Below are 57183 nucleotides of genomic sequence, written 5' to 3'. Positions count from 1 at the left end.
CGTAGCTGGCCATGTAGCGGACCTGGCTGAGCGCGTACTCGAAGCCGTTGTTCTCGGCGAGGACGGCGAGTTCGCGGTTGTAGTCGTAACCCCAGTCGGTGCGCTGCTCGATCCTGCTGGTGACCAGTCCCCCACTCACATTGGGGACCCAGTAGGCGAATTTCACGGGCGCGGGCATGCGGAACTCCTGTTGCGGGTGGAGTGGAATGTTTTTGGGCGCACAGAATTCAACGGCCGCGCAGGTGCGGCGTATTCAGACGGGCGCGGGAGAGCGGGAGAGAGAGTCCGCCGACGCGGTCAGGGGCGTCGGGGCGGGCGGCGGATCGGGACGGGGATCAGGCCGCGGTGCAACAGGAGGCACTGGAAACGCGCGCGAGGTCGACATGGCGTCGCCGCGTGAGGTCCAGTCGCATCTTCATGGCATCGATCGTGGCAGCCGTCGGCGAGAGCAGTCAAGGAAAACCCGACCGGTCTCGCATCGCGGACCATTGAATTTCACGAAGGCGTGACAGGGAAACCCTTGAACCCGGCCTGAAAGGGGCCGCATTCTGCGGGGGTGCGCACCGAACAACTGGAATACATGGCGGCCGTGACCCGGCTGGGTTCGCTGCGGCGGGCGGCCGAGGAACTGCGGCTGTCCCAGCCCGCGTTGAGCGAGACGGTACGGAACCTGGAGCGGGAGCTGGGGGTGGACCTGCTGGAACGCAAGCGGTCCGGGGCGACGATGAGCGCGGAGGGCCGCGAACTGCTGCCGCACATCGTGGACGTGCTGGACGCGGTGGACCGGCTGCGGGCGGCGGCGGGCGAGCAGCACCGCATCAGCCGCATGGTGCGCGTCGGCACGGTGAACGCGGCGACGGTCCCGCTGCTGATCCCGGTGGTCCGGGAGTTCCGTGCCGCGCATCCGGTCACGCAGGTCGAGGTGGTGGCCGCGCAGCAGACGGAGATCCACCGGGCGCTCGCGGAGGGCGGCTTCGACCTGGGCCTGGTCAACCATCTCGACGGCGACGACCTGCCCGCCGACCTCGACTCCACGGAACTGCTGCGCGGGCGCCCGGTGGTGTGCCTGCGCCCGGACAGTCCGCTGGCCGCGCGGGACGCGGTGACGGTGGACGATCTGCTGGCCCAGCCGTTGATCGCGATGCGCTCCGGATATGTGATGCACCGGTTCGTGCACCGGCTGCTCGGCGGGCGCACGCCGTCGTTCTCCTACTCGACCGACGGCGCGGAGCTGGGCAAGCTGATGGTCGCCGAGGGGCTCGGGGTGAGTGTGCTGCCGGACTTCAGCGTGGTCGGCGATCCGCTGGAGCGGCAGGGCACGCTCACCTGTCGGCCGATCGCCGGGGACACGACCGGGGTGCTGTTGATGCTGCGGCGCCGCCGTGCCGAGTCGGTGCCGCTGGCGCCCCGCGAGCTGCACGAGGCGTTCGTGCGCCGGGGGCGTGAGCTGGGCGGCGGGGTGAGCGGAGCGCCGCTGTCGGGCGGGCGTCCGGCCGGGTGGTGACCGGTGTGTGCCTGCGGCGGCGGGGCGGGCTCAGTCCTCGTCGAGCACCGGCACGATCACCAGGAAGGTGTCCGACTTCAGGTCCATGACCACGGTCGCCGGTTCGCCGGCCGCGCGGCGCTGGGCCGCGTACTCCTCGGCCGGCCATGATCCGCGGGGACCCCCCGCCGAGAACCGCTCCAACACCTTCGCGCCCATGGCGGCACCCTCTTTCCGCGTCGGTCCGCTGCTGCCCGTGACAGCTGTCGTGACCGTCCGTCTGCCCCCGTCGCACCGGAACATGTCCCTGTCATGGATGCGGAATCTCAGGTCGTGCCGGCCACCTGGGCGCGCAGGGTGGTCAGGGTGCGGGTCAGCAGCCGGGAGACATGCATCTGGGAGATGCCGAGTTCGGCGCCGATCTGGCTCTGTGTCATGTCCTGGAGGTAGCGCATGGCCAGGATGGCGCGTTCCCGGTCGGACAGGGCGGCGACCAGCGGGGCGACGGTGAGCAGGTCGTCGGTGCGGCCGAGGGCGGGGTCGTCGCCGCCGAGCCGGTCGGCGAGGGTGAGGCCGTCGGCGGCGGACTCGGCCGGTGCGTCGAGGGAGACGGTGCCGTAGCCCTCGGCGGCTCGCAGCCCCTGTACGACCTCCTCCTCGGACAGGCCGGTGCGCTCGACGAGTTCGGCGACCGTGGGGGCACGGCCCGTCCCCTGTTCGAAGGCGACGGCCTGGGCGCGCAGCAGGGCACGGCAGTCCTTGAGCCGCCGGGGCACCCGGACCGCCCAGGTGGCGTCGCGGAAGAACCGCTTGATCTCCCCCGCCACCGTCGGCACCGCGAACGCCTCGAACTCATGTCCCCGGGTCGGGTCGAACCGGTTGATGGCCTTGATCAGCCCGATCGTGCCGACCTGGAGGACGTCGTCGTGGATCTCCGCGCTGGGCCGGCAGCGGCGGGCCGCCTGCCGGACGAGCCACATGTTCAGTTCGACGAGGGTGTTGCGGACGTAGGAGTACTCCGGGGTGCCCTCCTCCAGCGCGTGCAGCCGGGCGAAGAGGGGCGCGGAGAGGGTGTGGGCGTCGGCGGGGCTCACAACGGTGGGCTGTACGGGGATGGTTCGCTCCTTGTTCGGACCCCGGCCGCCCGGGGTGTCACCTTCGATCGCGGTGTGCCGGGGCGCTCGGGCCACCTGGTCACCCGCCCAATCTCCCCCACCGGGCCCACAACCGACGGTGACCGCGATCCCAGCGTGTCGAGCGGGTGCCGCGCCCCCGTCACCCGTTGGGTGCCTGTGCCCGCGATGTGCCGCCGCCCGGGGAAGTGATCACACCGGGGGCTCGGACATCGCAGGAGGCGAACGACCATGGACGCTGACGACGACCGGCCCGGGCCGCGCGCTCTGGTGACCGGCGCGACCGGGTACATCGGGGGCCGCCTGGTGCCCGAACTGCTGGACGCGGGCTACCGGGTGCGCTGTCTGGCCCGTTCCCCGGGCAAGCTGCGCGACCTCCCCTGGGCGGACCGGGTCGAGAGCGTGCGGGGCGACGTGACGGACGCCGCCTCGGTCGCCGCCGCGCTGTCCGGCGTGGACGTCGCCTACTACCTGGTGCACGCGCTGGGCTCCGGCGCCGACTTCGAGGAGACCGACCGGGAGGCGGCCCGGATCTTCGGCGAGGCCGCCCGGACGGCGGGCGTGCGGCGCCTGGTCTACCTCGGCGGACTGACACCGGCACAGGTGCCGGAGCGTGCGCTCTCCCCGCATCTGCGCTCCCGGGCCGAGGTCGGCCGGATTCTCCTCGGCTCCGGCGTCCCCACCACGGTCCTGCGGGCGGCGGTGGTCATCGGGTCGGGCTCGGTCTCCTTCGAGATGCTGCGCCACCTCACCGAACGGCTGCCGGTGATGGTCACCCCGAGTTGGGTGCGCACCCGTATCCAGCCGGTGGCGGTGCGGGACGTGCTGCGCGCCCTGGTCGGCAGCGCCCGGATGCCGGCGGACGTGAACCGCGCCTTCGACATCGGCGGGCCGGACGTGCTGACCTACCGGGACATGATGCGGCGGTACGCGGCGGTCGCCGGACTGCCCCGGCGGATCATCGTGCCGGTGCCGGTGCTCACCCCGGGTCTGTCCAGCCACTGGGTCGGTCTGGTCACGCCGGTGCCCGCGGCCCTGGCCCGGCCGCTCACCGAGTCGCTGCGCCACGAGGTCGTCTGCCACGAGCACGACATCGCCCGGTACGTGCCCGACCCGCCCGGGCATCCGATCGGCTTCGACGAGGCGCTGCGGCTCGCCCTGCGCCGGGTCCGCGACGCCGACGTCGTCACCCGCTGGTCGTCGGCGTCGGTGCCGGGCGCGCCCAGTGATCCGCTGCCCACCGATCCCGACTGGGCGGGCGGCAGCCTGTACACGGACCGGCGCGAGCTGACCGTGGACGCCTCGCGCGCGCAGCTGTGGCGGGTGATCGAGGGCATCGGCGGGGCCAACGGCTGGTACTCGTTCCCGCTCGCGTGGGCGGTGCGCGGCCGGCTCGACCGGCTGGCCGGCGGGGTGGGACTGCGCCGGGGGCGGCGGGACGCGGCACGGCTGCGGGTCGGGGACGCGCTGGACTTCTGGCGGGTCGAGGAGATCGAGCCGGGGCGGTTGCTGCGGCTGCGCGCGGAGATGCGGCTGCCGGGTCTGGCCTGGCTGGAGCTGCGCGCGGACACCGACGACGCCGGCCGCACCCGCTACCGGCAACGCGCCGTGTTCCATCCGCACGGCCTGCTCGGGCACACCTACTGGTGGAGCGTGTCGCCCTTCCACGCCCTGGTGTTCGGGGGGATGGCCCGCAACATCGCCGCGGCCGCGACCCGGGCGCCTGTCCGCGCGCCGGGCGAACACCCGGCAGGATGACGTGCACCCCGTCTCTCCCCCGGAGTCCGCGCCATGAACGTCTCGGTCGTCCTGTTCACCTCCGATCTGCGCCTGCACGACCATCCACCGCTGCGCGCCGCGCACGACGCCGACGCGGTCGTCCCGCTGTTCGTGCGGGACGCGGGGGTGGACGCGGCCGGGTTCGCGGTGCCCAACCGGCTCGCGTTCCTCGCCGACTGCCTGCGTGACCTCGACGCGGGCCTGCGCGCGCGGGGCGGCAGACTGGTGCTGCGCTCGGGGGATCTCGTCGACACGGTGTGCGCGGTGGCCGCCGAGGCCGACGCCGCTGACGTCCATATGGCGGCGGACGTCAGCGGCTACGCGCACCGGCGTGAACAGCGGCTGCGCCGCGCCCTGGAGGCCGCCGGGCGCCGTCTGCACGTCCACGACACGGTGACGACGGTGCTGGCGCCGGGCGCGGTGACCCCGGCGGCCAAGGACCACTTCGCGGTCTTCACCCCGTACTTCCGCCGCTGGTCCCACCAGCCCCCGCGCACCCTGCTGGCCGCACCCCGCTCGCTGCGGGTCCCCGACGGCATCGGCTCCGAGCGCCTCCCGTCCCGGGACGCCGTCCCCGGCCGCTCCCCCGGCCTGCCCGACGGCGGTGAGACGGCGGGCAGGGCGGCGCTCGCCTCCTGGCTGCGCACCGGGGTCGCCGGGTACGAGGACGGCCACGACGACCTGCCCGGCGACGCCACCTCCCGGCTCTCCCCGCATCTGCACTTCGGGACCCTCTCCCCCGTCGAACTCGTCCATCGGGCCCGGAAGTCGGGCGGCCGGGGTGCGGAGGCGTTCGTGCGGCAGCTCGCCTGGCGCGACTTCCACCGGCAGGTCCTCGCGGCCCGGCAGGACGCGGCGCGCGTCGACTACCGGACGCGGCACGACCGTTGGCGCTCCGCGTCGGAGGCCCGCGCCGACATCGAGGCGTGGCGGCAGGGCCGCACGGGCTACCCGGTGATCGACGCGGCCATGCGTCAACTCCGGTACGAGGGCTGGATGCACAACCGGGGCCGCCTGCTGACCGCGAGCTTCCTCACCAAGACGCTGTACGTCGACTGGCGGGTCGGCGCCCGGCACTTCCTGGACCTCCTGGTCGACGGGGACGTGGCCGACAACCAGCTCAACTGGCAGTGGATGGCGGGCACCGGCACCGACAGCCGCCCGAACCGCGTCCTCAACCCCCTGACGCAGGCCCGCCGTTACGACCCGGACGGCGCCTATGTCCGGCGTTGGGTGCCCGAACTGGCGGCGGTCGAGGGGCCGTTGGTCCACGAGCCGTGGAAGCTGAACGGCGCCGGGCGGGCGGCGATCGACGGCTACCCGGACCCGATCGTCGACCTCGCGGAGGGGCTGGCCCGCTTCAGGAGGGCCAGGGGGCTGGACTGAGGGGCCCGGCTGCCGCCCGTTTGCCGGGGTCGCACGCGTGGGGCCGGAAATCGGCTCCACCGCTCTGACCAGGGACGTTGTCAATTTCTGGCGTTCTTTTCGCCCTATATGTACACATAATCTGAAAACGGACGCAGAATGGAGTGAAGCAGTGCTGCCCGCATACCGCACCCAGAGGCGGACAGATCTGTGAGTCACGAAGGAGACGAATCATGGCCAACGTGTCGCACACCAGAGGTGACATAGGGAGCCACCCCGATGTCCCCGAAATGCGGGAGAGGTACGCCCGCGTGCAGGGTGGTGGCAACGTGGCGCTCATGGCCGGGCCAGTTTTCCTGCTCGGCCTGTACTGCGCCGTGTCCCCGTGGATACTCCACTACACCTTCAGTCAGCCAGCTCTGGTGCCCCACAACGTCATCATGGGCATCGCGATCGGCCTGCTGGCCCTCGGATTCGCCACCGTCACCGCCCGCATGTCCGGCCTGAGCTGGGCACTGTGTGCGATGGGCGTGTGGATGATCGTCTCGCCCTGGATCGTCGGCACCAGTCCGGACACCGGTGTCGTCCTCAACAACATCATCATCGGCGCCCTCGCGCTGATCCTGGGCGCTGCCTGCGCCTTCGCCTCGGCACGCGGCAGGCACACCGTCTAGGCACCTCCCCGGAAAGGACGGCGGACGTCGGCCGGCCCGCGCCTCGTGCGCGGACCGGTCGGCGTCCGCCGTACGACACTCCGTCACGCAGGTGATTACCTGCCTGTCAAACGCGGCAAAAGGGCCCGGCATACGCCGGGCCCCTTCAGCGGTCGGCTGCCGTCACCCGGCGAGCCAGGCGGTGGCGTTGAGGGCGAGGGGCGCGTTGGTGGCGCCGGTGTCGTTCCAGCCGTCGTAGAGGGTGTTGCCGGACTGGCCGGTGCCGTCGTCGATCGGCGAGCTGTCCCCGAGGAAGGCCACGCGGCCGCTGCCGAACGTGCTGGTCAGGAAGAAGGCGCCGGTGTTGCCCGAGTAGCCGCTGCGGTAGAGCAGGCCCTTGACGGCGGAGTTGTCGGCGGGCTTGAGGGTGGCGGTGGTGCCGTCCGCGATGAGGCTCTTGGTGACGGTGCCGAAGCCGCCGTGCAGGACGGGGTCGCTGCTGTCGCTGATCGCGGCCGGGTAGCCCGACTGGACGTCGAGGGAGTCGATCGAGAAGCCGAACGGGTCGGTGGAGTCGACGCTGTTGTTCGACATCAGGTCGTTGAGGATCTCGACGGCGTCCTCACCGTCGTTGTTGCGGTCGGCGCCGGTGTGGTCGGAGATCATGAACAGTCCGCCGCCGTTCTTGACGAACGTCATGATCGCCGTCTTCTCGGCGGTGGTGAAGAGGGTGTTGGGCTCGGGCAGGACCAGGGTGTCGAACTTCGACAGGTCGGTCGCCGCGGAGCCGCCGTAGCTGAGGCTGGAGCCGCTGGGCAGCGTCTTCAGGCTGTAGTCGCCGGTCTTCTGGAGGGCCACGCCCCAGGAGGAGAGCGCGCCGGTCCAGTCCGTCTCGGCGGACGGCGAGGAGTCCTGGCCCAGCGGATCGGGCTGGCTGGTCGAGATGATCCAGTCGGCGTTGCCGGCCGTCTCGGCGTGGGCGTTGTCGAACAGGACGCGGTGGGTGGTGGCCGCGTGCGCGGGGGTGGCGGTGGCGGCGCCCTGCACGGCGACGCCCGCGGCGAGCAGGCCGAGGGTCGCGAGGGCCGTGGTGAGTCGGTGACGGGACCCGGTCGTTCCAAGCATCCGGCTTACCTCCGAGAGGAGTGGGGGGGAGTTGTGGGGGTGTGGGGTGGTACGGGGCCGGACTACCCGCGTAGACAGGGGGCGTCTGCGCGCGTAGACGTTCGGCCGGACGGACTCCGCACGGCCGAGCGGTTGAAACGTACATGGCAAACATGGCCCGTACACGCCTCACCCGGCCCACCCGGTCGTAGATTGACCGGTCGTTTGCCGACCGTTGAGGAGAACCGGGAACGGTGACGTCCCCGCGCCGGACTGTCCGTTCGCCGAGCGGGAATCCGCATCCTGCGGGGATCTCGACGAGGAGGGGCGGAGATGGAGATTACGGGCATCGTCAGCGCCATCGTGATCGGCGTCGTGATCGGCGTACTCGGACGGCTGGTCGTGCCGGGGCGTCAGCACATCGGCGTGCTGCTGACGATCGTCGTCGGCATCGTCGCCGCGCTGATCGGCGGGGCGATCGCGGCGGCGTTCGGGGTGGCCGACACCCGGGGCGTCGACTGGATCGAGTGGCTCATCCAGATCGGCGTCGCCGCGCTGGGCATCGCCGCGCTGGACCGCGCGGTGGGCCGCCGCTGACCCGGCGACCGGCGCTCGCGGCAGCCGGGGCGAGGCTCAACAGGGCCTCGCCCCCACGGAGTTCGGTGCCGTTACGGTACGTACACGTACGGCATGGTCGTCGTCAGCGCGACGAAGCCGAGGCGTTCCAGGATGGGGCGGCTCTGCGCGGAGGCGTCGACCTGGAGGTAGCGGTAGCCGCGCTCGACGGCGGCCCGCGCCCGGTGCGCGACCAGCGCCCGGTAGATCCCCCGGCCGCGCCAGGCCTCGACGGTGCCGCCGCCCCACAGTCCCGCGAACCGGGTGCCCGGCACCAGCTCCATGCGGGCCGCGCTCACCGGGTCGTCGCCCGCGAGCGCCACGACCGCGACGACACCGTCCGGATCGTCCGTCAGCCGGGCCAGGAGCTGGCGTCGCAGCCGGGAACTGTCCGTGCCGAACGCCTTCTCGTGCACGTCCGCCACCAGGCCGACGCCCGCCGCGTCCGTGACCGGCACCAGCCGGATGCCCTCGGGCTCCCCGGCGTCCAGGTCGAGGGCGTTGACCTCGGCGATCATCAGCGTCTCCTCGGGCTCCGCCGTGAACCCGGCCGCGCTCAGCCGCTGCCCGAGGTCCACCGGCAGATCGTGCCCGTACAGCTTCCACTCGAACTCACGGCCCAACCCGCCGAAGTACGCGACCTGTTCGGCGATCGCCGCGTCCGCGCCCGCCGCGTCCAGGTCGGACCAGACGACGCCGTTCCAGCCGCTGCCCGAGGACACCTGCCGCACCACCCGGCCGACCCGCTCGATCCGCGCGTCGGGGCTGTCGGGCTGGGCGCCTTCGCGCATGGCCCGGTCGTAGAGCGCGAGCACACCGTCATGATCCATGGGCCTACTCCAGCACCGGAAGGCGGCCACGGCAACAACTTTGGCGCGCTCACGGCGATCAGGCCGAAACGGACTCCCCGTCGACGCCGGAGGCGGGCCGCACCGCCGCCAGACAGGCGCTCAGCCGGTCCCGGTCGCGGGCCAGACAGTCGATGCGGGCCTGGATACGGTCGATGTGCGCCTGGAGCAGGGCGGCGGTCTCGTCGGTGAGGCACACGGAGGGGAGCAGGATCTCGCCAGGGCCGGACAGGAACGGCAGGATCGCGCGGATCATCTCCGTGCTCAGCCCGGAGTCGAGCAGTCCGCGGATCTGCTGGACATCCCGCACGGCGGACTCGCCGTAGTCCCGGTAGCCGTTCTCGGCGCGGTCCGGGGTGAGGAGGCCTTGCTCCTCGTCATGGCGCAGCAGCCGGGCGGGGACGCCGGTGCGCCGGGAGAGTTCACCGAGCCGCATCACGGCCTCGGGGGGCGCCCTTGCCTTCACACTGAGGTGCGGGTTCGAGCATGGCCGCATGACCACCACTCCCCTGTCCCAGGGCACTACCGTGCCCGCGCGCCTGCCGTGGCCGGGGCTGCTCGCCCTGTCGTCGGCCCGGGCCGCACGTGGGTGCTGCTGCTCAGCGCCTTGTCGCGTACCGGGTCAGGACCACGCCGCCGGGAAACGTCCGCGTCTCCAGCAGGGTCAGGTTCACCCAGCTGTCCAGCGCGGGGAAGAACGGCGTGCCGCGGCCCACCAGGACCGGATGGGCGGCGATCACGTACTCGTCGATCAGCCCGGCCCGCAGGGCCGCGCCGGCCAGCGTTGCGCCGCCGATGTTCATCGGGCCGCCGTCCTCGGCCTTGAGCCGGGTGATCTCGGCGACCGCGTCGCCGGTGACCAGGCGGGCGTTCCCGTCGACCTGGTCGATCGTCGAGGAGAACACCACCTTCGGCGTGTCCCGCCAGTTCCGCGCGAACGCGCTCTCCGCCGCAGTGGCGCCCGGCTGCTGGTCGGCGGTCGGCCAGTAGGAACTCATCGTCTCCCACAGCTTGCGCCCGTACAGCGTCAGGGCACTCGCCTGTTCAAGGTCGAGCCACCACTGGAACAGCTCGTCGCTCGGCGGCCCGCTCCAGCCGATGTCGTCACCGGGCGCGGCGACATAGCCGTCCAGGGTCAGGTTCATGCCGTAGATCAGTGTCCGCATGGCCCATCCTTCCGTCCGCGGGTCCCGGCCTGTAGACCGACGCGGCACGGGAAACTCATCGGTCCGCACTCCAGCCTCACCGGCGCACACCGCCCGGACCAGGGCTCCGCGCCTACCGCTCCCTCAGCCCACTTCCACGGTCGTGTAGGCGAAGACCCGCTCCTCGGCGAACGGCCGCACCGGGCCCGTGTACATCCGGGCCATCTCGAACGACGGTGTCAGACCGGCCTGTCGGGCCAGGGCGACGGCCGCCGCGTTGGTCGCCGGAACGTCCACGGCGATCTCCTCGCCGGGTACCTCCGCGACCAGCCCGGCGAACAGGGCCCGCGCGTCATCGGCCGTGTCGGCGAAGAGCGGCCCGATGCGCAGCGCGTCGGGTCCGGGGCGGACGACCCCGTAGCCGGTGACGCGGCCGCCGGTGCGACGGACCAGGGCACGGTGACCGGGGCTGGTCAGCCAGGCCGTCAGGAAGCGCGGGCGGTCGGCCGGGGAGCAGGCGCCGTCGTAGGCGAGGAGTTCCGCGAAGTCGCCCTCCCGCACGGCACGGACATCGGCCGGGACCTCGGTGGCGGGCGCGAGGCCGGTGAACCGGTCGGTGCGGTGGGCGAAACGGAAGCCGGAGCGGCGGTAGTTGTCCTGCTGGGCGACGACTCCCTCCAGGCCGACGGTGCGGGAACCGGCGTGGGACAGCGCGGTCTTCCAGGTGGTCAGGCCGCACCCGTGTCCGCGCAGATCCGCGCGGACCAGGTAGAGGCCGAGGAAGGCGAAGTCGGCCGAGTGGTTGAGGACGCAGATCGACGACACGATCTCGCCGTCGAGCCGCCCGACGAAGAACCCGTCGGGGTCCAGCGTGAAGAACGCGGACGCGTCGGCGAGCCCTGGGTTCCACCCTTCGGCACCGGCCCAGTCGACGACCGTCCGCCAGTCGTCGGGCGTGGCTCGGGTGACGACGAGATCTTCGGGGACGGCAGACGAGATCTTCGGGGACGGCAGCAGTCATACGGCGACTCCATTCCAACAGTCTCTGTTTCAGAAGGGTTCGCGCCACAGACCTCCCTTCGCGCCAACACCCGCCGCTCCAAAGGGCTTTACGCAAGCGGGCGTCGCACCTCGGGGAGGCAGGGACCAGACGCCGGGCCCCTCGCGAAGCACGCGGCGCGAAGCTCACGGCTCACTGCCCCCGCAGGACCGCACGCGGCACGGTGCGAACGCGCTGCGGCCGGGGCGTCCGGCACGCGCGTTCGACCGTGCCTCGGTCGGTGCGGATGGAGGGCGGAGGCCTCACCGGCAGGTTGCGGTGAGGCCTTGCATCAGGGTTGCCGTGGGATCGGAACGGCCGTCAGCGCGTGGCGTTCCGGCGCGCGCGCCGGTAGACGGCGACGCCGCCCGCGATCAGTGCCAGGCTCGCCGCGGCGGCGGGCAGGGTCTGGTCGGCGCCGGTGTGCGCGAGGGCCACGGCCTGCCGTCCCTCGGTGTGCACCTCGGTCTTCGGGGGCGTGCTCGGCTGCTCCTCGGGGGCCGGCGGGATGTTGCGCTCCGTGGGCGGCTTCGGGGTGGCCGGGGTCGGCCGGGTGGGCGGGGTGACGCGGTGCGGCGGCCGGCTCACCCCGGTGTTCTCGGAGTGGTTGCCGAAGACCGGGTTGAGGACGCCGACGACGCTCACGGAGTTGCCGCTCACGTTCACCGGGAGGTCGACCGGCAGCTGGATGCCGTTGCCGGAGATCACCCCCGGGGAGCCCTTGGCCACGCCGTGGGCCGTGCTGCCGCCCCCGTTGGCGGAGCCGGCCTTGTCGTCGCCCTTGCCGCCACCCGCGCCGCCGCCCTTGTTGGCGCAGGTGTTGCCCATGGCCGGGTTGAGCAGTCCCACCACATTGACGGTGTTGCCGCACACGTTCAACGGAACGTGGACCGGCAGCTGCACGGTGTTCCCCGAGATCACACCGGGTGAGTCGACCGCGGCACCGTTCGCCGCGGAGTCGGCGAACGCCGACCCGGTCACGGCCATCGCGCCCGAGACGGCGGCGACGGCGATCACTCCGTTGCGGGTGACCCTTCGCATAGGCTCTCTGCCTTCCAGACGAGGGCGCGGGTCATGGCCCGCGCCAAAGAAGCGGGCAGACGCCCGCACCGGATAGAACGCGGCCGGGCCCTCGGGGTTATGCCTCAACCGGCTTTCACCCCTTTGAGCGTCTCCGTTATCGAACTGGTCGCAAAGATGCCGCAGTCGCACAGAAAGTGGGCACGATAGGGCATTTCGCGCTGCTCCGCTCGCCCGGAGGCGGGCCCTTCGGTGGCCGCTTATCGTGAGCGAGGGCGCCGCTCTCCCGGACCGCGACGGGTGCCCCTGGAGGCATTCATGCTGGCCACGTTGTCGACGCGGCTCACGCTCCGGCGCTCCGCGATCATCTCGGCCGTCGGTCTGACGCTGCTGGCCGCGGGGCTCCCCGCGACCGCGGCGGACGGTGCCGGGCCCGACCTCGCCCGGTTCTACCGGCAGCAGGTCGCCTGGTCGAGGTGCGAGGGCCTGGACCTGCCCGAGGATGTGCAGTGCGGGAAGGTCACGGTCCCGCTGGACTACGCGCGTCCCGGCGCCGCGACCCTCGATCTGGCGCTCGCCCGGTACCGGGCGACCGGGAAGAAGCGGGGCTCGGTGCTGCTGAACTTCGGCGGCCCTGGTGGCGCCGGTGTGGCCGAACTCGGCGTCGGCGGCAAGGACTTCATGGGGCTGACCAACGGCTACGACGTGGTGTCCTTCGATCCGCGGGGCGTCGGCAGGTCGTCGCCGGTCAGCTGCGGGGACAGTCGCACCGGCGTCACGGGCACCGCAGGTGACGGCGTCGGCATGGACGATCCGCCCGCCGTGCTGCGGCAGTTGCGGACCCTCGCCGAGCACTGCGCCCGGCATTCGGGGCCTGTCCTGCCCCACATCGGGACGGTGAACGCCTCCCGCGACCTCGACGTGATCCGTCAGGCACTGGGCGACCGCAAGCTCAACTACCTCGGTTTCTCGTACGGGACCCGGCTCGGCGCGGTGTACGCGGCCCAGTTCCCGAAGAAGGTCGGGCGGTTCGTCCTCGACGGGGTCGACACGCTGACCGAGTCGATGGCCGAGCAGGGCGTGGCCGGTGCCGAGGGGCAGCAGCGGGCGCTGGACGACTTCGTCGGCTGGTGTGCGCGGGACGTCGCGTGTCCGTTCGGGCAGGACCCTCGCGAGGGGCGGGCCCAGGTGGTGCGGCTCGTGCGGTCGCTCGACGAGGACCCGGTGCCGACGGGCTTCGGCGACGACTTCACCGGCCAGGATCTGGTGGGCGCCCTCGGTCAGGCCCTCTACAGCCGGCGGCTGTGGCCGTCCCTGGAGCGGGCGCTCGCCTCACTCGTCGAGGACGGCGACACCAGCGGGGTGCTGCGTTTCGCCTCCGGCGGTATGGCCCCGGCCTTCCGGGCCCGGGACGGCGGTGGGCTCGTCGACGCGGACGACGTGCCCCTCGACAATCTCCCGGCGGCCCTGATGGCGATCAACTGCGCCGACGACCCCGACCGGCCCGACGCGGCTCGCCTCACCGGCGAACTCCCCGGGCTGCGGGCCGAGTTCGACCGGGCGTCCCCGGTGTTCGGCCGCTCCCGGCTCATCGAGGTGCTGATGTGTTACGGCCGTCCGAAGGGCACCGACTGCATCCGGGACCGGGTGCGTGCTGTCGACACTCCGCAGATGCTGCTGGTCGGCACGCGGGGTGATCCGGCGACGCCGTACCGGTGGACGGTGGAGACGGCGCGGCGGCTGGGGCCTTCTGCCGTGGTGCTGGACAACAGGGGTGAGGGGCACACCGGTTACTCCTCGTCGAAGTGCGTGCATGCCAAGGTGGACGCCTTCCTGCTGTACGGGGGTCTGCCGCCGACCGGCAGTTCGTGCGGGCCCGAGGGCGGGAGCGGGGGCGGGTGAGCCGTCCTCCGCCCCCGAATGCCCGAGCGGCGAAACGGACTTATCGTGCTGATATGGAGCACGCCCTGAGTCCTGCCGCCCTGTCCGAGCTGCGGCACCCGCGGCCTTATCCGGCCGTGTCCGTGCTGACGCCGACCCATCGCCGAGAGCCCGACAACGCGCAGGACCCGGTCCGGCTGCGGAATGTGGTGGCCGAGGCCAAGCGGCGCCTGGAGGCCGATCCCGCGGTGACCAGGGAACGGCGTCAGGACGTGGTCCGCCATCTCGACCGGGCTCTGGCCGAGGTGGATCTGACGCGTTCCGAGGACGGGTTGGTGATCTTCGCGGCGCCGGGTGAGCATCAGGTCTGGTCGCTCGCCAGGTCCGTTCCGGAGCGGGTGGTGCTGTCGGACACCTTCCTCACCCGCAATCTGGTCTCGGCGCGGGCGGCGGCCCAGCCGTTCTGGGTGCTGTCGGTCTCCGCGCATCTGGTGACCCTGTGGAGCGGTGGTCAGGGCCGGGTCACCGAGGCGACCGGTGCGACCTTCCCGTTGATCAGGAGCGCGGAGAACTTCGACGCCGAACGGCAGCAGCGCATCGGTGATGTGCCGAGCACCTATCGCGACGAGGACACCCGGCATTTCCTGCGCGAGGCCGACACCGCGATGTCCGCGCTGCTGCGTCGGCACCCGCGTCCGCTGTTCGTCACCGGGGAGCCGGCGGCGCTGGCCGCTCTCGACGATTTCGGTGGCGCCGCCAAGGGGGCGGTGCAGGTGCCGCACGGCGGTCTCGCGCACGGTACGCCGGACGCGGTGTGGCGGACGGTGCGGCCGGAGGTGGAGGCGCAGGCGGAGCGGGGTGCCGAGGAGGCGGTCCGGGAGCTGGAGTCGGCGCGGGGTCACAAGGCCTACGCGGCCGGTGTGGACGAGTTGTGGCGCAGCGCCCGGGAGGGGCGGGTGCGGTTGCTGGTGGTCGAGGAGAATTTCCGGGTGACGGTGCGCGACGACGCCGGTGATCATCTGATCCCGGCGGACGGTGGTGATCTCGACGCGCGTGAGGACATCGTGGACGAGATCGTCGAGCAGTGTCTGGAGACCGGTGCGCGAGTCCGGTTCGTGCCGGACGGCACGTTGGCGGACGCGGCCGGGATCGCGGGGGTGCTGCGGTACTGACGCCGGGTGCGGGCGTGGGGGACGGTGGTGGTGTCCCTACGCCCGCGGTCGCACGGCCGGTTCGTCTCAGACGCTGCCGAAGAGGGCGGTGAGTCCTTCGTCGACGGCGGCGCTCAGGTCCTCCTGTCCGGCCGGGACGACGGCGTAGGTGCGCAGCAGGAAGCGGTGCAGCGGGGCGGCGTCGAACCGGAGCAGGGCGAGGCCGAACGGGGAGTGCAGTTCGAGTACCGTGCGGTCCTCGCCGCAGGGCCAGATGTGGACGTCGCCGCCGCCGGCCGGGCCGCGCAGCCCGTCCTCCAGGAGTGTCCGGGCGAAGGTCCAGGTGACGGAGGTCCGGTCGAGGGAGACCTCGGGCGGGAAGTCGAGGTGGACGGCGAGTGGGTCGGCCGCGGCGTAGCGCAGGGTGGCCGGGATGGGCAGCTCTCGCTGGTCCGCGGTGATCAGACGGCCGCGGGCGGGCTGCTCAAGGGTGATGTCCAAGGTCGGGTCTCCACTGCGGTCGGAGGTGAGCCGGATTGCCGTGTCCTCTTACGAGTCCGCAGGTGCCGATCGCATTACGTCGGAACGGGAAATTCCTGCGTGATCTGCGTCACATTTAGCTGCCGGGTGACCCTATCCACCCCCTTGTCCACCTGTGGGGACGCTGGCATATGTCAGAAGCACCACCGGATCGGGTGTTGCCAAATCCCTTACAGCGCGTCGCGGGCTGTGCCAGAGTCGTAACGGTCCCTCCCCCGTCTTGGTCGTCCCGTCCCCGCATCGGAGTGCGTCATGCCGCCCCATCTCTCCGCGGACCGCCCGGCCCCCCAGCCGGAGCCCGGTTCGGTCGACGCGTTGATAACGCAGACGCGACGGCTCAAAGGTGACGTGGACGCCGTGCGCAGGGGTGCGCCGGCCGACGGCTCCGACCCGGAGGAGCGCTGGCAGCGCGCGCTCTGTGATCTGGCGCTCCATCAACTCGACGACCTCGACGCCCACTTGGCCCAGTTACGCGAGGGGCCTCCGCTCGCCCCCTCGATCCCGCCCCCCGGCCCCCGGGCCGTGCCGCCGCTCCCCGGGCCCGACTCCCTGCTCAGCCGTGTGGGCAGCGCGGAGTGGAACCTCTTGACGGACGAGGCGAGTTGGTCCGCCGAGCTGTACCAGATCCTCGGCCGTGACCCCGCCGCCGCTCCCCTCACCCTCGACGAACTGCCGTCCCTGGTCCACGAGGACGACCGGGCGGCCCTCTCTTCCATGGTCACCGGCTGTCTCATCGACGCCCGGCCGATCGACGGCGAGTTCCGCGTCGTCCGCCCGGACAGCACCGTGCGGACCGTGCACATGATGGGCGAGCCCGTGCTCGCCGGTGACGGCAGCACCACCTCGATGTGGGCCGTCGTCCGGGACGTCAGCGAACTCCGGCGCACGCAAAGGACGTTGACCGAGTCCCGGGCCTCCTTGCGTCCCCCGCGCTCCGCCGCCGCCCGCCCGGCCGAACCCCGGGACCCCGCCCCGTGGCAGGGCGCCCTCACCCGGTCACACCAGGGACCCGGCCCGCTCGACATCGCGGTGTACGCACCGACGTCACCCCACTCCCCCATCGGCGCCAGCTGGTACGACGCGCTCGAACTTCCCTGCGGTCAGACGGTGTGGGGCGTCGGTGACATCACCGGGCACGCCGACGCCCTCGACTCGGGCCCGGCGATCCTGCTCGGCGCCCTGCGGGGGATGGCCCTGGCCGGTACGGAACCGGGTCAACTCCTCACGCTCCTCAATCAGTTGCTGGACACCAGCGGGCCCGCCGCCCTGGCCGGCGCGCTCTGCTGCCGCTACCGGGCCCAGACCCGCACCCTGCTCTGGGCCCGGGCGGGCCGCCCCGCCCCGCTGCTGTTCCGCGGCGGCACGGGACGCACCCTGCGCGCACCCGACGGCCCGCTCCTCGGCACGGCCACCGGCACCGCCTACCGGCAGCTCGAACAGCCCCTGGAGCGAGGCGACGTGCTCCTCCTGCCCACCGAGGGGCTGGTCTCCGGGCACACCGGGACGGACACCTCGCGCCGACTCCTCGACCTGGCCCCGCTGTTCGACGCGGCGGACACCGCGCAGGACTGCGTGCGGCTGCTGACCGAGGAGTTCGGCGACAGCCGAGGCGCCGACCCCGCCTGCGCCCTGGTCGCCCGGGTGACGGCACGGCCATGACGACGGCCCGGACTGCTCCGTCGTTGGAGCGCTCCGACCGGACGCGCGGCCAGTAGTGCGGCGGTGTGGTGCACGGACCCTCTATGTCCGTGCGCTGTTGCCGCCCTTCGCCTGTTTGGGCAGGGCGAGTTTGATCTCCTCCCGCAGTTCTCGGATGTCCGGGTAGGCGGCGTACTCGCCGGTGAGCCGGTACATCTGGCGCAGCCGGTCCCAGGTGCGGTGGGAGGAGTTCGAGCCCATCGACATCAGGGCCAACCGCGCGTACCGGTCCGCCTGTTCGGGGTCCTTGTCGATGAAGCACGCCGATGCCATCGACAGATAGTCAAAGATCTTCGACCGCTGCCGTCCGTCGACTCTCAGCGCCAGCGCCTTCTCCGCGAAGTGCTGGGCGTGCGCGGCCGCGCCCGGATCGTGCTCGGCCAGCGTGCGGTAGGCGAGGGCCTGCATGCCGTACAGATCTTCTTCCTTGAAGGTCTGCATCCAACTCGGCGGCGGCACATCGCCCTTGTCCTTGGCGAAGAGGTCCTCCGCCTGGCCGAGGGTGCGGCGCATCGCCTGCCCCTTGCCCATGGACGCCTGTGCCCACGCCTCGATGGTGTGGAGCATCGCCTGCGTGCGCGGCAGGACCTGCTCGCCCGACCCGGACCTGGCGAGCTTCATCAGGTCGAGGGCGTCGTCGGGACGGCCCAGGTGGACCATCTGACGGGCCGCCCGGGACAGGGCCTCACCGGCGCGGGGCCGGTCGCCGCCCTCCCGGGCCGCGTGCGCGGCGATGACGAAGTACTTCTGGGCCGTGGGTTCCAGGCCGACGTCGTGCGACATCCAGCCCGCGAGCACGGCGAGGTTGGCAGCGACGCCCCACAGACGTCGCTGGAGATGGTCGGGGTGGTGGTAGGCGAGCATGCCGCCCACTTCGTTGAGCTGGCCCACGACGGCCTTGCGTTGCAGCCCGCCGCCGCGGGCCGCGTCCCAGGCCCGGAACACCTCGACCGAGCGCTCCAGTTCCTCGATCTCCTGCGCTCCGATGGGGGCGGCCTCATAGCGGTCGAACCCGGCGGGGTCGGCGTGCAGGGGATCGTCGGTTCGAGGGGCGTCGGCCGTGAGGGCCGGATCGGTGTGCAGCCAGTCGTACATGGCACTGGTGAGTGCGCTTCCCGCGGCGAGCGCGGCACCCGCGCCCACCAAGCCGCGTCGGTTGAGCATGAGGTCCATTCCCGTGAATTCGGTGAGGACCGCGGCGGTCCGTTCGGGCGCCCACGGCACACCGTCGGGATGCTCCACGCTCCCGTCGCCCTGCCGTTTTCCCGTACGCCCGTGCCGGACCAGACCGAGGTCCTCCATGGTCACGACACGGCCGAGACGCTCGGTGAACAGCGCCGCCAACACCCGCGGCACCGGATCACGGGGGATCTCCCCCATGTCGATCCAACGCCGTACCCGCGAGGTGTCGGTCGACAGTTGCGGGTGGCCCATGGCCGCCGCCTGCCGGTTGACCAGTCTCGCGAGCTCCCCCTTGGACCAGCCGGTCAGGCCGAACAGGTCCGCCAGGCGGGAGTTGGGTTGTCCGTTCACGTCAAGCCCCCAGGTTCTCGGCTGACTTGAATGTAGCCCCGTGGGAGGTGCCGGGCGACTATTCGCCAGGGTTCGCCAGGGTGCGCCACATGGTGTGCCAGGGGAGAACGGGTGTCAGGTAGGAATGCGCCACCACGACCCGGTCCCCGAGGGCACTCCCCAGGGTGCGTCCGGTGACCGGGCCGGGTGGCGCACTGTCGTCGCAGGCACACGAAGGGATCTGTTTCGCCCATGTACGCAGCATCGTCCTCCGTGTCCGCCCCGCCCCGGCCGCTGCACCCCCGCCCGGCGGGCAGCGGTCCTTACCTCGATCCCGCCGTCCGGCCCGCGAACCCCGCGCTCGGGGCCGCCCGGGCGCGACGGGTGCCGGGGTCCGGTGCCCCTGTTCTGAGCGGGCGGCTCGATCTGTCCGGCCCGCAGGGTGCCCAACTCCGTTCGGCGATCGCGTCCGTGCACCGCATCTGCCCGGAGTTCGCCCCGGTGCAGGTGCTGCGCCGCAGTGGCCGTTCGGTGCTGCTGGTCGGGACGACCGGGCGCACCACGGCCGTCGCCAAGTGTCTGCTGGACCATTCACCGGTGTGGGCGGAGCGGGTCCAGCACGAGATAGCCGCTTACCGCTCCTTCGTGCGGCACCGTCCGCCGGTGCGGGTGCCGAGGCTGATCGCGGCGGACCCGGACAACTGCACGCTGGTGATCGAGCGGATGCCGGGACGGGTGGCCGCGCTCCAGCGGCATCCGGTCGAGGCGCCGCCGCGCGCGGACATCAGGGCGGCGCTGGGCGCGATCTGCCGGCTGAACACCTGGCGGCCGCCGGCCGGCACGTTCGGTGCCCCGCTGGACTACGCGGCCCGTATCGCGCGGTATCACGAACTCGGTCTGCTGACCGACCGTGACCTGGGCGACCTGCAAAAGCTGTTGCACGGCATCGCGCATGCCGCCGGGCGGCAGGGGATGGGCCAGTTCTGTCACGGAGACGCGCTGCTCTCCAACATGCTGCTGTCCCCGGCCGGTCCGGTGCTGGTGGACTGGGAGCACGCGGGCTGGTATCTGCCGGGCTACGACCTGGCGACGCTGTGGGCGGTGCTCGGGGACGCGCCGGGGGCCCGGCGTCAGATCAGCCAGTTCGCGCAGGACGGTGGACCGGCCCGGCGGGACGCGTTCCTGGTGAACCTGATGCTCATCCTGACCCGCGAGATCCGCACCTACGAGACGGCTCTGCAACGTTCCTTGCGTGAGGCGGCGCCGATGGCGGTGGGTCCGGCGGGGCAGCCGGGTGCGGTGCCGACCGGTGAGGAACAGCGGCTGCTGCTGCGGCGGTTGCACGACGACTGCCAGATGGCGCGCCGGGCGGTGCGCGCGGCGGTGGGTACCCGCTGACGGCGTGGCGGTGGCCCGCGGTGCGCCAGGGGGTGGCGCACCGCGGGTTTTTTGCCGCCCGTCCGGTGTTGCGAGGGGCTCTGGCGGGTGCGCCATTGGTGTAGGCCGGTGACGCGTCGCAGGCCCGCGCATCCGCGCCGCGGAACCCCTGTTTTCACCGTGTTGACTAGGGAAATCCTCGCATTCCTGGGCATGATTGACGGATCGTCGGACCGGCGGTACCACTGAGCCACGCTCGGATCGCTCGCCGCGCCCGTCCCTTCCAGGAGCAGGAGGCCGCATTGCGTGTGACCGCCCCCGATCCCACGTCCCTTCCCGGCGAAAGACGCGCCCGCAGCGCCGTCGGTGCCGTCGCCACGGCCGCGCTGCTGCTGCCGCTGCTCGGTGTCGCCCCGCCCGCCGCCGCATCCTCGGGCGAGCGGTTGCAGCGGGCGTTCGCGTCGGCCGCCGCCGAGTACCACGTCCCGCAGAGTGTGCTGCTGGGCGTCTCCTACCTCCAGTCCCGCTGGGACGCTCATGCGGGGGCGCCCAGTGTGAGCGGCGGCTACGGGCCGATGCATCTCACGGACGCGCGTACCGCGCTCGCCACCACGTCCCATCACGGCGAGGGCGTCGAGGACGCGCGCGGTGACGGTGCCCGGGCCCCGCTGCATCCGGACACCGCCGTTCCCGCGGACTCGGTGCTTCCGGCGCGGCTGAGGACGTTGCCGAAGGCGGCCGGGCTGACCGGGTTGAGTGCCCGTGCGCTGCGCACCGACCCGGCGGCCAATGTGGCCGGGGGTGCCGCGCTGCTGGCCGCGGCCCAGAAGAAGCTGGGTGAGCCGCTGAGTTCGGACCCGGCCGACTGGTACGGCGCGGTGGCCGGGTTCTCCGGCGCGGACGACGCGAGGACTGCCGCCGCGTACGCGGATGACGTCTACGACGTGCTGCGTACCGGTGAGCGGCGCACCAACGACGCCGGGCAGCGGGTCGTCCTGGCGGCGCGGCCGGGGCTCGTGCCGGACTCTGCGCAGTTGGCGCGGACGGGGCTGCGGACGGTGTCGGACGCGAACACGGAGTGTCCCCGGTCGGTGTCGTGCGAGTGGGTTCCGGCGCCGTACACGCAGTTCGGTGCCGACGACTACGGCAATCACGACCTCGGTGACCGGCCGGTGTCGCAGAGCATCAAGTACATCGTCATCCATGACACCGAGGGCACCTGGGACGGGGTGCTCAAGCTGGTGCAGGACCCGACCTATGTGTCGTGGAACTACACCCTGCGCTCCACGGACGGGCTCATCGCCCAGCATGTGAAGGCCAAGGACGTGGCCTGGCACGCGGGGAACTGGTATGTCAACGCGAAGTCGATCGGTCTGGAGCACGAGGGGTTCCTCGCGGCGCCGGACACCTGGTACACGGAGGCGATGTACCGTTCGTCGGCCCGCCTGGTGCGTTATCTCGCCGGGAAGTACGGCATCCCGCTGGACCGGCAGCACATCCTCGGGCACGACAACGTTCCGGGGACGACGGCGTCGACGATCTCCGGGATGCACACCGACCCCGGGCCGTACTGGGACTGGCGGCACTATTTCGAGCTGCTGGGCCGTCCGTTCGAGGCGAGCGGTGCGAAGAACGCCGGGCTGGTGACGATCCGCCCCGACTACGCGGCCAACCAGCCCGTCTTCACCGGCTGTGTCACCGCCGGGGTGGCGTGCGCGGCGCACGGTTCGGGGGAGGTGCGGCTGTACTCCGGGCCGGGTGAGAGCTACCCGTTGATCAAGGACATCGGGCTCGGCACCACTCCGACGACGGGGGTGAACGACCTGTCGTCGCGGGTCTCCACCGGGCAGCGGTACGCGGTGGCGGGCCGGGACGGTGACTGGACGGCGATCTGGTATCTCGGGCAGAAGGCGTGGTTCAAGAACCCGAAGGGGCAGCCGACGGCGGTGCGGACGGCGGGTCTGGTGGTGACGCCCAAGAAGGGCGCCACCAGTGTGCCGGTGTACGGGCGGGCCTATCCGGAGGCGTCGGCCTATCCGACGGGGGTGCCGGTGCAGGCGGTGACGGCGCTGCCGTACACGGTGCTCGCGGGTCAGGAGTACGCGGTCGGTGACCGGGTGCCGGGTGAGTACGACTACTCGGCGACGTTCACCACCGACTCGCACCGGGTCGTCGTCGGGAAGGATCTGTACTACGAGATCCAGTACGGCCACCGGGTGGCGTTCGTGCGGGCGGCCGACGTGGACGTCGTGACCGCCCGGCGCTGACGCCTCAGCCCTGCTGGAACAGCTCCGCCGGGAGCGGTTTCAGCAGGGCGTACAGGTCGTCGGTGATGGGGCGGTCCCAGGCGGCGATGGTCACCAGGACGTTGTCGCTGCGGTCGAACTGGACGCAGGAGATGCGGCTCTCGGAGAGCTTGAGGCGGCGCACGATCATCAGGCCGTCGCCCTGCATCACGGGCATGTCCTCGACGCCGACGACGGTGATCTCCTCGTCGTTCTCCAGCGCGAGCAGGAGCTGGGCGACCTCGAAGGGGATCTCGTCGTCGGCGGTGTCGCGGGCCGGGGAGCCCTCGGGGAGGTTGCCGATGATCATCGCGGGGCCGCGGCCGCCGAAGAGGTCGTAGCGGAGGAAGACGCCCTGGCAGCTGCCGTCAGGGGCGGGGAGGAGTCCGGCGCCGAGGTTGCCGGGCCAGTCGCCGGGGTCCATGGCGAGGACGTCGAAGTCGGGCCCGGCGGGGGTGGCGCTGCGGCGGCGGAGGAACGACATGTCGCCATGGTACGACGTGCCGTTCGGCTGTGTGGGGTCGGTCAGGGGGCCGGGTGCGGGCCGGGGTGCGGGTGCTTGCGCCCGCGTGGCGGAGCCGCACATCGATACAGCCCCGCGCCTGTTCGGTGGGTGCGGTGGGCCGCGTCGACCGTGGTCCGCCTCGGTGGGGGCGGGGGGCCCGTCCTCATGGGGTTTCCGGGGTGGGTGGGATGACGGCGATCGGGCTGGCCGCGTGGAGGAGGACCGCTTGGGTCACGGAGCCCAGGAGGCGGGCGGGGGCCAGGAGGCGGCGGTGGTGGCGGCCCACGACGACCAGGGTGGCGTCCCGGGAGGCGGCGACCAGGTGGCCGGCCGCGTCGCCGGGGGCGGCCACGGCGTCGGCGCGGACGGTGCGGTAGCGGTCCCGGTAGGGGGTGAGGGCCTCTTCGGCCAGGGTGCGGGTCTCCTGTTCGATGGCGTTCTGGTCGACGCAGGGCGGGAGGAGTTGGCCGGGGGTGGCCCAGGTCTGGACGGGCCAGGTGTAGGCGGCGACGGCCTGGACGCGGGCGTCGCGGCGGGCGGCCTCGGCGAAGGCGAAGTCGAGCGATGCCTCGTCGGGGCTGTCCACCTTGACGCCGACGACCACCCGGGGTCCGGGTTCGGCCGGTTCGTCGCCGTGGACCTCGCGGCCGGCCGGGGGTACGACGACGACGGGGCAGTCGGCGTCACGGGCGGCGGCCATGCCGTTGGAGCCGAGCAGCAGGCTGGCGAAGCCGCCCCGGCCCCGGGAGCCGAGGACCAACAGCTGGGCGGTGGGCCCCAGTTCGGGCAGCAGGGCGGCCGGGGTGCCGGCCAGTGCGAGGTAGTCCGTCTCGGGCAGGTGGGCGATGCCGTCGAGATGGCGGCGGACCTCGTCGAGCACGGGGTCGCCGTCGGGGTCGGGGGCCGGGGCGAGGGGGACGCCGGTGTCGTTCCAGGCGGCGTACTGGCGTACGTGGACGACCCGTAGGGGTGCCGTGCGCCTGCGGGCGGCGTCGACGGCCCAGTCGAGGGCGCGCAGGCTGTCGTCCGAACCGTCGACCGCCGCGATGACCGGCAGGGTGCTCATGGGGTTCCTCACCTCCGGAGTACGACCTTCACCTTCCGGGGCCAGCCTCGCGCAGAGGCGGGTCCCGGAGGGTGCTCAAGGTCGCGTGTCCGGAAAATCGCCGGGAACACCCGCACCGCCGGGCGGACGCGTCGCCGCCCGGCCGGTCCGTTCACGTCAGGTCGAACTCGCCCTCCCGTGCTCCCGACACGAAGGCGCCCCACTCCGCGGGGGTGAAGATCAGGGAGGGGCTCTCCGGGCGGTCGCTGTTGCGCATCGCGATGAACCCCTCCACAAACGCGATCTGGACATCCCCCAGGCCACGGCTGCTGGAGTGCCATTCGGCGCTGCTGAGGTCCAGCTCCGGCTTGTCCCAACCTGCGAGCGGGTGCTGCTGGATGGTGCTCTCGGCCACGTCCGTGCTCCTCTCGATTGCGTCGTCCGCGGTCAGCCTAGTGAGCCCCATCCATCGCCAACAGGCCACGTGAAGGGGGCGTTTCGGGGAGGTCTCAGACGTCAGGGGGTACGGCACCGACGAGCCACCTGACGAAGAACGGCGATCCGCCACCGCACGCGCGCCCCAACACCCGCCGGACACCGCCGACTTGGCCCTCTCCGGCCTGCCCGCACACCGGGAGGACGGCCTCCACGACCGGAGACTGCCGGGGGAGCGCCGATGGGGTGGGCGGACAGGACAGGGCCGGACATGTGGACGAGCTGGCCGCCACCGAGGGCGGCGGCACCGGACTCGGTGAGCAGCGGCTGCTGGAAGGGGGTCGGCGGCGACGGGCCCCACACAGCGCCGGGCTCGGACTGTTTTTCGACGGCGAGGGTGAGGCCGGTGGAGTGGACGCGGGCCGCGACGAGGTGCCTGGCACCCAGCACGGCGGAGCCGCCGACGGAGCCCGCGCTGTGCACGCGCGGCATCGGTCTGCCAACGGCGCCGAGGCGCAGGGCGCGGCGTGGGAGCACCTCCTGCGAGGTGGGCGGGGCATGCAACTCGGCTGTTTCCAGGGGCCGTTGGCAGGCTCCGGCGTGGGCGGCGAGTCGGGGAGGGTGAGTCGGTGGGGCTGGGAGGGGGCGGTGGACGGCGCGTGGGCCGGGGTCGGGCCGGCGTACTCTTTGCGCTCGCTCGACCTGGTGGATTGAACGGTGGACCGGGGTGGGCCGTACGGAGGTTGGCGGCCCTGGCCCGCGCGTCCGGGCCGCTGTGTCATCACGCGCCAAGCACGGAAGGACCCCCCGGGTGCCGCACCACACGCCCCCTCACCGACTGCCGGACTCCGACGAGGACACCGCCGTCGCCCCCGATCCCGGCGAGCGGGACGAACCCGAGGCCGCCAACTCCCCTTCGCCCAAGGCGGGTTGGTTCGGCTGGCGTGTCCGGTACCCGCGTACCGCGCGCGGGGTGCGGGTGGGGGTCACCGTGCTCGCCGGTGCCCTGGTGCTGTTCGCGCTGCTGGTGCCGAACCGGCTCGACCGGCTGGACGTCCAGTCGTTCCTGCGGATTCCGGCGGAGGGCGTCCTGATCGCGGGGCTGCTGCTCGCGCTGCCGCCGAAGCTCCGACGGGCGACAGCCGTCGTCGCCGGTGTGTTCCTGGGGCTGTTGACGGTGCTGAAACTGGTCGACATGGGTTTCTACTCGGTGCTGGTGCGGCCCTTCGACCTGGTCCTCGACTGGATGCTCCTGGAGGGCGCGACGGAGTGGGTGCGGGAGTCGTTCGGACGCACCGGTGAGATCGCCGCCGTCATCGGGGTGGTCGTCGGACTCGTCGCCCTGCTCGTGCTGACGGCGCTCGCGGTCGTCCGGCTCACCGAGCTGATGGTCCGGCACCGCCCCACGGCCGCTCGGACCACCCTCGCCCTCGGCACGGCGTGGATCACCTGCGTCACCCTGGGCGTGGAGTTCTCCGGGGTGCCGATCGCCTCGAAGCTCGACGCCGACCTGGTCGGCAACCGGGTCGAGGAGGTCCGCGCGGGCCTCGCCGACGGGCGGGTCTTCCAGAAGCAGGCGTCCGTCGACGCGTTCGCCGCCACCCCGCCCGATCAGTTGCTGACCGGGCTGCGCGGCAAGGACGTCCTGTTCACGTTCATCGAGAGCTACGGGCGCGTCGCGATCGACGATCCGGCGATGGCGTCGGACGTGGACGCGGTCCTGAAGCAGGGCACCAGCGACCTCAAGGCGGCCGGGTTCGACTCGCGCAGCGCGTGGCTGAGGTCGCCGGTGACCGGTGCGGGCAGCTGGCTGGCGCACTCGACGTTCCTGTCCGGCCTGTGGATCAAGAACCAGCAGCGCTACCGCTCCCTCACCACCAGCGACCGCGCCACCCTCACGAGCTACTTCCAGAAGACCGGCGCCTGGCGCACCGTGGGCGTCGTGCCGGGCGTCCGGCGGGCCTGGCCCGAGGGGAAGTACTTCGGGCTCGACCACATCTACGACTCCGAGCACCTCGGTTACCAGGGGCCCTACTTCAGCTGGACGCCGGTGCCGGACCAGTTCAGCCTGGAGGCCTTCGAACGGCTGGAGCACGGCAGGAAGGACCGCGACCCGATCATGGCGGAGATCATCCTCGCCTCCAGCCACAACCCCTGGGCGCCCGTCGCGCACATGATCGACTGGGACGACCTGGGTGACGGTTCGGTCTTCGACCGGATCAAGAAGGAGGGCAAGGACCCGGCCGAGGTCTGGAAGGACCCGGAGAGCGTCCGTGCCGAGTACAAGAAGGCCATCGAGTACTCCCTGCACAGCCTCACCGAGTGGGTCGAGCGCTACGGCGACGACGACACGGTCCTGGTCTTCCTCGGCGACCACCAGCCGGTGCCGACGGTCACCGCCGGGAGCACCAGCCGGGACGTGCCGATCACCATCGTCGCCCACGACAAGAAGGTCCTCGACAAGATCTCCGACTGGGGCTGGACGACCGGCCTCAAGCCCGCCGAGAACGGGCCTCAGTGGGGCATGGACACGTTCCGCGACCGGTTCATGTCGGCGTACGGGGACGGCAGTTGACGTTCCCCCTCCCGCACCCGGGCCGGTGACCACGGCCCCGCAGGCCCGGCCGCGTCACGCGGCCGGGCCGCCTTTCTCTGCCCCCGACCGGCCCCCATCGGACTCCGTCCGCCCCCCCATAGGCCTCCGCCAGCCCTCGCCCCGCGACTCGGCCGACAGAAATCTGCGCGAAAGTGCGCGCGCCCCTTGCCCGTGCCCCGTTCACCCTGGATTACTGATCCCGAGCACAACGACCGAATGATCGGTCGTCCGTATTGGCACGGTTGGCGAGGGAGAAGTCCCGATGACGGATGCGACGGAGTGGCGGGACGCGGGGGAACAGCTCGACGCGGAGGCGTTGCGGGCGCTGCAACTGGAGCGGCTGCGGGCGTCGTTGCTGCACGCGTACACCCATGTGCCGTTCTACCGGGAGGCGTTCGACAAGGCGGGCGTGCGGCCCGAGGACTGTCACTCGCTCGCCGACCTCGCCCGTTTCCCGTTCACCACCAAGGCGGATCTGCGCGCGCACTACCCGTACGGCATGTTCGCCGTCCCCCGGGACCGGGTGCGCCGACTGCACGCGTCCAGTGGCACCACCGGTCAGCCCACGGTCGTCGGGTACACGGACAACGACCTGTCCCTGTGGGCCGACATGGTGGCCCGGTCGATCCGCGCGGCGGGCGGGCGGCCCGGCGACACGGTCCATGTGGCCTACGGATACGGCCTGTTCACCGGCGGGCTCGGCGCGCACTACGGCGCAGAGCGGCTCGGCTGTACGGTCATCCCCGCGTCCGGCGGTATGACGGCCCGTCAAGTGCAGCTGATCCGCGACCTGGAGCCGCAGATCATCATGGTGACGCCGTCGTATCTGCTGACCATCCTCGACGAGTTCGAGCGCCAGGGCGTGGACCCGCGCTCCACCTCGTTGCGGGTGGGGATCTTCGGGGCGGAGCCGTGGACGGAGCGGATGCGGGCGGAGATCGAGGAGCGGTTCGCGATCGACGCGGTCGACATCTACGGGCTGTCCGAGGTGATCGGTCCGGGGGTGGCGCAGGAGTGCGTGGAGACCAAGGACGGGCTGCACATCTGGGAGGACCACTTCTATCCGGAGGTCGTCGACCCGATCACCGGCGAGGTGCTGCCGGACGGTGAGCGGGGCGAGCTGGTGTTCACCTCGCTGACCAAGGAGGCGATGCCGATCGTGCGGTACCGGACGCGGGATCTGACCCGGCTGCTGCCGGGGACGGCCCGGGTGTTCCGGCGGATGGAGAAGGTCACCGGGCGCAGCGACGATTTGGTGATCCTGCGCGGGGTGAACCTCTTCCCCACCCAGATCGAGGAGATCCTCCTGCGGACGCCGGGGGTCGCACCCCACTTCCAGCTGCGTCTCACGAAGGAGGGGCGGCTGGACGCGCTCACCGTCCGCGCGGAGGCCCGGCCGGGCGCCGGTCCGGAGGTGCGGGACGCGGCGGTCCGGGCGGTCACGGCGGCCGTCAAGGACGGCATCGGGGTGTCGGTGACCGTGGAGATCGTCGAGCCGGAGTCGCTGGAACGGTCGGTGGGCAAGATCCGGCGGATCGTCGACCTGCGGGGCCGGGAGTAGCACGGCTGCCGGGCTCCTCGCCGGGTCCAACAGGGGCCGTCGCGGCCGGTGTTGGGCCTGGGGTCAGCCCGGTGCCGGTGGCTGGAGCCGGTCGGTGGCGGCTGTCGAAAAGGTGCGGCGCGGGTGGCTCGTTCCGCCCTACGATCCCTCGCATGCTGCTTCGCCGAACGTTAAGGATCGTCATGGTCCTCGCCGTCGCCCTCGTGGGCGCGGTGGAGGGGGGAACGAGAACGGCGCGGGCCGAGGAGGGCCGGGCGCCGGACGGCCGACAGTTGCTGTTCTTCAACCACACCTATGGGGTGTTCGACCGGGAGACCGCCGACGCCATCGAACACTCGGATTATCTAAGGGAGTTCGCGAACTTCCAGGTCCGCACCACGACCGGGACCGGCGGGGAGCGCTGGACCGGACGCTATCTGATGGGCCGCGAGACCTACCTCGAACTGTTCGGGGTCGGCGATGTGCCCGGCCAGGACGGCACCCTCGGCTCCGCGGGGCTCGGGCTCTCGACCGAGTACGCCGGGGATCTGGCCACGGTGACCCGGCGACTGCCGGACGAGGGGGTGGCCGACCCCGTCGCGTTCCGGCAGACGCGTGACTTCGGGGACGGCGTTCCGGTGCCGTGGTTCGACGCCGTGTTCACCGACGCCGGGTACGACGCCTTCGGGGCGTGGGGGATGGAGTACCTGCCGGAGTACTTCGCGGACCCGCGCGGCGACACCCAGCCCGCCCGCTACCCCGGTGACGTGGGCCGGGAGCGGTACCTGTCCGACGGCTACCGTGATCATCTGATGCGGGACGTGACGTCCGTCCGGCTCGCGGTCACGGCGGGCGACCTCGCCGACACCGTGCCTTTGCTGCGGGCCGGTGGGTTCGACGTGCGGACCCTGACGGGTGGCGCGGTGCTCGCGCGGGGCGGCGGCACCACGATCCGGCTCGACCCCGTCACCCGCGACCGTGCCGGGCTGCGCCAGCTCGAACTGTCGCTCAACCGGCCCCTCAAGGACCGGCACGAGCAGCGCATCGGCCACTCCACCCTCACCGTCGGCCCGGGCAGCGGCGCCGTGTGGACGTTCGACGCCCCGCAGTAGCCGCTGCCGACCAGGTCCCCGCCGGGTGCCGCGCGCAACACCCGGCGAGGACAGGGTGGTTGGGCGGTTCGGTGCCCCCGCCTGCCAGGTGGGCCGTGTTCACCGCCCCGCACGGCCCCGGCGGGCAGGGCGCGGCTGTGCAGGGGCCTTCGATCGGCGCCTCAATGCGCGTACCGGTCCCGGAGTTCGCGTTTGAGGATCTTCCCGGCGGCGTTGCGCGGGAGTTCGTCGGTGAAGAAGATCCGCTTGGGTGCCTTGAAGTCGGAGAGCTTCTCCCGTGCGTGGGCGAGGAGTTGGGCCTCGGTGACCGCGCCGCGCGGGACGACGACCGCCGTGACGGCCTCGATCCACCGCTCGTCGGGCAGCCCGATCACGGCGACCTCGGCGACCGCCTCATGGGTGTACAGGGCGTCCTCGACCTGACGTGAAGCGACCAGCACACCACCGGAGTTGATGACGTCCTTCACCCGGTCGACGATCGTGTAGTAGCCGTGCGCGTCCCGCACCGCGAGGTCACCGGAGTGGAACCAGCCGTCCCGGAACGCGGCGGCCGTCTCCTCGGGCTTGTCCCAGTAGCCCTCGCACAACTGCGGTGACCGGTAGACGATTTCACCGGCGGTGCCGTCGGGGACCTCGTCGCCCGCCTCGTCGACCACCCGCGCGTCGACGAAGAGCACCGGGCGGCCGCAGGAGTCCATCCGGCCCTTGTGCTCGTCGGGTGCCAGGACGGTGGCGAGGGGGCCGATCTCGCTCTGGCCGAAGCAGTTGTAGAAGCCCAGTTTCGGCAGCCGTTCGCGCAGCCGCTCCAGGACCGGCACCGGCATGATCGACGCCCCGTAGTACGCCTTGCGCAGCCCGGACAGGTCACGGGAGGCGAAGTCGGGCCGGGCCGCGAGGCCGATCCACACGGTCGGCGGCGCGAACAGGCTGTCCACGCGGCCCTCTTCGATCAGGTCGAGGAGGAGGTCGCCGTCGGGCGCGTCCAGGATCAGGTTGGTGGCGCCGACCGCCAGGTACGGCAGCAGGAAGACGTGCAGCTGGGCGGAGTGGTAGAGGGGCAGGGCGTGCGCGGGACGGTCACCGGCGCTCAGGTCGAGGGCGGTGATCGCGCTCAAGTAGGCGTGGATCAGGGCCCGGTGGGTCATCATCGCGCCCTTGGGCTCGGCCGTGGTGCCCGAGGTGTAGAGCAGCTGGACGAGATCCTCGGAGCGCGGCTCGGGCCCGTCGAAGGGCGGGGCGTCGGCGAGCCGGGCGAGGAGGCAGCCGTCGGCGTCCCGCAGCGGCAACGCCCTGGTGCCGGGCGGGAGTTGGGTGGCGAGGTCCGGGTCGGTGAGGACCAGGGTGGAGCCGGACTGGTCGAGGAGGTAGGCGAGGTCGTCGCCGGTGAGGTGGTGGTTGACGGGGACGTGCACCAGGCCCGCGCGGGCGCAGGCGAGGAAGGCGATCAGGTAGGCGTCGGAGTTGTGGCCGTAGGCGGCGACCCGGTCGCGGGGTGCCAGGCCCTCGGCGAGCAGGACGCCGGCCGCGTGGGAGACGGCCGCGTCCAGTTCCTCGTACGTCCAGGTGCGGTCACGGTACTCGACCGCGCGGCGTGCGGGGGTGCGGCGGGCACTGCGTCGCAGCGCCCCGTCGACGGTGCTGCCCTGTCCCTGCGTCATGGCTCATGATCCTCGGCCCGGCACGGGAACAGGTCAAGCCGACGGTCATTCCGGACGGGTACGGCCCTGCCGGGAGGGGTCGCGCAACTGCCGTCAGGCCCTCTCTGATACACCGTCATTTTTCTTTCCGAGCAAGGGAGATGGGGTGGTCTGACCGGTAAGTGCGGGCGCGCGTAAGCCGGTTGCCGGGACCGGTGGGGGTCAGCCTCCGGTGGTTTCCAGGACCGCCATCGCCGCGTTGTGGCCTGGCACCCCGCTCACCCCTCCCCCGCGGACCGCGCCCGCCCCGCACAGCAGGACGTTCGGGTGCCGGGTCTCCACGCCCCAACGGCCGCTGTCCTCCTGGGCGTAGGGCCAGCTCAGATCGCGGTGGAAGATGTTGCCGCCGGGCAGCCGCAGGTCGCGTTCGAGGTCGAGCGGGGTCTTCGCCTCGATGCAGGGGCGCCCGTCCGCGTCGGTGGCCAGGCAGTCGGCGAGGGGTTCGGCGAGGTGGGCGTCGAGTTCGGCGACGGTGGCCTTGAGCAGTTCGTCGCGGGTGGCGTCGTTGTCCCGGTCGAAGAGCCGGGCGGGGGTGTGCAGGCCGAACAGGGTGAGCGTCTGGTAGCCCCGCGCGACCAGGTCGGGGCCGAGGATCGTCGGGTCGGTGAGGGAGTGGCAGTAGATCTCCGACGGGGGTGCGGCGGGCAGCCGGCCGGCGTCGGCCTGGGCGTGCGCGGTGCGCAGTTGCTCGTAGCCCTCGGCGATGTGGAAGGTCCCGGCGAACGCCTCACGCGGGTCGACGGACGGGTCGCGCAGCCTCGGCAACCGCGTGAGCAGCATGTTCACCTTGAGCTGGGCGCCCTCGACGGGGGCCGGCGGGGTGTCGCCCGTGAGGGCGGCGAGGACGTGCGGGGAGGCGTTGACGAGGACGTGCCGGGCGGCGACGGTGGCCTCGCCGTCGGCGGTGCGGTAGGTGACCTCGGCGGTGGTGCCGTCGGTGGCGATGCGCAGGGCCTCGTGGCCGGTGGCGAGGGTCGCGCCGGCCGCGCGGGCGGCGCCTGCCAGGGCGTCGGTGAGGGCACCCATGCCGCCGACGGGGACGTCCCAGTCGCCGGTGCCGCCGCCGATCACGTGGTAGAGGAAGCAGCGGTTCTGGCGCAGTTCGGGGTCGTGGGCGTCGGCGAAGGTGCCGATCAGGGCGTCGGTGAGGACGACGCCCCGGACCAGGTCGTCGGCGAAGCGGTCCTCGATGGTGACGCCGACCGGCTCCTCGAACAGGGTCCGCCAGGCCTCCTCGTCGTCGACGCGGCGGCGCAGTTCCTCGCGGGTGGGCAGGGGTTCGGTGAGGGTGGGGAAGACCCGCTGGGCGACCTTGCCGGTCATGCCGTAGAAGCGTTGCCAGGCCTGGTACTCGTGCTCCGAGCCGGTCAGCCGGGCGAACGCCTCCCGGGTGCGCCGGGGTCCGCCGCCGACCAGGAGTCCGGTGGCCCGGCCCGCGCGTTCGACCGGGGTGTACGAGGAGATGGTGCGGGCGCGGACCCGGAAGTCGAGGCCGAGGTCCCGGACGATCTTCCGGGGCAACAGGCTGACCAGGTAGGAGTAGCGGGACAGTCGGGCGTCGACGCCCTTGAAGGGCCGGGTGGAGACGGCGGCGCCGCCGGTGCCGGTCAGCCGTTCCAGGACGAGCACGGAGCGTCCGGCCCGGGCCAGGTAGGCGGCGGCGACCAGGCCGTTGTGCCCTCCGCCGACGATGACGGCGTCGTACGCGCGGGGTCCCTCGTGTGCAGGCATGGTTCTTCGTAACACGTGATGATCGCAAACAGCCACAGGCGCACGCCGCCCACCCGGCAACGGTGGGAAACGGTCCGTTTTCGGCCACCGGGTGCCGCTCCTCGTATCCGGACGCCGGAGAGGAATTCCCGGCGGCCGCGGTCGCCGTACCCGTTTCTCCCGGTCGTTCCCGGCGACGGTTCGCACGGGCGGGTGCCGCCATTCTTTTCTTCCGGGAGGAAAACGCGTCACTTCGCGCAGGAAGAGTACGCAAATACCGGCTCTCCTTCTCCCGGAGATATCTCCGGCGCCTGAGCCGTTTCACGTTCGACCAACGGGTTCTTTGTCGTGGGGCTGGGGCGTCCTGGCCGTGCGATGTGGCGTGAATGCCTCGGCACGGTGGCGCTGATCCGGCCCCGGCCGCTCGCGCGGTGCCGTCACCTCCGGGTGACGCGCAGGTCCGCGGGGTGTTCCGGCGCCGGGTCGGGGGTGCTGTCCGGCTCCGGGGGTGCGGTGCGCGACCAGCGGCGGGCGAGCGAGGCGCAGATCAGCAACTGACTCGTGTGGTAGATCATCAACGGCAGGACGATCAGCCCGACCTCGTCCGGCACGAAGAGCACCGAGGCGATCGGCAGGCCGCTGGCCAGGCTCTTCTGCGAGCCGCAGAAGACCGCCGTCACCCGGTCGGCGTGCGCGAAGCCCAGCAGCCGCGCGACCGTGCCCGCCAGGCCGAACGACACCGCGAACAGCAGCACGCTGACGGCGAGCAGGGCCGCGAGGCGCGCGGGGTGGATGTCGTGCCAGATCCCGGCGGTCATCCCGTGGCTGAAGGCGGAGTAGACGACGAGCAGGATCGAGCCCCGGTCGGCCAGCATGGTCAGCCGCCGGTGCCGGGTGACCCAGCCGGAGATCCAGCGCCGCAGCAACTGCCCCACGGCGAACGGCAGAAGAAGCTGCACGAGGATGGCGACGACCTGCCCGGCCGAGATGAGCGACCCGCCGCCGCGCCCGGTGTCGAGCAGCCAGGCGGCGAGCAGCGGGGTGACCACCAGGCCGATCAGGCTGGAGAACGACGCGGCACAGATCGCCGCCGGAACGTTGCCCCGCGCGACCGACGTGAACGCCACCGACGACTGGACGGTGGACGGCAGCACGCACAGGAACAGCACCCCGGCGGTCAGCCCGGGGCCGAGCCACGCCTGCGGCAGCAGCAGCGTCACCGCCCCGAGCAGCGGGAACGCGACGAACGTGAGCAGCAGGATCGGCAGATGCAGCCGCCAGTGCCGAAACCCGTCGTACACCGCCTGGGGCGAGAGCCGGGCCCCGTAGAGGAAGAACAGCAGGCCCACGGCGACCTTGGTGGCCCAGCCGAAGCCGTCGGCCGCACGGCCGTGGGCGGGCAGCAGGGCGGCCAGGCCGATGACGGCGAAGAGGGTGATGATGTACCAGTCGGCGCGGCGCAGCAGACCGCGGACAGCGTGCATGGAAACGAGCACCTTCCGGACGGCGGGAGGGGCCACGGCACCTGCCCGGCCGGGGGCGGACGGCCCCCGGCCGGGCAGGGCGGGTTCCGCCCCGGACACCTGCTGTCAGGTTCAGATGTCCGGGACGGAGGCTCGGTCTCGGGCCGTGACCCGGGGAACGCGGGTGAGCGACGGTCAGCCGACCGAGACCGGCGCCGGGATCTGCACGGCGGTGTGGTTGCGGCTGATGTTCTTCTCCAGCAGCTCGATGCACTCGGGCACACCCACGCTCTGCGCCGTGTGCTGCGGCAGCCGTCCGTCGGCGGCCTTCAGCTCGGTGAGCGCCTGGTCGATGGCGGTCTGCGCGGCGAACAGGCACGGCGTGCTGTAGATGGCGACGTCGACGCCCAGCTCGGTCAGTTCGGGCAGCGAGAGGCGGGGCGACTTGCCGCCGGCGATCTGGTTGAAGAGCAGCGGCTTGGTGCCGATGACGTCGCGTACCTTGCGAATCCAGTCGACGCTGCGGACGCCGTCGACGAGGATGACATCGGCGTCGGTGGCCGCCAACGCCTCGGCGCGGCGCAGGATCTCGCTCTCCTCCGTGGCGTCGGTGCGGGCGACCACGACCAGGTCGCGCCGGGCCTTGAGCACCATGTCCAGCTTGTCGAGGTACTCCTCCAGGGGCAGCACCTGCTTGCCGTCGACGTGCCCGCAGCGCCGGGGCCGCTTCTGGTCCTCCAGGATCACACCGGACGCCCCGATGCTCTCCAGCTGTTGAACGACATGACAGGCGGTCTCCGGATCGACGTAGCCGTCGTCGATGTCGACGAGCAGATGCTGGGCCGGGAAGGCCAGCCGCAGCCGCTGCACGAAGCCGACGATGTCGGGCCAGGCGATGAACCCGATGTCCGGCAGCCCGTAGTGGGAGGCCGCGAAGCCGAAGCCGGAGATGAACATGCCGTCGTAGTGCTGGGCCGACACCGAGGCCGAGAACATGTCGAACACCCCGATGAGCGGGGTCGTCCCGGAGTCGCCGATCGCGGCACGTAGCCGGTTGGGGTGGTTCACGCTATCCTCCGACGAGTAAACGTATGGCCGTTCGCAGGGTGAGCCCATGCCGCCAAGCCTTGAGGCTGCTCCTGCCAGGTCATACGTGGGAACGGACCGGGTGTGCGCGTCTTCGTGGCGCGCCGCCCGGTTTTTTGGTTCGCGGATGCCGACGCACAACGCCTGCGGCAGCCACGGGGAATTCGGGCAGGGGGATATCGATATCTGGCCCCGACCCACAGCGATCCCCGGCCACATTTCGTAGCGTGACCGAGTGCTCACCGATACGGCGACATTATTCAACGATTGGTCATGTGACAACCGCGCCTTGGTAAAGAGGCCTGATGATGGTGGGTTTCTCGCCGCCGGATTCCGCTGCATTCATGCGCCATGCGCATGGCCCCGAAATGCCCGCGACTCCCTGATCCCCGGACGTTCCGGGCGCCTTCTCCAGGGTCAGGGGAGGCCCTGAACCCCCTCAATAGGGGGCGCGCTATGGCCTGATCCCAGCCGGACCGCGCCCCGTCGCGCCCCGGTCTCGCGGGAGAAGCGCTTCCGGCCCCGTGGGTCGCCGTGCCGGGTGGGGGGCGTCGTCCGGCGTCAACTCGGCTAAGCGGGCGCGCAGTTGGATGCGTGGCCGCCGTTGCCCGGGCGGGTGGTCGTGCGGTCCGCATACAGTGGGCCGACCACGGACGGGAGCGAGCACGCGCATGACGAGCCGGTTGACGTTGATCACGCCCGCGATCAGTGCGGCCCTGCGGGAGGCCCGGTTCGACGACGGCTGCCCGCTCGACCCGTCCGGTGTCCGGCAGGCCCGGGCGGCGGCCGGAACGTTTCCGGCGGCGGACCGCGTCTGGGTCTCCCCCACCCCGCGCTGCCGGGAGACCGCCGAGGCGCTCGGCCTCGACGCCGTGCCCGCACCGGAGTTGACGGGGCTCGACGCGGGCCGCTGGCGCGGTGAGACGCTGGCCGAGGTCGCGGAGCGGGAGCCCGTGGAGCTGGCCCGCTGGCTGGCCGACCCGGACGCGGCGCCGCACGGCGGGGATTCGGTGCGCGCGCTGTGCGACCGGGTGGCACGGTGGCTGGAGTCGGCGGCCCGGGACAGCGGCCGCACGCTCGCCGTGGTCGAGCCGGAGGTCGTCAGGGCCGGTGTGGTGCGGGCCCTCGGCGCGCCGGAGTCGGCGTTCTGGCGCACCGATGTCACCCCGCTGACGGCCGTGGAACTCAGCGGCAGGTCCGGGCGGTGGAACGTACGGATGGGCCACCCGCTCGACGTCTCCGGTTAGGCGACGGCCCGCGTCACCTCAGCAGGGCGGCGAAGGCCGTGCAGGCGCGGGCGCAGGCGCGGCAGGCCTCGGCAGTGGACTCGGCGGCCGGTTGCGCGTCGAGGAGGTGCGCGGTCTCCAGGCACAGGCTGCGGCACCAGTCCAGTTGCACCAGGATCGCGGCCTCGTCGAGCCGGTCCTCCTCGGACAGCATCAGAGCGGTCGCGTCGCACACGTCGGCGCAGGCGATGCTCTCCCGGCGGACCCGCTCCTGGCCCGCGTGGCCGTCGGACTCCCACAGCCCGGCCCGCACGACGCACACCCGGGCGCACTCGCCGCAGGCCTGCGCGCAGTCGAACCGCTCCTCCAGATACCGGAACAGCTCCTGCGGGGACGCCGAGAAGGTCACACCGTCCGGGTTGCCCCGACGGCCCACACCAAACCCGGGGAAGGGGACGTCACGGGGAGGGGACGGGCACCGGGAGCCCCGCCGGACGTGGAGCGCGGGCGAACGGCTCACACGGCGCCCTCCGCCACCAGGTCCGGCCGCCTCGCCCGCCGGGTCCGGCCCCCTCGCCGCTCCCTCCCGTCACTCCCCCACGTACCGGGCCAGGTGCTCGCCGGTGAGGGTGGAGCGGGCCTCGACCAGTTCCGTCGGGGTGCCCTCGAAGACGATCGTGCCGCCGTCGTGGCCCGCGCCGGGGCCGAGGTCGATGATCCAGTCGGCGTGGGCCATGACCGCCTGGTGGTGCTCGATGACGATGACCGACTTGCCGGCGTCGACGAGCCGGTCGAGGAGGGCGAGGAGCTGTTCGACGTCGGCGAGGTGGAGGCCGGTGGTCGGCTCGTCGAGGACGTACACGCCGCCCTTGTCGCCCAGGTGGGTGGCCAGCTTGAGCCGTTGCCGCTCGCCGCCGGAGAGGGTGGTCAGCGGCTGTCCGAGGCTGAGGTAGCCGAGGCCGACGTCCGCGAGCCGGGCCAGGACACGGTGCGCGGCCGGGGTCGCCGCCTCTCCGGTGCCGAAGAACTCCACCGCCTCCGTCACCGACATCGCGAGGACCTCGCTGATGTCCCGGCCGCCGAGCCGGTATGCGAGGACCGAGGCCTGGTAGCGCCTGCCCTCGCACTCCTCGCAGACGGAGGAGACACCGGCCATCATCGCCAGGTCGGTGAAGACGACACCGGCGCCGTTGCAGGTGGGGCAGGCGCCCTCCGAATTGGCGCTGAACAGGGCGGGTTTGACGCCGTTGGCCTTGGCGAACGCCTTGCGGATCGGCTCCAGCAGGCCGGTGTAGGTGGCCGGGTTGCTGCGCCGGGAGCCGCGGATCGGGCTCTGGTCGACGGACACCACACCCTCGTCGGAGGGGATCGACCCGTGCACGAGGGAGCTTTTGCCGGAACCGGCGACGCCGGTGACGACGGTGAGCACGCCGAGCGGGACGTCGACGTCGACGTCCTTGAGGTTGTTGGCGTGCGCGCCGCGGATCTTCAGGGTGCCGGTGGGTTCGCGGACCGTGTCCTTGAGGGCGGCGCGGTCGTCGAGGTGGCGGCCGGTGACGGTGTCGGAGGCCCGCAGTCCCTCGACGGTGCCCTCGAAGCAGACGGTGCCGCCCGCCGTTCCGGCGCCGGGGCCGAGGTCCACGACGTGGTCGGCGATGGCGATGGTCTCCGGCTTGTGCTCGACGACCAGCACGGTGTTGCCCTTGTCGCGCAGGCGCAGCAGCAGGTCGTTCATCCGCTGGATGTCGTGGGGGTGCAGGCCGACGGTGGGTTCGTCGAAGACGTAGGTGGTGTCGGTGAGGGAGGAGCCGAGGTGGCGGATCATCTTGACGCGCTGCGCCTCGCCGCCGGACAGGGTGCCGGCGGGCCGGTCCAGGGAGAGGTAGCCGAGGCCGATCTCCACGAACGACTCCAGGGTCAGCCGGAGCGCGGTGAGCAGCGGTGCCACCGATGGCTCGGCGAGTGCGCGCACCCAGACGGCGAGGTCGCTGATCTGCATCGCGCAGGCGTCGGCGATGCTCAGGCCCGCGATCTTCGAGGCTCTGGCGCCCTCGGCGAGACGGGTGCCCTCGCAGTCGGGGCAGGTGGTGAAGGTGACCGCCCGGTCGACGAACTCCCGGATGTGCGGCTGCATGCCCTCCCGGTCCTTGGCCAGCATCGACTTCTGGATGCGCGGGAGCAGACCTTCGTAGGTCATGTTGATGCCGGCGATCTTCATCCGGGTCGGCTCGCGGTGCAGGAAGTCCTGTAGCTCCCGCTGGGTGAACTTCTTGATCGGCTGGTCCGGGTCGAAGAAGCCGGACTCGCTGTAGAGGCGGTGGTTCCAGCCGCCCGCCTTGTAGCCGGGGACGGTGAGCGCGCCCTCGTTCAGGGACTTGGTGTCGTCGTAGAGCTGGGTGAGGTCGAGGTCGGAGACCGTGCCGCGGCCCTCGCAGCGCGGGCACATGCCGCCGGTGCGGGAGAAGGTCGCCTTCACCGTCTTCTGCGCGCCGCGTTCGACGGTGATCGCGCCGCTGGCCCGGACCGAGGGGACGTTGAAGGCGTAGGCGCCGGGCGGGCCGATGTGCGGGTCGCCGAGCCGGCTGAAGAGGATGCGCAGCATGGCGTTGGCGTCGGTGGCGGTGCCGACCGTGGAGCGCGGGTCGGCGCCCATCCGCTGCTGGTCGACGGTGATGGCGGTGGTCAGACCGTCGAGGACGTCGACCTCGGGGCGTGCCAGCGTCGGCATGAAGCCCTGGACGAAGGCGCTGTAGGTCTCGTTGATCAGGCGCTGCGACTCGGCGGCGATGGTGTGGAACACCAGGGAACTCTTGCCGGAGCCGGAGACGCCGGTGAACACCGTCAGCCGCCGTTTGGGGATCTCGACGCTGACGTCCTTGAGGTTGTTCTCGCGCGCGCCGTGCACCCGGATCAGGTCGTGGCTGTCGGCGACGTGCGCCTCGGACGGCTGGGGGTCGGTCCGTGCTGTCTTGCTCATGCGGTCTCCGCGCCTGCTGGTGTCCATGCCCGCCACGCTAACCGGACGGGCGGGGCGGATGCTTCTCGGTTCCTGACCGGTCCTGCGGGGCGGGGAACGCCCCGGTGCGCGGTCGGGGGCCGCCCCCGTGCGGCGCGGGACACGTCGGCCGTGAACCTGGGGGGAGTTGGCGCAAGGGTCCGCGCCGGGGGCCCTGTCTTCTGGTGGCGGTGGTCGCGGGGGGGGCGATGCCGTAGCCGGTGCGGAAGGCGCGGCTGAAGTCGGCGGCGTGGGTGAATCCCCGGCGGGCTCGGGATCGTGCAGGTGGCGCCGGATGAGGGCCTGGAGGCTCACGGACGGCGCCGACGGAGCGTTCCAGCCAGGCGGACCCTGCTGGCCGCCGTCTCAGACGCCGTGGCCTGCGGTCACGTCCCACACCCGGGCGGTGCCGTCGCCGGAGGCCGTGGCGAGGCGGGTGCCGTCCGGGCTGAACGCCACGTCCCAGACCTCGGCCCGGTGTCCGGTGAGGGTGGTCAGGGTGGCGCCGGTGGCCGGGTCCCAGAGGCGGGCGGTGCCGTCCGCGGAGGCCGACGCGAGCCGGGTGCCGTCGGGGCTGAAGGCCACCGCGTGGACGCCGCAGCGGTGGCCGTCCAGGGTGAGGAGGTGGTCGCCGGTGACCGCGTCCCACAGGCATACGGTCTCGTCGGCGGAGGCCGAGGCCAGCTGGGTGCCGTCCGGGCCGAACGCCACCGCGTACACCTCGCCGACGTGGCCTTCGAGGGTGAGGAGGTGGGTGCCGGTGGCCGCGTCCCACACGCCCACGGTGTGATCCGCGGAGGCCGACGCCAGCCGGGTGCCGTCCGGGCTGAACGCCACGTCCCAGACCTCGTCCTGGTGGCCGGACAGGGTGCCGGACAGGGTGCCGGACAGGGTGCCGGACAGGGTGCCCGGCTCGCCGTGGCAGTCCGCTTCCCACAGCCGTACGGCGCCGTCCTCGGAGGCGGTGGCGAGCCGTCGGCCGTCGGGGCTGAACGCCGTCGTGTGGACCTGGCCGTGGACCGTCAGTTCGAGGAGCTGTTCCTCGGTGGCCACGTCCCAGACCCGTCCGGTGCCGTGGGCCGTGGCCAGCCGGGTGCCGTCGGGGCTGAACGCGACGCTCCCGGCCCCGCACCTGGAGTCGGTGTACCGGCGCAGTTGCTGCCCGGTGGCCGCGTCCCAGAGGCGGGCGGTGCCGTCGGTCGACGCGGTGGCGAGCCGGGTGCCGTCCGGGCTGAACGTCACACCGCGCACCCCGTGTCCGACCTCGTGCCCGGTGAGGGTGAGCACGCACGCGTGGGCGCCGTCGACGCCGGAGGGGCTGTCCGGGGCCGGTTCGGGGAGATGGGGCAGGGTGCGCAGGTGCTCGCCGGTGGCCGTGTCCCACAGCCGGGCGGTGCCGTCGTCGAGGACGAGCGGACACTCCCCCACCCCGGCATCGGCGACCGACGGCGATATGGCATCACCGGAGCCAGAGTCAGGCGCGGCTTCGGGTTCGGGCGCGGCTTCGGGTTCGGGTTCGGGTTCGGGTTCGGGTTCGGGTTCGGGTTCGGGTTCGGGTTCGGGTTCGGGTTCGGGTTCGGGTTCGGCGGGAACGGTGTCCGGGGTGCCCTCGGTCACGCCGGAACCGTCCGTATCCGTGCCGTCGGGCTGCTGCTCCTCGGCCGCCCGGTCCAGCGGGGCGGTGAGGCCGCTGACGTCCCAGACCTGGCCGGTGCCATGGTCGGAGACGGTGAACAGGCGGGCCCCGTCCGGGCTGAAGGCCACCGCGTTCATGCGGCCCTCGTGATGGGTGAGGGCGAACAGGTAGGCGCCGGACGCGACGTTCCACAGGCGGGCCGTGCCGTCGAACGACGCCGTGGCCACATGCGTGCCGTCCGGGCTGAACACCGCGCTGCGCAGGCCGACATAGTGACCGGTGAGGACGAACAGAGGGTCACCGGTGGCCGTGTCCCACACGCGCGCGGTGCCGTCGTGGGAGGCGGTGAGCAGACGGGTGCCGTCGGGGCTGAACGCGACCCTGTTCACCCCGGCCGTGTGGCCGTCCAGCGTGTGCAACGGCCGTCCGGTGCCGGTCTCCCACACGCGTGCCGTGCCGTCGGAGGAGGCGGTGGCGACGCGACCGGCGTCGGGGCTGAGGGCGACGGCGTTCACCCCGGCGGTGTGACCGTGCAGGGTGCGCAGGTGGTCGCCGGTGACCGGGGTCCACAACGACGCCGTCGCATCGTCGGACGCGGTGGCGAGGAGGCTGCCGTCCGGGGCGAACCCGACGCCGTTCACCGCGGCCCTGTGCCCGGTCAGGGTGAGGAGCGGGCCGCCTGTGGTGCCGTCCCAGATCCGCGCCGTCGCGTCACCGGAGGCGGTGGCGATACGGCTGCCGTCCGGGCTGAACGCCACGTCGGCCACCCGGTCCGCGTGGCCGGTCAGGGCGAGCAGGAACGCGCCCGTGGTGGTGTCGAAGACCCGCGCGGCGTCGTCGGTGCAGGCGGCGGCCATGCGGGTGCCGTCGGCGCTGAACACCAGGCTCCGCATCGACGCGCCACGGCTGACGAACACGAACAGGGGCGGGGCGGCGGGCACTTGGGCCTGCGGGGCGTCACCATCGACGTAGCTGTCATACCTGTCGGACGTGTCGGAACTGTCGGCCCCGTCGGTCCCGTCGCGGCTGTTGTCGGAGTCCATCGCGCCCGTCGAGGGATGCGAACAGTTCTCGGTCATGCGTGATTACCATCCTCGGTCACTCGAAGGGGCAGGGCGGGTCATATCGTGGCGGACCCGATGTGTCGGTCCACCGACCCGCACAAGCCCCCTGGACGGGGCATCCAGGCGGTACCGTATAACCCCTTCGAAACAGGCCCAGGTCGACTTCCGGGATGCGGACTCCCCGCGCGTCCCGTCGCCCTCGCCGGGGCTGTCGGGTCCACCCGGTCCGTCGGCTGCCGGGTATCAGCCGGAGTGCTCGGCGTCGTTGGCGTCGTTCTCATGGTCGGAGAGGGTGATCGCGCGGCGGAGGATCTTGCCGGTCGGGCCCTTCGGGAGGGTGTCGGTGATCTGCACGATCCGGGGGTACTTGTACGGGGCGACCTGGGCGCGCACGAAGTCGCGCAGTTCGTCGGGGGTGGCGGTGGCGCCCGGTTTGAGGGCCAGCACCGCCGCGATCTCCTCGCCGTGGGTGGGGTGCGGGACGCCGATGACGGCGGCCTCGGCGACCGCCGGATGCCGGTGGAGGACCTCTTCGACCTCGCGGGGGTAGACGTTGAAGCCGCCGCGGATGATCAGGTCCTTCTTGCGGCCGACGATGCGGAAGAGGCCGTCGGGGTCGCGGACGCCGATGTCGCCGGTGCGCAGCCAGCCGTCCACGAGGGTCGCGGCCGTGGCCTCCGGGCGGCGCCAGTACCCCTTCATGACGTTGTGTCCGCTGATCGCTATCTCGCCGGGCTCCCCGTCCGGCGACGGGCGGCCCGCGTCGTCCTGGACCCGCATGCGGACGCCCTCGATCGGGGTGCCGATGGTGCCGGCCCGGCGGGGCCCGTCGGGGTGGTTGAACGACGCGACGGGTGACGTCTCCGAGAGGCCGTAGCCCTCCAGTACCGTGCAGCCGAAGGTCTCCTCGAAACCCCGGATGACCTCGCCCGGCAGGGCGGCGCCGCCGGAGGCGCACAGGCGCAGGGACGAGGTGTCCGTCGTGCGCGCGGCGGGGTGCGCGAGCAGGGCGGCGTACATCGTCGGCACGCCGAGGAAGACGGTGACGCGATCGCGTTCGATCATCCGCAGTACCTCGGCGGGGTCGAAGCGTGGCAGGAGGGTGAGGCACGCGCCCGTCGCGACGGCGCAGTTGAGGCCGACGGTCTGGCCGAAGGAGTGGAACAGCGGGAGGCCGCCGAAGATCACGTCGTCGGGGCGGAGCCGCAGCAGGGTGCGTGCGCAGACCTCGGTGTTGTGGGTGAGGTTGAGGTGGGTGAGTTCGGCGCCCTTGGGGTGACCCGTGGTGCCCGAGGTGTACAGGAGGACGGCGGTGTCCTCAGCCGCGCGGTCGGCCAGTTCCTCCACCGGGTCGTGTCCGGCCAGCAGTCGGGGCAGGCTGTCGCGGCCCACGGCCAGGCATCGGGTGCCGCAGGCCTCGGCGGCCGACGTCCCTTCGGCGGCGTACTCGTCCCACACCAGCAGCAACCTCGCCTGCGAGTCGGTGAGGTAGTGGTGGATCTCAGCCGACTTGAGCAGCGGGTTCATGGGAACGACCACGGCTCCGGCGCGCAGGATCGCGAAGTACAGGACGGCGAAGGCCGGGACGTTCGGCGCCATCAGCGCGACCCGGTCGCCGCGACGGACGCCCTCCGCGTGGAGCACGGCGACCATCCGTGCCGAACTCTCCGCCAGCGCACGGTAGTCGAGGGACTCGCTGCCCAGTCGCAGGGCGGTCTGTCCGGGGTTGCTCTTCGCCTGCGCGGTGAGGAACCTCGCGAGGTTCGCGGAGGCGGCGGGGTGCGGGACGGGGTGGGTCATGGCGGTTCCTTCGGGGGGTCGCGGGAGGTCGTCGATGCGGGTCGCCCTCGGCGGCGGGCGGGGGTCGGCGGGGCCGTTGCGGGAGGTCAGCGGTGGCTCTCCGTCCCACGGCAGCATTGCCACGCGCAACGGCTCGCATGCCGACGTCGCGTGGTCGGAGGCGTCCGGGGTCCGCCTGGGGCGACGGTTCCGGTGGGAACCCTGGCCTTCTCCCGGCGGGCGTTGTCGGGTGCGGTGGCGTCGGGGCTGGTCGGGCCCGTGTGGCGGAGCAGCGCATCCGTGCAGCCCCGCGCGCGTTTCCGGCTCGGCCCGGTCGTGGGCGGGAAGCGCGGTGCGCGGCGCTGGAAAGGGCGGGGCCGGGGCGCCGTTGGCACTGAGGCTGTTGGCCACGCGCTCATCGCACGAAGCGTTGCAGCTCGGCCCGGTGATCGGAAACCCACTGGTAGGCCGCCTGAACCTGCCTCACCGCCCCCGCGTCACGGAGGCGGGCCATGGCGGCGTCGCCCGCATCGGCCTGGGCGTTGATGCCTCGCCAGCACCGGTCCTGCCACCACAGGATCGTCGGCACCAGGCGCTGCCGGTCCACCAGGTCGGCGTTGTCTCCCCCGGTGCCGTCGACCTCGTAGCCGTCACCCTCGTAGCCGTCAGCCTCGTAGCTGTCAACGATCAGGCTCATGCGCCGAGTTGCTTCGTCGACGTCGGTGGTCGAAGGGCCCAGGTCGAGGTACTGCCAGCAGACATGGGCGAGGTCATGGATGCGGGCGCCGGGCGCGGCGAGGTCCCAGTCGATGAAGGCCGTCGGGCGCAACTCCCCACCGGACAGGCGGTAGACGGTGTTCTTGGGCGACAGGTCGTTGTGGCACACGACCTCCTGGGCCCCGGCCAGTGGGGAACCGGCCGTCAGGTCGTGGAACTCGCGTACGAGCCGGGCGAGCGTCACCAGGCTCTCGTCGGATGACACGGCGGCAGGTTGTCGCGGTTCCCATGCCACATGGCCGTCAAGGTGACTGAAAACGTCACGGCCCTCGTCGTCGACGCCGAGATACCTCGGCGCGCCACGGAAGCCACCGGCTTCGAGCGACCTCAGCAGATCGCCCACGAACGCCGAGCGAGCCGAGGCCGGACGGCGCACGGTGTCCCCGACACGGACAACCGCGTTGACGGAGCCTCCAGGCAGCAACGATTCAGGCATCCGCCCACTCTGCCCGATCACCCTCTCCCCCGCAGACCTGGAGGTGTCGACCGCCGTGTGGGGTGACCCGTGTTGTTCCGTCACGTCGGCGATATTCCGTCACGTCCGTTCAGGGCGGCCGGGGGGGCAAACCTCGGCCGCCACTGGGCAAGGTCGGGTTCCGTGCCCGGCGGATCAAGTGGATGAAAACCGGCCGAAGATCTCCGGGAGCCGGGGCCCCGCGTACCCGGGTCCCGTAGATTCCGCCCCGGACATCTGTCCCGTCCGGCACGTCAACTCAGCGCACTGGGGGCTTCCTTGGACGTCGAAGGCATGTCAGTCACCACGGGCGGCTCCGGATTCGGTGCCCTCTCCCGCCGCAGGTTTCTCCAGGTCACGGCCACGGCCACGGCGGTCGTCGGCGCGGGTACGTCGGTCGCGGCCGCCGCGCCCCGTTCGACCGTTCTCTCGTTCAGCGCCGCCACCGGGGGCTCCGCGACGCTCGCGCCGTCCGGTGGGCCGTTGATCGCGGAGGTGCAGGGGGTGCTCTGGAGTGTGCCGAGGGAGGGCGGCGAGGCGGTGGCGTTGACGCTGCCCGGCCTCGAACCGACCCGTCCGCAGTTCGCGCCCGACGGCAGCCGCCTGGTCGTGTCCGCCTACCGGGGTGGCGGTTTCCATCTGTGGACGCTGCGGCCGGACGGTTCCGGGTTACGTCAGTTGACCGAGGGGCCGTGGGACGACCGGGGTCCCGCCTGGTCGCCCGACGGCACCCGGATCGCGTTCGCCTCCGAGCGCGCGGGCGATCCGGTGGCCGGTGCGCCGTACCGTATCTGGGTCCTGCACGTGGGCACCGGTGCGTTGACGCAGCTCACCGGGGGCTCGGGGCAGCAGGGGCCCGGGCAGGACACGGCCTGGGAGGACTTCGACCCCACCTGGTCGGCCGACGGGGAGCGGGTGGTGTTCGTGCGGGCGACCGTCCCCACGCCGGGCACCCTGCGGGCGGCGACCGTGGCGTCGGTGGCCGCCGACGGTTCGGGACCGGTCGTCGTCGAGCACGCCGACGGCTCCGGCGGCCAGCTCATGACCCCCGCCGTCTCGGCCGACGGACGCCTCGCCTACCTGCGCACCACGGCCTCGCCGGCTGCCTCCTGCACCCTCGTCGTGGACGGCGAACCGGTCGCGGTCGACGGCGATGTCCTCCCGGCGCCGCCCCGCTGGACGGGCGACGGCGACCGCCTGCTGATCGCGGCCGACGGACACTTCCGCCTGGTCGACCCGGACGCACCCGGCAACGGCGAGCAGATCCCGTTCACCGCCACCCTCCCCGTGAGCCGCCCGAACTACCGAGGCAAGTCATACGACTTCGAGGGCACCGGTACCCGTCCGGTCCGCGCCCTGCACCTGCCCGCCCTGTCGCCGGACGGCCGCAGTGTCGCGTTCGCCGCGCTCAACGCCCTCTGGACGACCGGCACTTCGGGGGGACACGCACCCCGCAAGGTGCTCCAAGTCCCGTCCACCCGCTATGTGTTGGCGCCGACCTGGACGCCCGACGGCAGCGCCCTGGTGTACGCCGACGACCGCGACGGCCTGTTCACGGTCCGGCGCCGGGAACTCGACTCCGGCGAGGAGAGCGTGCTCGCCGAGGGCGGCCGGGTCTTCCCCGCGCTCTGCCCGGACGGCACCCGGCTGGCCAGCCTGGACATGTCCGGCAACCTGGTCGTGCGCGACCTGTCCGACGGCACCGAACGCGTCCTCGCCACGCCGCTCGGTGCGGGCGGGCTGCCCGGCCGCCCCAGCTGGTCGCCGGACGGCCGCTACCTCGCGCTGTGCGACCGCAACCGGCTCAACCAGCGCTTCCGCGAGGGCTATCACCTCATCCGGGTCGTCGACACGACCTCCGGCGCCGCGACCCTGCACGCCGTCGCCCCGCACACCTCGCTCTCCGACCGCTACGACTCGGGCCCGGTCTGGTCCCCCGACGGCCGCTGGATGGCCGTCGTCGCGGAGTCGGCGTTGTGGCTGCTGCCGGTCCGCGCGGACGGCACCCCCGACGGTGAGCCCCGCCGGCTCACCACCGAACCCGCCGATCACCCCTCCTGGTCCGCCGACGCCCGCACCCTGCTCTACCTCTCGGCGGGGACCCTGCGCCTGATCGACATCGACAGCCGGGAGACCCGCACCGTCCGCGTCCCGCTGGACTACCGGAGGCCGCGCCCGGCCGACACGGTCGTGCGCGCGGGGCGGTTCTGGGACGGCACCGGCTCCGAGGTCCGTGAGGACATCGACGTCGTGATCCGCGACGGCCGGATCACCGAGGTGGCCGCGCACCGGGCAGGACGCCCGGCCGCACGCCGGATCGACGCGAGCGAACGCACCGTGATCCCCGGCCTGTGGGACGCGCACACCCACCCCTGGCAGACCACCTACGGCGGCCGGCAGACCGCGCTCCAGGCCGCGTACGGGATCACAACGGCCGTGTCCCTGGGCGGTTTCGCCTACGAACAGGCCCGCATCCGCGAGGCGATCGCCGCCGGTGTCCTCGCCGGACCGCGCCTGCTGTCCACCGGTGAACTCCTCGACGGGTCACGGGTCGCCTACAGCATGGGGCGCGCCCATCGCACCCCCGAGGGCCTGCGCCGGTCACTGGCCCGCGGGGCCGCGTTGGACTGGGACTTCGTCAAGACGTATGTGCGGGCCCCGGGTTGGGTGATGAAGGAGGCCTCCGACTTCGCGCACGAACGGCTCGGAGTCCGCAGCGGCAGCCACCTGTGCAGCCCGGGCATCCAGGTGGGCCAGGATCTGACGACCCATCTACAGGCCACGCAGCGCGTGGAGTTCGGGCACGCGACGTCCGCGTCCGGGCGTGCGTACCAGGATGTGGTGGAGATCTACACCCGCTCCCCTTTCCATATGATCGCGACCCCGTTCACGGCGCTGCCGCTGCTCGGCGCCGACCCGTCGCTCGCGGACGACCCGCGCGTCACCACGCTGATGCCGCCGTGGGACACCGCACTCGTGCGCCAGCAGGCGGGACTGCCGCCCACCTCCGCCCAACTGGCCACCCTGGACGTCGAGTTGGACGTCTACCGGCGCATCCTGGCGGGCGGTGGCTTGGTCGCGCTCGGCACCGACCAGCCGCTCGTCCCGGTCGGGCTCCATCTGCACCTGGCCCTGCGTGCCCTGCACCGGGGTGGCCTGTCACCGGCCGAGGCGCTGCGCACCGCCACCCAGCTGCCCGCGCGGATCTTCGGCGCCGACGCGGACCTGGGCACCCTGGAGGTGGGCAAGCTCGCGGACCTCACCGTCGTGGACGGCGACCCGTTCACCGACTTCACCACCCTGGTCCGCACGGCGGCGATCCTGCGCGGCGGCGTCCTCCTCGAACAGGCGACCCTGGTCGACGCGTTCAGCACCGCCACGCGCACCACACCCACCTCGGGCGAGAACTGGCTGGAGGTCTCCCGCCAACTGCGCCGCGAGGGGTGCTGCGACCCGCACAACGGGGGCTGAGTACAGGGGAGTTGAGAGGCCCGGGGGTCGAGGTGTCGACGCCGGGGCGTTGAGCGGGGGCCGGAGGCGCGGCGGGGCTCGGCGGGGGTGTCGGGGTGGGGGGACTCGCCGCGCTCAGGCCTCTGCCAGGAACGCCGTCAGCGGAGGGTTCCCGGCGTCCTCGGGCGGACGGGACAGGTGGACGGCGGTGTGGAAGCAACCGTCGGCCTCCTTCCCTCGGGGGTCCTCACCCAGGGCGGTCACCGCGTCGACGGCATGCCGCTGCTCGTCCGCGTCGGTGAACCGGCGTTGCGGATAGGTCGGTTCGGCGGCCTTCTCGGTGACCAGGCCCTCGGACGCCAGCCCGTCGGCAATGGCCTGATAGGAACCGGTCCGCAGGACGAACGCGGCGACCCACACCGGTTGCCGGGCGGCGGCGAGCAGCGGCCGGAACGTTCGGGGCGTCAGAAAACTGGCCCCGCCCGTGACGGTGATCAGCCCCGTGTCCTCGGCGGCCCGCAGCAGCCCTGGACTGGGCGCGGCCGCCTCCAGATTCTCGGCGAAGCCCTCGTCGAGCAGGCCGACGGCGCGTGCGTAGGCGAGGGCGTGCGCGGCCGGGTCGAGCCCGATCGCCCGGACCGCGTCGGGGCGCCGGTGGGCCGCGTAGTAGGCGCGGTCACGTGCGATCAGCTCGGCGGTGGTGAGCGCCGCCGCCTGCGGGGAGGTGTAGTGGTCGTGCAGGTCCGCCCAGGTCAGGTCGTGGTTGAGCAGGGCCGCGTTGATGCCGTACGAGCAGCAGAGGTCCAGCACGGTGACGGGCCCGTCGGAGCGGGCGGCGACCAGTCGCCGGAACACGCCCTGGGCGTGCTGGGGCGTCTGATATCCCCAACGCCCCAGTACCCGGAAGAAGTCTCTGGGGTCGGGCCGGTCGTAGATCTCGTCGAACGAGGTCATCGCCCCGGACCCCGAGGCGCTCCCCGCGCCGCCCTCGCCGCCACTCCCCGGCTGAGTCATCCCACCCACCCCTTCACCCCGACCGGCCTCGCCCCACACCACGTCAAGCAGTAACGCCTGCCCGGCGAGGAGGGAAGGGGGCGTCGACGAAACCGGCCAGGGCACGAGCCAGGTTTCACCGGGAAGAACGGGGCGCCCCTGCGTACGATCTCCCGGTGACACGCAGCGCGACCCTGGCCGGGGTCTTCGACGACCTCGCCGCCAGCTACGACCACGAGCACCACGAAGAGATCGCCCGGGCGCTGCTGGCCCTGGCCGACCCCGGCCCACTGGACTCCGTCGCCGACGTGGCCTGCGGAGCGGGCGCCGTGGCCCTGCGTCTCGCGCGCGCCCGCCCCGCCGACGCGCCTGCCGTCCTCGCCGTCGACGTGTCGCCCGGCATGATCGAGGCGGGCCGGGCGCGTGCCACGTCGTCCCCGGTGCCGAACGCCTCGATCGACTGGCGTGTCACGGACGCCGTGCCGTTGCCAGTCCCCGACCGCTCCCTCGACGTCGTCCTCTGCGCCTCGGCGTTGCACTTCCTGGGCGGTCGGGCGATGGCCGACTGGCGGCGTGCGCTGCGCCCGGGCGGACGGGTGGGCTACACGCTCCCGCTGGCCACGCACTTCCGGCCCTCCGCACGTTTCTCCGCACTCCTCGCGGCAGACGTCCCACTCCCGGCCGACGCCGACGAAGCCGACGCCTGGGCCACCGCGCACGGCTTCACCGACGCCACCTCGTACGTCCACGTCCTCGGCACCCGCCGCGTGATGGTGACCACGGCCCTCACACCGGACGGCCGCTGACCCCACCCGCACTCCTCAACGTCGCCTCCCGCACCCTCCGCACCGTCGCGACCTCCGCCCTCATCCCCCACGCCCGCCGAACCCACGCCTCCGGCGCCGTCCGTAGCCTCCAGGGCTCGCCGGCTCCAAGTAGCTCGGGCGAGTCGGGTCCCAGGACCGGTGCAACGGGTCCCGTAGGGCGCGGACGCACCAGGCGATCGGGGTCAGCGCGCCGAAGTACAGTGCGGCCAGGCCCAGTTGGGCCGGGCTCAGTGAGGTCGGATTCAGTGGGGTCGGGCTCAACTGGGGTACGGGGTCAGTCCGTTGGGATGTCGGCACGCCAGTTGTCCTCCTCCTGCCGCTTGGGCTGGTCGTGCTTGTTCAGGACGAAGTCGCCCAGGACCAGCAGGTCGATATGGGTGCGCATGAAGCAGGTGTAGGCCTCGGCCGGGGTGCGGACGATGGGTTCGCCGCGGACGTTGAAGGAGGTGTTCACCAGGACCGGGCAGCCCGTGCGGTCCCGGAAGGCCGTGAGCAGCGCGTGGAAGCGGGCGTTGCGCTCGGCCGTGACGGTCTGCACCCGGGCCGACCCGTCGACGTGGGTCACCGCCGGGATCGTCGAACGTGGCACCCGCAGCAGGTCGAGGCCGGTCAGCCCCGCCGTCTCCGGTCCGCACGCCCGGTGCCGGGCCGCCGCGACCCGTGCCGTGAGCAGCATGTAGGGGCTCTCCCCGGTGAGGTCGAACCAGTCCTTGGCGTCCTTGGCGAGCACGGCCGGGGCGAAGGGCCGGAAGGATTCCCGGAACTTGGTCTTGAGGTTGAGCGTGGACTGCGTGCCGGGGTCGCGCGGGTCGGCCAGGATCGACCGGTTGCCCAGCGCGCGCGGGCCGAACTCCATGCGCCCCTGGAACCAGCCGACCACCTTGCCCTCCGCCAGTTCGGCGGCCACCCGCGCGACCAACTCCCGCTCCGGCAGCCGGACGGCGGCACAGCCAGCCCGCTCCAGGAACTCCGCGATCTCACCGGCGTCGTAGCCGGGTCCGAGCAGGGCGCCCGCCATCGCGTCCGTGCCGTGCCGCGGATGGGTGCGCGGCGCTCCCCGGGCGTGTGACTCGGCGAGGGCCGCGCCGAGCGCGCCACCGGCGTCACCGGCGGCGGGTTGCACCCACAGTTCGTCGCAGACGCCGTCGTCCAGGAGGCGTCCGTTGGCGACGCAGTTCAGGGCGACTCCGCCGGCCAGGCACAGGCGCCGTTCGCCGGTGCGTTCCAGTGCGGTGCGGGCCAGCCGTGCCACCACCTCCTCGGTGACCGCCTGGACGGAGGCCGCGAGGTCGAACTCCCGTTGCGTGAGCGGGCCTTCGGGGGTGCGTCGGGGGCCGCCGAACAGTTCCTCGAAGGCGCGGCCGGTCATGGTCAGGCCGTACGGGAAGGCGAAGTGGCGCAGGTCGAGGCGGAACGAGCCGTCCGGCTTGATGTCGATCAGCCGTTCCCGGATCAGGGGCGCCCAGCGGGGTGTGCCGTACGGGGCGAGGCCCATCAGCTTGTACTCGCCCGAGTCGACCTTGAAGCCGCAGAAGTAGGTGAACGCCGAGTACAGCAGGCCCAGTGAGTGCGGGAAGCGCAGTTCGGCGAGCGGGAGCAGTTCGGTGCCCCGGCCGTGCCAGAGCGTCGTCGTCGCCCATTCTCCGACGCCGTCGACGCACAGCACCGCCGCCGACGGGTACGGGCTCGGCAGGAACGCGGACGCGGCGTGCGAGGCGTGGTGCCGGTGCGCCACCACCGGCGGCAACGGCTCCGTGCCGCCGGACAGCGCCCGCAGCCGCGTGCGCACGTCGTCCAGGGCGTGCCGTTTCCCGCCCGCCCACTGTGGGAAGGCCCGGCGGAAGACGGGGAAACCGTGCGGCGCCGTCGCCAGCCATGTGGCCATCACCCGGCGGAACTTGAGCGCCGGGTCCTCGTAGAAGGCGACCGCCGACAGTTCGTCCGGGCGCAGGCCCGCTTCGCGCAGGCAGTAGGCGGCTGCCTGTTCCGGGAAGGACGGGTCGTGGCGGCGTCTGCTGAACCGCTCCTCCTGGGCGGCGGCCAGCACAACGCCGTCGCGCACCAGGGCCGCCGCGCTGTCGTGGTAGTAGGCGGAGATCCCCAGCACGGGACCACCCGACGGGCCCTCCCGGCCCGGGTCACCGGTCGGCCGTCCGTCGACCGGTCGCCCGCCCGTCCACCGCCCGCCCAACCTGCGGCCATCCCTCCATGTCCCCATGTCAGAACAGCGGGTAGACGGACGCGTCGTCGTCCGGCTGCGGGCGCAACCCGGACGACGGAGGAGGAGAAGGAGGCGGCGAGGAAGGTGTTCCTTCCGGTGCGGTCGGGGGCTCGGCCGGGGCCCGGGGTTCGGCGGGTGGCTCGGGGTGGGTGCGGGCGCGCAGCCAGGAGGCGAGGCGGCGGGCCGCCGGGGCCGGGCCACGCCGCTCTCCGGGCGCGTTCATACGAGGTCCAGGCGGTCGGCGAGTTGCTGCGCCACCAGGTCGTAGCCGAGGTCCGTGCAGTGCACCCGGTCGATGAACAGCCAGTCCTGGGGCGCGGCGGCCTCGCCCAGGGCGACGTTCATGTCGAGGAACGGCACGTCCAACGCGGCGCATCCGGCGGCGAGTTGACGTGCGTAGGCGCGGCCGACCGGCAGGGTGGCGATGTCGTGGTGGAAGCGGCGGAAGTTGGAGACCTCGTCCAGTTCGTCGAAGAGGAGCTTCTCGCGTGGCAGTGGCTCCTCGCGCACCCACGGGGCGAGCGGTTGCAGGACGAACGTCAGCCGGGCCCCGAGCCCGTCCGCGAGCACCTTCCAGCCGCGCAGATGACGCAGGGTCAGTTCGGTCGCGTGGGCGAGACGTCGGTCCGGTGGGGGAACGACGTCCGGGGCGGGCCCGCAGTCGAAGTACGCGCCGTGGCGGCCCTGTTGCGCCTCGGGCAGCCTGCTCAGCACCAGGTTGTTGACGCCCGACAGCAGCACGATGTCCTCGACGGGGGGCAGTTCGTGCTGGAAGAGGGTGAACAGCAGGAGTTCCTGGGCGGAGTTGTGGCTCTGTCCCGCGACGTTCAGCCACGGCAGCCGGGGCGCGTGCGCGTTCCACAGCCGTGCGCTGATGGTGGCGGCGTCGCCGGTGGCGCCGACCCCGAACACGGCGGAACTGCCCGCCAGCACCCGGGCGGGGCCCTCGGGCCGGTCGTCGCCGACCGTGGCCCGCTGCCCGCCGGGGCCGGGCGTGACGCGGAAGCCGTGCCGGTCGGTGGTGTGGACGGGCGTCTTCTCACCGCCGTACTGGAAGTAGCCCAGATAGGGCTGGTCCTCCAGGACGAAGGTGTAGTGCTCCATGTGCGGTGTGTACGCGGCGCGGGGTGACGTCATCGCTGCGGTGCTCCCGTCGGTGTGCGCGGTGGAGGGCGGCCGGTGGGGCGGCGCCGGTCAGGGCGCCGGGGCGGGGGTCGGGGGTGCGGGCAGGGAACCGGGCCGGTCCTCGCGGATCAGGTCGGCGTTGATGGCCATCGCCGCCAGTCCCCCGCTGGCCGCGGCCATCGCCGCCTGCTGCATGTTCCGGCCGAGGTCGCCCGCCACGTACAGGCGAGGCACGCGGGTGCGGCCCCGCTCGTCGCTCTGCACCGACTCCAGGTCCGGGGCGTCGACCCAGGGCCGCAGGGCCGCCACCCGGGGCTCCATGGCGAGGTGCAGGAAGAGCGCGCCGTAGGTCACGCCCCCGCCGTCCGCGAACTCGACCCGCACACCGTCGGGATGCGGCTTCAGTCCCGTCACCCGCTCGGCGCGGACCGGCACCCCGGCCGCGGCGAGCAGGGCCCGCTCGTCCTCGGGAAGCTCCCGCCGGTCGGAGAGGTAGGTGATGTCGTCGGACCACACCGTGAGGGTCGACGCCAGGCACTCGCTGGGCACCGCACCGCCGTACACGGCGAAGGGCCGCTCGCGGACCTCCCAGGCGTGGCAGTACGGGCACTCGAAAACGGCCGTCCCCCACAGGTCCGCGAGTCCCGGCAGCGGCGGCAGCAGCGAGCGCACGCCCGCCGCGTACAGCAGGGTGCGGGCGCGGAAGGTGCCCGACTCCTTGGTGACGACGACCACGTGGTCGCCCTCGCCGGCCGCCGAGACCACCTCGTCGTCATGGAACGACACGTCGTAGCGGGTGAGTTCGGCGCGGGAACGGGACCGGAAGTCGGCGATGCTCGCACCGTCGTTGGTGAGCACGTTGTGCATGACGCCCGCCGCCATGTTGCGCGCGTCGCCGGAGTCGATCAGCAGGACCCGGCGGCGCGAACGGCCCAGGTACAGCGCCCCGTTGAGGCCCGCCGGGCCACCTCCGACGATCACCGTGTCGTAGAGCTGCGTGTCCAAGGGTCACTCCTTGCCGGGTGGGCGGCTGTCGGAAAGGTCGTTGCCAGAAGGGCCGTTGCCGGAACGGCCGTTGCGCGGTTGGGGATGTGGTGGCGGGTCTCCGGGTCCGGCCGGGGTGTCGCGCAGCGGGGCGAGCAGCAGCAGGGCGCCCGTGGCCAGGGCGGTGCCGCAGACGACGAACACCGCCGGGACGGACAGGACTTCGGCGAGCAGTCCGCCGAGGAGCGCCCCGAGCGGCATGGTGCCCCAGGCGCACAGCCGGGACACGCTCATCACCCGGCCCTGGAGATGCTCCGGTGTCAGCCGTTGCCGCAGGGACATCACCGGGATGTTCCAGCCCATCATGACGACGCCGTTGGCGGTCAGCGCCAGCGCGGCGAGCAGTGGGGTCGACGCCGTTCCCAGCAGGGCGTACGCGAGGCCGGACGCCACCAGGGACCAGCGGGCCAGCCGCAGTGTGGGCACCCGGTCGGCGGCCCGGGGTGCCAGCCAACTCCCCGCGACGGCGCCCACCGACCCGGCGGCCAGCAGCAGCCCGTACCCGGTGCCGCTCAGCCCGAGGGTGCGGTCGCTGAGCAGGACCAGCATCGAGAAGGTCGCCGAGAAGACCAGCCCGTACAGGGCGCTGGCGGCCAGGGTGAGCCGGAGGGTGCGGTGCCGCAGGACGAAGCCGACGCCCTCCCGGATGTCGTCGAGCACACCAACTCGCCCGTCGCCGGGGGCCCTTGCCGACCGTGCCTCCTCCGTCGCCGGTGGCCCGCCAGCGGCCGTTGCTCTGTCCGGTGCCGGTGGCCTGCCCGACTGGGCTGTCCCGCCCGGCGTTTCCACCCCGTCCGGCGCCACTCCCCCACCCGGCTTCGCCGGCCGCCCCCTCCGGGTCGGCGGGGTCAGGCCCAGCAGGAGCAGTGCCGCCAGTGCGTACAGTGCCCCGCCCGTGGCCAGCGCCGCCGCGGCGGTCAGCCCCGCGAGGAGACCCGCCACGGGTGGCCCGGCCGTCTCGTTGAGCACGATCTGCGCCGCCGACAGACGCCCGTTGGCCCGCTCCAGGTGCCGTGGCTCGACCAGGCGCGGCAGCATCGCGGGGGCGGCGGTGTCGGCCAGCGTCTCGGCGATGCCCAGCAGGAACGCCAGCGCGTACAGCAGGCCCAGCGGCCGGTCCCGCGCCAGCACGAGGGCCGCCGCCGCGAGCGCCAGCGCCCGGACCGCGTTGCTAGCGAGGACGACGTTCCGCCGGTCGACGCGGTCCACCAGGACGCCCGCCGGGAGCGCGAAGAGCAGCCACGGCAGCATGTTCACGGCGGTCAGGCCCGCGACCGCCGCCGGGTCGGGATGGTGGGCGACGACCAGCAGGGGCAGCAGCGTCCGGGTGATGCCGTCGCCCGCGTTGGAGGCAGCCGTCGACGCCCACAGCCGACGGAACGGACGGCCCAGGTCGCCCCGCCCCGGCACGCGGGTCCTGGGTGGGGCGGTGCTAGCCAACGACGCTCCCGTGATGCCAGCCGCGCAGCCCCAGCAGCCGTTCGCCCAGTTCGGTCAGGAGGGCCGGCCCGTACAGGTGCGCCTCCTCCTTGCGCACGCCGCCCTGCGGTGGGTGCGGTGGGACGCGGTCCCGCCAGAACCGCACCCGGGCCTCGCACAGGTCGGCGTTGTCCTCGCGGGCGGGCGCCATGGTCAGGTACTGCGCCATGCGCACCCGGCGTGCGGAGACATTGGGGTGGACGCCGTGCGGCAGCAGGCTGTTGAAGATGATCAGGTCACCGGGTGCCACCTCCGGGGTGGTGATCGGGTAGCCGGTGATGTCCGGCGTGAACGGG

The 57183-nt window shown here is 72.4% G+C and carries 46 protein-coding genes and 2 pseudogenes (2 of these 48 cut by a window edge); 16 read left to right on the top strand and 32 right to left on the bottom strand.

From position 1 onward, the window contains the following. Both sfnG and ACIQOU_RS02715 read right to left on the bottom strand, forming a co-directional pair. Positions 1-178 carry the 5' end (the start) of a dimethylsulfone monooxygenase SfnG gene (gene sfnG / locus ACIQOU_RS02720; RefSeq protein ID WP_401533253.1) on the bottom strand. The gene continues 941 nt to the left of window position 1, outside the view, so only the first 178 of its 1119 coding nucleotides appear in the window; it begins with the start codon at positions 176-178; its stop codon lies beyond the left edge, outside the window. Positions 179-335: 157 nt separating this feature from the next. Then, positions 336-413, bottom strand: a complete 78-nt coding sequence (locus ACIQOU_RS02715; protein WP_351520955.1) for a putative leader peptide — start codon at positions 411-413, stop codon at positions 336-338. Positions 414-556: 143 nt separating this feature from the next. On the opposite strand from ACIQOU_RS02715, the gene ACIQOU_RS02710 reads away from it, so the two are divergent. Continuing rightward, a complete protein-coding gene (locus ACIQOU_RS02710; protein ID WP_401533252.1) occupies positions 557-1504 on the top strand; it encodes a LysR family transcriptional regulator in 948 nt (315 codons plus the stop codon). Positions 1505-1534: 30 nt separating this feature from the next. On the opposite strand, the gene ACIQOU_RS02705 is transcribed toward ACIQOU_RS02710, so the two are convergent. Then, positions 1535-1702, bottom strand: coding sequence for a hypothetical protein (locus ACIQOU_RS02705; protein ID WP_401533250.1), 168 nt, complete (start codon positions 1700-1702; stop codon positions 1535-1537). Positions 1703-1809: 107 nt separating this feature from the next. Next, complete coding sequence (locus ACIQOU_RS02700; RefSeq protein WP_401533247.1) at positions 1810-2673, bottom strand: SigB/SigF/SigG family RNA polymerase sigma factor; 864 nt, start codon at positions 2671-2673, stop codon at positions 1810-1812. A gap of 174 nt (positions 2674-2847) precedes the next feature. On the opposite strand from ACIQOU_RS02700, the gene ACIQOU_RS02695 reads away from it, so the two are divergent. The 3 genes from ACIQOU_RS02695 to ACIQOU_RS02685 all read left to right on the top strand — a co-directional run bounded on the left by ACIQOU_RS02695 (position 2848) and on the right by ACIQOU_RS02685 (position 6434). Then, positions 2848-4374 carry an SDR family oxidoreductase gene (locus ACIQOU_RS02695; protein WP_401533246.1) on the top strand — a complete coding sequence of 509 codons (1527 nt, stop codon included), beginning with the start codon at positions 2848-2850 and terminating at the stop codon, positions 4372-4374. Between the two features lie 33 nt (positions 4375-4407). Next, positions 4408-5781: a cryptochrome/photolyase family protein gene (locus ACIQOU_RS02690; RefSeq protein ID WP_401533244.1), complete on the top strand. Its 1374-nt coding sequence runs from the start codon at positions 4408-4410 to the stop codon at positions 5779-5781. A 212-nt stretch (positions 5782-5993) separates the two neighbouring features. Further along, positions 5994-6434: an SPW repeat protein gene (locus tag ACIQOU_RS02685; RefSeq protein WP_401533242.1), complete on the top strand. Its 441-nt coding sequence runs from the start codon at positions 5994-5996 to the stop codon at positions 6432-6434. Between the two features lie 165 nt (positions 6435-6599). Here ACIQOU_RS02685 and ACIQOU_RS02680 read toward each other — a convergent pair. Beyond that, a pseudogene (locus ACIQOU_RS02680) lies at positions 6600-7538 on the bottom strand (hydrolase); the annotation flags it as partial. A gap of 312 nt (positions 7539-7850) precedes the next feature. Here ACIQOU_RS02680 and ACIQOU_RS02675 point away from each other — a divergent pair. Beyond that, entirely contained in the window at positions 7851-8114 is a 264-nt protein-coding gene (locus ACIQOU_RS02675) for a GlsB/YeaQ/YmgE family stress response membrane protein (protein WP_401533239.1), read from the top strand. A gap of 71 nt (positions 8115-8185) precedes the next feature. On the opposite strand, the gene ACIQOU_RS02670 is transcribed toward ACIQOU_RS02675, so the two are convergent. The 5 genes from ACIQOU_RS02670 to ACIQOU_RS02650 all read right to left on the bottom strand — a co-directional run bounded on the left by ACIQOU_RS02670 (position 8186) and on the right by ACIQOU_RS02650 (position 12205). Continuing rightward, positions 8186-8962, bottom strand: coding sequence for a GNAT family N-acetyltransferase (locus ACIQOU_RS02670; protein WP_401533237.1), 777 nt, complete (start codon positions 8960-8962; stop codon positions 8186-8188). 58 nt (positions 8963-9020) lie between these two features. Then, positions 9021-9416 carry a MerR family transcriptional regulator gene (locus tag ACIQOU_RS02665; RefSeq protein WP_401533623.1) on the bottom strand — a complete coding sequence of 132 codons (396 nt, stop codon included), beginning with the start codon at positions 9414-9416 and terminating at the stop codon, positions 9021-9023. Positions 9417-9579: 163 nt separating this feature from the next. Then, positions 9580-10146 (bottom strand): dihydrofolate reductase family protein, encoded by a 567-nt coding sequence (locus ACIQOU_RS02660; protein ID WP_401533235.1) that lies wholly within the window; start codon positions 10144-10146, stop codon positions 9580-9582. A 123-nt stretch (positions 10147-10269) separates the two neighbouring features. Further along, positions 10270-11124 (bottom strand): GNAT family N-acetyltransferase, encoded by an 855-nt coding sequence (locus tag ACIQOU_RS02655; protein ID WP_401533620.1) that lies wholly within the window; start codon positions 11122-11124, stop codon positions 10270-10272. 361 nt (positions 11125-11485) lie between these two features. Then, the gene (locus ACIQOU_RS02650; protein WP_401533234.1) at positions 11486-12205 is read right to left on the bottom strand and encodes a chaplin; all 720 of its coding nucleotides are present in this window, start codon (positions 12203-12205) and stop codon (positions 11486-11488) included. 297 nt (positions 12206-12502) lie between these two features. On the opposite strand from ACIQOU_RS02650, the gene ACIQOU_RS02645 reads away from it, so the two are divergent. Together ACIQOU_RS02645 and ACIQOU_RS02640 are read left to right on the top strand one after the other, a co-directional pair. Next, the gene (locus ACIQOU_RS02645) at positions 12503-14086 is read left to right on the top strand and encodes an alpha/beta hydrolase (RefSeq protein ID WP_401533232.1); all 1584 of its coding nucleotides are present in this window, start codon (positions 12503-12505) and stop codon (positions 14084-14086) included. A 53-nt stretch (positions 14087-14139) separates the two neighbouring features. Continuing rightward, on the top strand, positions 14140-15237 hold the full coding sequence (locus ACIQOU_RS02640) for a chemotaxis protein (RefSeq protein ID WP_401533231.1): 1098 nt from the start codon (positions 14140-14142) through the stop codon (positions 15235-15237). Positions 15238-15303: 66 nt separating this feature from the next. On the opposite strand, the gene ACIQOU_RS02635 is transcribed toward ACIQOU_RS02640, so the two are convergent. Next, positions 15304-15717 (bottom strand): SsgA family sporulation/cell division regulator, encoded by a 414-nt coding sequence (locus ACIQOU_RS02635; RefSeq protein ID WP_401533229.1) that lies wholly within the window; start codon positions 15715-15717, stop codon positions 15304-15306. A 291-nt stretch (positions 15718-16008) separates the two neighbouring features. Between ACIQOU_RS02635 and ACIQOU_RS02630 the strand changes: the two genes are divergently transcribed. After that, positions 16009-17415, top strand: coding sequence for a PP2C family protein-serine/threonine phosphatase (locus tag ACIQOU_RS02630; protein ID WP_401533228.1), 1407 nt, complete (start codon positions 16009-16011; stop codon positions 17413-17415). A gap of 81 nt (positions 17416-17496) precedes the next feature. On the opposite strand, the gene ACIQOU_RS02625 is transcribed toward ACIQOU_RS02630, so the two are convergent. Further along, on the bottom strand, positions 17497-18987 hold the full coding sequence (locus ACIQOU_RS02625) for a hypothetical protein (protein WP_401533227.1): 1491 nt from the start codon (positions 18985-18987) through the stop codon (positions 17497-17499). Between the two features lie 231 nt (positions 18988-19218). Between ACIQOU_RS02625 and ACIQOU_RS02620 the strand changes: the two genes are divergently transcribed. Both ACIQOU_RS02620 and ACIQOU_RS02615 read left to right on the top strand, forming a co-directional pair. Beyond that, positions 19219-20364, top strand: coding sequence for an aminoglycoside phosphotransferase family protein (locus tag ACIQOU_RS02620; RefSeq protein WP_401533225.1), 1146 nt, complete (start codon positions 19219-19221; stop codon positions 20362-20364). A gap of 281 nt (positions 20365-20645) precedes the next feature. Then, positions 20646-22610, top strand: a complete 1965-nt coding sequence (locus tag ACIQOU_RS02615) for an N-acetylmuramoyl-L-alanine amidase (protein ID WP_401533223.1) — start codon at positions 20646-20648, stop codon at positions 22608-22610. A 4-nt stretch (positions 22611-22614) separates the two neighbouring features. Here ACIQOU_RS02615 and ACIQOU_RS02610 read toward each other — a convergent pair whose 3' ends face one another. The 4 genes and pseudogenes from ACIQOU_RS02610 to ACIQOU_RS02595 all read right to left on the bottom strand — a co-directional run. After that, positions 22615-23112: a hypothetical protein gene (locus ACIQOU_RS02610; protein ID WP_401533222.1), complete on the bottom strand. Its 498-nt coding sequence runs from the start codon at positions 23110-23112 to the stop codon at positions 22615-22617. Between the two features lie 184 nt (positions 23113-23296). Further along, the gene (locus tag ACIQOU_RS02605; RefSeq protein ID WP_401533221.1) at positions 23297-24199 is read right to left on the bottom strand and encodes a universal stress protein; all 903 of its coding nucleotides are present in this window, start codon (positions 24197-24199) and stop codon (positions 23297-23299) included. 151 nt (positions 24200-24350) lie between these two features. After that, entirely contained in the window at positions 24351-24593 is a 243-nt protein-coding gene (locus ACIQOU_RS02600; protein ID WP_401533219.1) for a DUF397 domain-containing protein, read from the bottom strand. A gap of 94 nt (positions 24594-24687) precedes the next feature. Next, positions 24688-25126: pseudogene (locus ACIQOU_RS02595) on the bottom strand (hypothetical protein); the annotation flags it as partial. A 298-nt stretch (positions 25127-25424) separates the two neighbouring features. Here ACIQOU_RS02595 and ACIQOU_RS02590 point away from each other — a divergent pair. The 3 genes from ACIQOU_RS02590 (at position 25425) to ACIQOU_RS02580 (ending at position 29861) form a co-directional block, all read left to right on the top strand. Further along, positions 25425-27188 carry a sulfatase gene (locus ACIQOU_RS02590; RefSeq protein WP_401533217.1) on the top strand — a complete coding sequence of 588 codons (1764 nt, stop codon included), beginning with the start codon at positions 25425-25427 and terminating at the stop codon, positions 27186-27188. 283 nt (positions 27189-27471) lie between these two features. Beyond that, a complete protein-coding gene (gene paaK / locus ACIQOU_RS02585) occupies positions 27472-28770 on the top strand; it encodes a phenylacetate--CoA ligase PaaK (protein ID WP_401533216.1) in 1299 nt (432 codons plus the stop codon). 152 nt (positions 28771-28922) lie between these two features. Beyond that, on the top strand, positions 28923-29861 hold the full coding sequence (locus ACIQOU_RS02580) for a DUF5829 family protein (RefSeq protein ID WP_401533214.1): 939 nt from the start codon (positions 28923-28925) through the stop codon (positions 29859-29861). A gap of 161 nt (positions 29862-30022) precedes the next feature. On the opposite strand, the gene ACIQOU_RS02575 is transcribed toward ACIQOU_RS02580, so the two are convergent. The 4 genes from ACIQOU_RS02575 to ACIQOU_RS02560 all read right to left on the bottom strand — a co-directional run bounded on the left by ACIQOU_RS02575 (position 30023) and on the right by ACIQOU_RS02560 (position 35799). Beyond that, positions 30023-31519, bottom strand: a complete 1497-nt coding sequence (locus ACIQOU_RS02575; protein ID WP_401533212.1) for an acyl-CoA synthetase — start codon at positions 31517-31519, stop codon at positions 30023-30025. Positions 31520-31720: 201 nt separating this feature from the next. Then, complete coding sequence (locus ACIQOU_RS02570; protein ID WP_401533210.1) at positions 31721-33289, bottom strand: phytoene desaturase family protein; 1569 nt, start codon at positions 33287-33289, stop codon at positions 31721-31723. Positions 33290-33705: 416 nt separating this feature from the next. Beyond that, positions 33706-34752, bottom strand: a complete 1047-nt coding sequence (locus ACIQOU_RS02565) for a bile acid:sodium symporter family protein (RefSeq protein ID WP_401533209.1) — start codon at positions 34750-34752, stop codon at positions 33706-33708. A gap of 174 nt (positions 34753-34926) precedes the next feature. After that, positions 34927-35799: an oxaloacetate decarboxylase gene (locus ACIQOU_RS02560; protein WP_401533207.1), complete on the bottom strand. Its 873-nt coding sequence runs from the start codon at positions 35797-35799 to the stop codon at positions 34927-34929. A 689-nt stretch (positions 35800-36488) separates the two neighbouring features. Here ACIQOU_RS02560 and ACIQOU_RS02555 point away from each other — a divergent pair. After that, positions 36489-37064 carry a histidine phosphatase family protein gene (locus ACIQOU_RS02555; protein WP_401533206.1) on the top strand — a complete coding sequence of 192 codons (576 nt, stop codon included), beginning with the start codon at positions 36489-36491 and terminating at the stop codon, positions 37062-37064. A 13-nt stretch (positions 37065-37077) separates the two neighbouring features. On the opposite strand, the gene ACIQOU_RS02550 is transcribed toward ACIQOU_RS02555, so the two are convergent. From ACIQOU_RS02550 to ACIQOU_RS02530, 5 genes are all read right to left on the bottom strand, one after another. Then, on the bottom strand, positions 37078-37452 hold the full coding sequence (locus ACIQOU_RS02550) for a ferredoxin (RefSeq protein ID WP_401533205.1): 375 nt from the start codon (positions 37450-37452) through the stop codon (positions 37078-37080). A 180-nt stretch (positions 37453-37632) separates the two neighbouring features. Continuing rightward, positions 37633-40020, bottom strand: coding sequence for an ATP-binding cassette domain-containing protein (locus ACIQOU_RS02545; protein ID WP_401533202.1), 2388 nt, complete (start codon positions 40018-40020; stop codon positions 37633-37635). A 384-nt stretch (positions 40021-40404) separates the two neighbouring features. After that, positions 40405-42753 (bottom strand): WD40 repeat domain-containing protein, encoded by a 2349-nt coding sequence (locus ACIQOU_RS02540; RefSeq protein WP_401533201.1) that lies wholly within the window; start codon positions 42751-42753, stop codon positions 40405-40407. A gap of 228 nt (positions 42754-42981) precedes the next feature. Further along, positions 42982-44538 carry a long-chain fatty acid--CoA ligase gene (locus tag ACIQOU_RS02535; RefSeq protein WP_401533199.1) on the bottom strand — a complete coding sequence of 519 codons (1557 nt, stop codon included), beginning with the start codon at positions 44536-44538 and terminating at the stop codon, positions 42982-42984. Positions 44539-44932: 394 nt separating this feature from the next. Further along, the gene (locus ACIQOU_RS02530) at positions 44933-45499 is read right to left on the bottom strand and encodes a phosphotransferase (protein ID WP_401533198.1); all 567 of its coding nucleotides are present in this window, start codon (positions 45497-45499) and stop codon (positions 44933-44935) included. 543 nt (positions 45500-46042) lie between these two features. On the opposite strand from ACIQOU_RS02530, the gene ACIQOU_RS02525 reads away from it, so the two are divergent. After that, positions 46043-49219 (top strand): amidohydrolase family protein, encoded by a 3177-nt coding sequence (locus ACIQOU_RS02525; RefSeq protein ID WP_401533196.1) that lies wholly within the window; start codon positions 46043-46045, stop codon positions 49217-49219. 114 nt (positions 49220-49333) lie between these two features. Here the strand turns inward: ACIQOU_RS02525 and ACIQOU_RS02520 are convergent, their stop codons facing one another. Next, on the bottom strand, positions 49334-50212 hold the full coding sequence (locus ACIQOU_RS02520) for a hypothetical protein (RefSeq protein ID WP_401533195.1): 879 nt from the start codon (positions 50210-50212) through the stop codon (positions 49334-49336). A gap of 155 nt (positions 50213-50367) precedes the next feature. Here ACIQOU_RS02520 and ACIQOU_RS02515 point away from each other — a divergent pair, with 155 nt between their 5' ends. After that, the gene (locus tag ACIQOU_RS02515) at positions 50368-50997 is read left to right on the top strand and encodes a class I SAM-dependent methyltransferase (RefSeq protein WP_401533193.1); all 630 of its coding nucleotides are present in this window, start codon (positions 50368-50370) and stop codon (positions 50995-50997) included. Positions 50998-51292: 295 nt separating this feature from the next. On the opposite strand, the gene ACIQOU_RS02510 is transcribed toward ACIQOU_RS02515, so the two are convergent. The 6 genes in view from ACIQOU_RS02510 to ACIQOU_RS02485 are tightly spaced (at most 57 nt apart) and all read right to left on the bottom strand, a layout consistent with a single transcriptional unit that may run on beyond the window. Beyond that, a complete protein-coding gene (locus tag ACIQOU_RS02510; RefSeq protein WP_401533191.1) occupies positions 51293-53236 on the bottom strand; it encodes a carbamoyltransferase in 1944 nt (647 codons plus the stop codon). 1 nt (position 53237) lies between these two features. Then, entirely contained in the window at positions 53238-53462 is a 225-nt protein-coding gene (locus ACIQOU_RS02505) for a hypothetical protein (protein ID WP_401533190.1), read from the bottom strand. Beyond that, positions 53459-54376 (bottom strand): Inducer of phenazine A, encoded by a 918-nt coding sequence (locus ACIQOU_RS02500; protein WP_401533187.1) that lies wholly within the window; start codon positions 54374-54376, stop codon positions 53459-53461. Before ACIQOU_RS02500 ends, ACIQOU_RS02505 begins: the two co-directional genes overlap by 4 nt. A 57-nt stretch (positions 54377-54433) precedes the next feature. Beyond that, on the bottom strand, positions 54434-55369 hold the full coding sequence (locus ACIQOU_RS02495; RefSeq protein WP_401533186.1) for an NAD(P)/FAD-dependent oxidoreductase: 936 nt from the start codon (positions 55367-55369) through the stop codon (positions 54434-54436). 3 nt (positions 55370-55372) lie between these two features. Next, the gene (locus ACIQOU_RS02490; RefSeq protein ID WP_401533185.1) at positions 55373-56848 is read right to left on the bottom strand and encodes an MFS transporter; all 1476 of its coding nucleotides are present in this window, start codon (positions 56846-56848) and stop codon (positions 55373-55375) included. Next, positions 56841-57183, bottom strand: the 3' portion of a protein-coding gene (locus ACIQOU_RS02485; protein WP_401533183.1) for a phytanoyl-CoA dioxygenase family protein. 560 nt of this gene lie beyond the right edge of the window; only the last 343 of its 903 coding nucleotides appear in the window; the start codon falls outside the window, past its right edge — the gene reads right to left on this strand; it ends in the stop codon at positions 56841-56843. The genes ACIQOU_RS02490 and ACIQOU_RS02485 overlap by 8 nt, the downstream gene beginning before the upstream one ends.

Origin of the sequence: Streptomyces sp. NPDC091279 (genome assembly GCF_044757465.1) — a bacterium.
Classification (GTDB): Bacteria; Actinomycetota; Actinomycetes; order Streptomycetales; family Streptomycetaceae; genus Streptomyces.
Note: the sequence above shows the minus strand (reverse complement) of the source record. Positions and strands in the feature narration are given on the sequence as shown.

What these genes read in the sequence shown, in the direction of transcription:
- ACIQOU_RS02715 (WP_351520955.1), bottom strand. Translation starts at nt 413, where the DNA reads ATGCGACTGGACCTCACGCGGCGACGCCATGTCGACCTCGCGCGCGTT.
- ACIQOU_RS02705 (WP_401533250.1), bottom strand. Translation starts at nt 1,702, where the DNA reads ATGGGCGCGAAGGTGTTGGAGCGGTTCTCGGCGGGGGGTCCCCGCGGA.
- ACIQOU_RS02695 (WP_401533246.1), top strand. Translation starts at nt 2,848, where the DNA reads ATGGACGCTGACGACGACCGGCCCGGGCCGCGCGCTCTGGTGACCGGC.
- ACIQOU_RS02690 (WP_401533244.1), top strand. Translation starts at nt 4,408, where the DNA reads ATGAACGTCTCGGTCGTCCTGTTCACCTCCGATCTGCGCCTGCACGAC.
- ACIQOU_RS02685 (WP_401533242.1), top strand. Translation starts at nt 5,994, where the DNA reads ATGGCCAACGTGTCGCACACCAGAGGTGACATAGGGAGCCACCCCGAT.
- ACIQOU_RS02675 (WP_401533239.1), top strand. Translation starts at nt 7,851, where the DNA reads ATGGAGATTACGGGCATCGTCAGCGCCATCGTGATCGGCGTCGTGATC.
- ACIQOU_RS02670 (WP_401533237.1), bottom strand. Translation starts at nt 8,962, where the DNA reads ATGGATCATGACGGTGTGCTCGCGCTCTACGACCGGGCCATGCGCGAA.
- ACIQOU_RS02665 (WP_401533623.1), bottom strand. Translation starts at nt 9,416, where the DNA reads ATGCGGCTCGGTGAACTCTCCCGGCGCACCGGCGTCCCCGCCCGGCTG.
- ACIQOU_RS02660 (WP_401533235.1), bottom strand. Translation starts at nt 10,146, where the DNA reads ATGCGGACACTGATCTACGGCATGAACCTGACCCTGGACGGCTATGTC.
- ACIQOU_RS02650 (WP_401533234.1), bottom strand. Translation starts at nt 12,205, where the DNA reads ATGCGAAGGGTCACCCGCAACGGAGTGATCGCCGTCGCCGCCGTCTCG.
- ACIQOU_RS02645 (WP_401533232.1), top strand. Translation starts at nt 12,503, where the DNA reads ATGCTGGCCACGTTGTCGACGCGGCTCACGCTCCGGCGCTCCGCGATC.
- ACIQOU_RS02640 (WP_401533231.1), top strand. Translation starts at nt 14,140, where the DNA reads ATGGAGCACGCCCTGAGTCCTGCCGCCCTGTCCGAGCTGCGGCACCCG.
- ACIQOU_RS02630 (WP_401533228.1), top strand. Translation starts at nt 16,009, where the DNA reads ATGCCGCCCCATCTCTCCGCGGACCGCCCGGCCCCCCAGCCGGAGCCC.
- ACIQOU_RS02620 (WP_401533225.1), top strand. Translation starts at nt 19,219, where the DNA reads ATGTACGCAGCATCGTCCTCCGTGTCCGCCCCGCCCCGGCCGCTGCAC.
- ACIQOU_RS02610 (WP_401533222.1), bottom strand. Translation starts at nt 23,112, where the DNA reads ATGTCGTTCCTCCGCCGCCGCAGCGCCACCCCCGCCGGGCCCGACTTC.
- ACIQOU_RS02605 (WP_401533221.1), bottom strand. Translation starts at nt 24,199, where the DNA reads ATGAGCACCCTGCCGGTCATCGCGGCGGTCGACGGTTCGGACGACAGC.
- paaK (WP_401533216.1), top strand. Translation starts at nt 27,472, where the DNA reads ATGACGGATGCGACGGAGTGGCGGGACGCGGGGGAACAGCTCGACGCG.
- ACIQOU_RS02580 (WP_401533214.1), top strand. Translation starts at nt 28,923, where the DNA reads ATGCTGCTTCGCCGAACGTTAAGGATCGTCATGGTCCTCGCCGTCGCC.
- ACIQOU_RS02575 (WP_401533212.1), bottom strand. Translation starts at nt 31,519, where the DNA reads ATGACGCAGGGACAGGGCAGCACCGTCGACGGGGCGCTGCGACGCAGT.
- ACIQOU_RS02570 (WP_401533210.1), bottom strand. Translation starts at nt 33,289, where the DNA reads ATGCCTGCACACGAGGGACCCCGCGCGTACGACGCCGTCATCGTCGGC.
- ACIQOU_RS02565 (WP_401533209.1), bottom strand. Translation starts at nt 34,752, where the DNA reads ATGCACGCTGTCCGCGGTCTGCTGCGCCGCGCCGACTGGTACATCATC.
- ACIQOU_RS02555 (WP_401533206.1), top strand. Translation starts at nt 36,489, where the DNA reads ATGACGAGCCGGTTGACGTTGATCACGCCCGCGATCAGTGCGGCCCTG.
- ACIQOU_RS02545 (WP_401533202.1), bottom strand. Translation starts at nt 40,020, where the DNA reads ATGAGCAAGACAGCACGGACCGACCCCCAGCCGTCCGAGGCGCACGTC.
- ACIQOU_RS02540 (WP_401533201.1), bottom strand. Translation starts at nt 42,753, where the DNA reads ATGACCGAGAACTGTTCGCATCCCTCGACGGGCGCGATGGACTCCGAC.
- ACIQOU_RS02535 (WP_401533199.1), bottom strand. Translation starts at nt 44,538, where the DNA reads ATGACCCACCCCGTCCCGCACCCCGCCGCCTCCGCGAACCTCGCGAGG.
- ACIQOU_RS02525 (WP_401533196.1), top strand. Translation starts at nt 46,043, where the DNA reads ATGTCAGTCACCACGGGCGGCTCCGGATTCGGTGCCCTCTCCCGCCGC.
- ACIQOU_RS02520 (WP_401533195.1), bottom strand. Translation starts at nt 50,212, where the DNA reads ATGACTCAGCCGGGGAGTGGCGGCGAGGGCGGCGCGGGGAGCGCCTCG.
- ACIQOU_RS02510 (WP_401533191.1), bottom strand. Translation starts at nt 53,236, where the DNA reads ATGGGGACATGGAGGGATGGCCGCAGGTTGGGCGGGCGGTGGACGGGC.
- ACIQOU_RS02505 (WP_401533190.1), bottom strand. Translation starts at nt 53,462, where the DNA reads ATGAACGCGCCCGGAGAGCGGCGTGGCCCGGCCCCGGCGGCCCGCCGC.
- ACIQOU_RS02500 (WP_401533187.1), bottom strand. Translation starts at nt 54,376, where the DNA reads ATGACGTCACCCCGCGCCGCGTACACACCGCACATGGAGCACTACACC.